Below are 57,671 nucleotides of genomic sequence, written 5' to 3'. Positions count from 1 at the left end.
GGCAGCGAGAAAACCGTGAGCGTGCCGCCAAGGTTGGTGTACTGCTTCAGGCCAGCGTAGCCGCCGACAGCACCCAGACCATCGTTCGGGTTCGTCAAGCCTGCGGCAAGACCGATCCCGGCCCAGCCACCAACGCCCGACATCACGCCGACGTACTGCTTGCCACCGTGGGTGTACGTCATCGCGTTGCTGATGATGCCCGACGGCGTTTTGAACTTGAACAGTTCCTTGCCATCCTTCTGGTCGACGGCTTTGAAGTAGCCTTCGAGCGTGCCGTAGAACACGACGCCGCCAGCGGTCGTCAGAGCACCCGACCAGACCGAGAACTGCTCGGGCTTCGACCAGACGATCTTACCTTGCGACGCGTCCCAGGCGATGAAGTTACCCATGCCGCCGTGGCTGTCGGGAGCCGGGAACATCGAAAGCGTGGCACCGACGTAGGGCTGGCCCGAGGTGTAAGACACCTTGAACGGCTCATAGTCCATGCAGACGTGGTTCGTCGGCACGTAGAACAAGCCGGTCAGCTTCGAGAAGGAAGCCGGCTGCATGTCTTTCGAGCCGAGAGCCGCAGGGCAAATGCCCTTGGTGTTGACGTCGGCGCCCTTGCCGTCGCGGAAGGTCGAATACTTGGCGACGCGGATCGGACGGCCATAGTTCGGGCTCGCCTTGTCCATGTCGATGCCGGTTGCCCAGTTCACGACCGGATCGAACTTCTCGGCGACCAGAAGCTCGCCGTTCTTGCGATTGAGCGTGTAGGCGAAGCCGTTGCGATCGAAGTGCACAAGCGCCGGCGTTTTTTGCCCCTTGATGTCGAGATCAACGAGGATGTTCTCGTTGACACCGTCATAGTCCCACTCGTCGAACGGCGTCATCTGATACGCCCAGCTCGCGACACCAGTATCGGGATTGCGGGCGATGATCGCCATCGTCCATTTCTGGTCTATCGGCTTGCCATCCGCGCCAGCGCGCTGCGAAGGGTTCCACGTCGAAGGGTTGGCCGAGCCATAATAGAAGAGATCGGCTTCGGGATCGTAGGACCAGCCGCCCCAGAGCGTGCCGCCGCCGATCTTCCACTGATCGCCGTTCCAAGTCTTCAGCGACGAATCCTTGCCGACCGGCTTGCCGAGCGACGTTGTTTTTTCAGCGTCGAACAGAATTTCATTGTCCGGTCCGATGTTGTAGGCGCGCCAGACCTTCTTGCCGCTGTTCAGGTCATAAGCCGTCACGTAGCCGCGCACGCCGAACTCGGCGCCCGAGATTGCCGTAATGACTTTGTCGCGAACGATCAGCACGGTGTTCGTTGCCGTCTCGCCGCGCTTCGGATCGCCGTTGGCAACCTTCCAAAGTTCCTTGCCGGTCTTGGCGTCGAGAGCGACGACGTTTGTGTCGGCTTGCTGAAGAATAATCTTGCCGTCGGCATACGCGAGGCCGCGGTTGACCGTATCACAGCACATCACCGGAATGACCGAGGGGTCCTGTTTCGGTTCGTATTTCCAGATGATCTTCTGCTCATCCGCAAGGTTCAGAGCGAACACGATGTTCGGGAATGGCGTGTGAAGATACATGACGTCGCCGATCACGAGGGGAGATCCTTCGTGTCCACGAAGCACGCCGGTCGAGAACGTCCAGGCGACTTTGAGATCGGCGACGTTCGATGTGTTGATCTGATCGAGCGTCGAATAGCGCGTCGCGGCGTAGTCACCCGATTGCGAGGCCCAGAAGTTCGGGTTGGCCTGATTCTTGGCCACGTCGTCGTTCGCCAACGCTGGCGAGGCTAGTGCCGCTGCCGCGACACTCGCCGCAAACATGAGTTTGCGCATTACCACTTCCTCCAATTGCCATTGTTATTCGAACCTCTTTGCTGCGAGGTTCTCACCACGCTTGAGGCCGGATCTCCGGAGCAATTTCGGAAGCTCCGTGAAAATCGGCCGCGTGCGCGGTAACTCGATGCTGACGTAAAGTTGATCGGCTCAGTAGCTCCGCATCGGGACATTTTGCTAAGTCCAGCGGGAGATCGGCTGTCGCCGATTGCACATTTTCAATTTTATATTCGCGCACGACCGGCAGATCTCGACCGGCCCTATGCATCAAGCCGGTCATGGACCTATGCGCTTCAGCCGGGTGGCTATAGACTTCCGAAGATCGGCGCTTTTTTCGTAGGTCCATCGGAGGACGATGTGCAGCTTCCGCTTGAAGTCGATCGAGAGTCGTCGCTCAATCTGCAGACTCAGGTTTTTGAGCAAATCCGGGGAATGATCCTCGCCGGTCAGCTTCGCTCAGGCCAGCGCCTGCCGGGCAGCCGGCATCTTTGCCAGCAACTCCAGGTCTCGCGGATCACGATCACGCTGGCCCTCGCGCGGCTCGCCGATGAGGGCTACATCGAAACCGCGAGGTCGGTGGGCACGTTCGTTTCCCGCGAAATCCCGGAACAGGCTCTGCACGCACTGCAGACGGACCTCGAACACAAGAAGCCGACCGGCACGCCCGCGCATGACCGGTCGCGGCTTCCAAAAATCCGCTCGCACACACTCGTCAACGAGCTTGCGCATCGGATCGCGATCGATTTCTGGATCGGTCGTCCGGATCCGCGCTCGTTTCCGTTGAGAACGTGGACGCGTCTCACGAACAAGCGATTGCTGAGTGCTGGTTCGGCGCTAACCGAATACAGAGATCCGACGGGCGTCCCCGAGCTCCGGCAAGCCATTGCGGATCACCTTCGTCCCGCGCGCGGAATCATCGCCGAGCCGGAGCAGATCATCATCACGGGCGGCTGCCAGGAAGCGCTCAATCTCGTATGCCGCATGCTGATGTCGCCGGGAACGCATGCGATCGTGGAGTCGCCGGGATATGCGGGCGCTTCGTATTTGTTCGAGTCCTTCGGCGCCAACCTGCATCACATCGACGTGGACGAAAAAGGCCTCGACGTTGCGCAGCTTCCCGACGTCACCAACGCTGTCGCCTACGTGACGCCTTCGCACCAATATCCGATGGGCTGCACGCTGCCGCTGGATCGCAGGCTTGAGTTGCTGGCTTGGGCGGTCAAAACGGACTCGTACATCGTCGAGGACGACTACGACAGCGACTTCCGGTATGTCGGCTCGCCTCTGGCCGCGTTGAAAGCGCTCGATAGCGCCAATCGCGTTTTCTATGTAGGCACGTTTTCGAAATGTCTCGGAGCTGGGCTTCGTCTCGGCTATGTCGTCGTGCCGCCGGAGTTGATGCCTGCTGCGCGCCGCTACAAGGCCCTGACGAACAATGGTCAGCCGTGGCTGGAGCAGGCTGTTCTCGCAGACTTCATGAACACCGGCGGCTACGCGCGGCATCTGCGAAAGATTCGTCAGCATTATCTCGGCAAACGGGATGCGCTGCTGCAAGCGTTGGGGCGCGCGTTCGGTGACGGAACGACAATCGGAGCGGAAGCCGGCATGCATATGGTCTGGCGCACGCCCGATCATTTGCCCGCGGCGCCGGAAATCCTCACGCGCGCGCTCAATTGCGGCGTCGGCGTTTACGACCTCTCACCGCGCTCGGCCGTGATCGCTCCGACGCGTCCGGATGTCGAACGCTATCTCATATTCGGATATTCGTCGCTGTCGGAAAAGCAGATCGCGACGGGCATCGAGCGTCTCGCGGACGCCGTGCAGAACAAGACGCAGGCAGAGGATGCGCATGAGGCGTCGGTGTGCCGTGCCTGAATTCGTCCCGCGCTGGCGTCAGCCGCTGCTCGCTTTTTCGAGGCGTGCGAGGTCGAGCACGGCGACCGTGCGCAATCCTTCGAGCGCGATGATCTTTTCGCTCTTGAGGCGAGACACCTGCCGGCTGACGGTCTCGATCGTCAGCCCAAGAAAATCGGCAATCTCGGTGCGCGTGATCGGTAGTTCGAATTTTGCCGGCCGCCCCTCGCCCCCCTGACCGTTGATGCTCTCCAGCTTCTTCGAAACCATGAGGATAAAACTCGCGACCTTTTCCTCGGCGCTTTTCCGGCCGAGTAAAAGCATCCACTCGCGCGCGGCGTCGAGTTCATCCAGCGTATTTTCAAAGAGCCGGCGCTCGAAGCCCGGGAACTCGCGTACCAGCTGCTCGAACTGGCGACGGTCATAGATACAAAGGTGTACGTCGCTCACGGCAGTCGCTTCGTACACGCTACGGTCGCGGAACGGGCGTCCGAGGAAATCGGACGCGAACTGCAGGCCGACGATCTGCTGGCGTCCGTCGGACAGGGTTTTCGTCAGTTTGACGACCCCGGACACGATGCTGGCAAAGGACACGACGCGGTCCTGGTCGCCGACGATCGCCTGCCCCGCCGAAATTGTCCGATGGCGCGCGATCGCGTTCAGCCGCTCAACTTCTCTGGGCCCCAGCGCGCCGCAGACAGCCCTGTGACGGACCGCGCAAGCGTCGCAGCGGATGGGTTGCGGGTGCGTCACGTCGCTCTCGTCCCGGACCTAAATGAAAAATCTGAAAACCAATATCTCTCGTACCGCATTTAATGTTTCGGCGCTGTGCGACCAAGGGGCTTGGCCGTGCGGCGAAGAGCCCGCCCAAAGTGCCCTCGGATAGCGCCCGCTGCGCGGCTGTCGCAATGGACCGGCTGACGGCCACCCGAGCTACTGCAACATCATCACATCTGCTACACAAGGGCATGCGCGAATTCCCTGCCCGCAGACTCGTCTGCCTCACCGAAGAGACCGTCGAAACGCTCTATCTCCTAGGCGAGGAAGATCGCATCGTCGGGGTGTCGGGATACGCTGTCCGCCCGCCCCGCGTGCGGCATGAAAAACCGCGCATCTCGGCCTTCACGTCAGCCGACATCCCGAAGATCGCCGCGCTCGAACCCGACCTCGTGCTGGCGTTTTCCGACATCCAAGCCGATATTGCGGGCGACTTGGCTCGCGCCGGTCTCGCCGTTCATGTGTTCAACCAGCGCGACCTCTCCGGCATCTTCGCCATGATCCGCACCGTCGGCGCGCTCATCGGCTGTCCGGACAAGGCGAACGATCTGGCGCGCTCGCTCGAAGACCGCGTGTGCGCGGTCGCCTCCGAAACGCGCTCGCGCACGCCGCGTCCGCGCGTCTATTTCGAGGAGTGGGACGATCCGATGATTTCCGGAATCTGCTGGGTCTCCGAATTGATCGAAATCGCGGGCGGCGACGACATCTTTGCGGAAAAGCGATCAGCGGCGGCCGCCAAGGATCGCATCGTTTCCGCCGACGACGTGCTCTCGCGCGCGCCGGACGTCATTCTGGCGTCGTGGTGCGGAAAGAAAGTCCGGCCCGAGAAGATTTCGGCGCGTCAGGGCTGGCACGACATGCCGGCCGTCGCCAATAACCGCATTCACGAGATCAAATCTCCGCTTATTCTACAGCCCGGCCCGGCGGCGCTGACCGACGGGCTCACTGCCATCCGCAATGCCCTTGCTTGAATCGCGAGTTCTCATGCTGATCAGATTTCTGGCGCTTATCATCATCACGGTGCTGAACGTCGCGCCGCTCGCCGCGAAGGAAAACATTCTCTCGTTCTCGTTCGGCAAGGGCGTGCTCAGTCTCAGCGCACACGAACTGCTCATCAGGCCCGACGCAAAGACGATCACAATCCCGGCCGATGTCTCCTATCGCCGCGCCATGACGTATCGCGCCGTGCCGCTCATCGCTCTGATCGGCGACGTCGGCAAGCTCGGCTTCACGACGATCGAAGCGCGGGCCAAGGACGGCTTCGTGTCTCAGATACCGGTTTCACTGATCATGCAGGGCGCATCGGGCGGCTCCGTCGCGTGGATCGCGATCGAAGAGCCGAAGGCGCCGTGGCCGAACCTGCCGGACAAGCAAGTGAGCGCCGGGCCGTTTTACCTCGTTTGGGAGAATCCGGAACGCTCGAGCGTCGGCAGCGAACAATGGCCGTACGCGCTTGCCGGACTGACTGGCGTCGACGATCCCGTTCGCCGCTGGCCGCAGCTCGCGGTCGACTCCTCCCTTGCGAGCGACGCCAAGGAACGTCTTGGGCAAGCATCGTTCATCAAGAATTGCATTCCCTGCCATCGCCTCAACGGCGCGGGAGAAAGCGCGACCGGCCCGGACCTCGGCAAGCCGATGAATGTCACGACATATATGACGGCCGTTGGGCTTCACGCCTTGATCCGTGATCCGAAATCCGTGCGCAGGTGGCCGGAACAGCAAATGCTGGGCTTCGGGCCCGAAAAAATTCCGGACGCCGAAATCGACGCGTTGATCGCGTTCCTGGCGTATTCGGCGAAGCGCTGACCGCCCGGGCTTGCCGGCGGTTTATGGGCCGAGCGGGCCGTTGCGTTATTTTGCCTTGCGAATCGCAGCAATAACGATCCGTGAGCTTGCGTGAGGGAAAAAGAATGAGCGATCCGACCATCACCTGTCCGAACTGCAGCACCGAGATCAAGCTCAACGAATCTCTCGCGGGCCCGCTGATCGCCGCGACGCGCCAGCGATACGAGAAAATCATCGCCGACAAGGAACAGGCGATGGGCGTGCGCGAGGCCACGCTTCGCGATCGGCAGGCGGAGATCGAACGTCAGAAGGCGTCGATCGAGGAGCAGATCCGGACGCGCCTGCAAACCGAGCGTGAAGCCATCGCAGCCGAGGAAGCGCAGAAGGCCAAGCTGCGCACCGCAGGAGATCTCGATCGCAAAGCGAAAGAGATCAGCGAGCTTCAGGACATCCTGAAAGAACGTAACGTCAAGCTCGAGGAAGCGCAAAAATCGCAAGCCGAGCTGCTTCGCAAGCAACGGGATCTGGACGACGCGCGGCGCGAACTCGATCTGACGGTCGAGAAAAAAGTGCAGGCCTCGCTGGCCGCCGTTCGCGACAAGGCGAAGCTCGATGCCGAAGAAGGCCTCAAGCTGCGCATGGCCGAAAAAGATCAGCAGATGGACGGCATGCGCAAACAGATCGAGGATCTGAAGCGCCGCGCCGAGCAAGGCTCGCAGCAATTGCAGGGAGAAGTTCTCGAGCTTGAGCTTGAAGCCATGCTTCGTTCGCGTTTTCCGCGCGACGCCATCGAGCCGGTGCCGAAGGGCGAATTCGGCGGCGATGTTCTGCATCGCGTCGTCGGATCGCAAAACCAGGTTTGCGGCACGATTCTCTGGGAGTTGAAGCGGACCAAGAACTTCAGCGATGCCTGGCTCGCAAAACTGCGCGAGGATCAGCGTTCGGCAAAAGCCGAGATCGCCCTGCTGATCACCAGCGCGCTCCCGAAAGGCGTCGTCGCATTCGACCTCATCGATGGAGTCTGGGTGGCCGAGACGCGGTGCGCTCTCGCAGTCGCCGTGGTGCTCCGTCAGTCGCTGATCGAGCTCGCGATGGCGCGGGATTCCGGCGAAGGCCAGAAAACGAAGGTCGAGCTTGTCTATCAATATCTGACCGGGCCGCGCTTTCGCCAACGCGTCGAGGCGATCATCGAAAAGATTTCCGACATGCAGGCCGACCTCGATCGCGAGCGCAAGGCGATGACGCGGCTCTGGGCGAAGCGCGAGGCTCAGATCAGGGGCGTCGTTGAATCGACCGTCGGCATGTACGGCGACCTGCAGGGCATCGCCGGGCGTAGCCTGCAAGAAATCGACGGGCTCGATCTGGAATTGCTGGACGGCCCTGACGCCGCGATCTCATCCAACGACACGAATGAGCTGTGAGCGCGCCGCGCAATGCGGTGCCGCCACTCGCCCGAGGTTTCGAGGGTAATTTCTTGGACAGCGTTGTATCGGGGAAACGCTAACTCTTTGAAAAGACTGGTCGGAGCGAGAGGATTCGAACCTCCGACCCCTTGCTCCCGAAGCAAGTGCGCTACCAGGCTGCGCTACGCTCCGCCCGACCGTCTGCCTGAGTTTAGGCTTTTTCTCCGAGGCGCGCGAGATAGTAAGGCACCTAAGAGAGGGGCGTTATAGCGACCTGGAGGGTGGCCTGCAAGCGCTTGATGTGATTGGTGTGACAAGTCCAAATGCCGCGTCGGGACTGCGGAGCTTTCGTGTCTTCGAACCCTTCCACAGGCGGCTGGTGGCGCTTTGCCACGCACCATTGCCGCCCCTGCGACGACTGACTATGGTGCCGCTCCGCCGGGGCTCTGGCGCCGGTTTTCCAAACGGCATGATGGGATGTAGCCAAGTGGTAAGGCAGCGGATTTTGATTCCGCCATTCCCAGGTTCGAATCCTGGCATCCCAGCCATTGTTTGCAGCCGTATTCGCATATCGTTGTGAGATCATTTCCACTCGATAGCTTGGCGTCGTTTCTGATCTCGCGCTTTGTTTTTTCCTAAAGACGCAAAGAATTCTCGCAGCTCCGACGAGATACGCGTTTGACGCGTGGCCTCTTCATCGCGCGCAAGCAATCGGCTCGCGCCGAACCGCTGAAGACAATTCTCCTCGATTGACCTTGGACATGCCTCGCGATTTTGCAGGCTTGATATTCAAGTCCCGTTGCTCCATCCGATCCGCATGGATGGCTCGACGGGTCATCCATTTGTACGGACTATCACGACACGCACCATTCTTCGGAGAACCCATGACGAACATTATCTTCAAAGCCGGCGAAGCGACCGTCCTCGCCGCCGAAGGCCAATACACCGATGCGATGCCGGAAGTGTTGATCGGCTCGGTGAACGGCCCGGTTGGCCACGCCTTCGCAAGCATGATGGGCCAATCCGTCGGACATACCCGTTTCTTTGCGATCCGCGACCTCAACCAGCTCGCACGCCCCGCCACGATGATGACGTCCAAGGTCACCATCTCGTCCGCGGAATACATCGAGCTGTTCGGCGGCGTGGTGCAGGGCGCCATCGCTGATGCCGTCGTGGACAGCGTTTCCGATGGCGTCATCCCCAAAGACACCGTCGACGATCTCTGCATCGTTGTGACGGTGTGGCTCGACCCGCGTTGCGCCGGTCATGCCGAACTCGACAAGAAAGATCTCTACCGGACCAACTACGAGGCGATGAAACTGGCCATCGCCCGGGCGCTGAAGGGCGAACCCAGCATCGATGAGCTGATCAAGAACCGCAAATCGATCAAGCATTACGCTCTCGAGGGCGTCGTCGAGAACTGACACCTCATTTCTTACGAGCAACGATGGGCGGTGCGCTTCCTGGGAAGCGTGCCGCCCAATTTTTTCCCTGTCAGCGATATTGCTGCCCGCGCGTGTTGCAGTCGCCGTTAACCGTTGGCGTCCGACCGACCCTTCAAATTGCAGCAACACTCAAAAATCTTGATGCCAATCAAACGCGGGTTTGAGGGGCCAACTAGAATCGCCGGATCAATTGCAGATCTGGAGGCCGTCGTGCTCAACTTGCTCGTTCGCCCGATCATGTTCATCTCGGCACTTATCGCGGCCGTCTTCGTTGCGCGCGACGCCCCGAATTTCGGCATCATCCAGATGGTGATCGGGTTGTTCCTGATCGTTGCGCTCGTCGCTATCGGGGCCTTCTGGGAAACGCTGACCGACCGTTGGCGGAGCAAAACCAAATCCCGCGAACCGCTATAGTTCCACCGTTCCAGCGGCGGTCGAGACGAAAGCGCGCGTTCCGCCTGCCCGCCGCAGCAATTCGACGATCTGCTTGTCTTCCATGAGCGCGCACGCCGTCGATAGCGCATCGGCCGACGCCGCAGTGTCGCTGACGACGGACAGGGCTCGCGCAGGATCGGCGCAGCGGCCGGTGACCGGATTGAAGATGTGGTTCGATTGCCCGGACTTATCGAACTGAAATCCGCTGGCGGCCGATGTCGCGACCGCTTTGTTCACGAGGTCGATCGCTGCCGGCGTCTTTGCGGTATCGACAGGTCCCTGCAGCGCCGCGCGCCAGGGCTTGCCGTCTGCATGCGTGCCGAGCGCACGTATTTCGCCCATGTCGACGAGGCAGCTTTCAAGGCCCGCTTCGCGCAGCAGATCGACGACGCGATCGGTGATATATCCCTGCGCGATGCCATTGAGCGTCAAGCTCATGCCTGGCTTGTCAAAAACGATCTGATCACGGCTGAATTTCACTTGTCGCCAGCCGACGAGTTGCAGCGACTGCGCAAGCTTTTCGGCCGGCGGCGGCGTGGTTTCTCCGGCTTCCGCGAAGTGCTTGTAGTAGCAGGTCCAGAGCGGCTGCACGGTCGGATCGAAGACGCCTCCCGTCACATTCCAGGCGCGGTCGCATTGCTGCAGCACGTCGACCAGTTCCGGCGGCGGCGCGACGAGGACGCCACGGCGATTGAGATCGCAAAGAACGGAATCTTTGTCGTAGAGCGTGAAAATCATCTCCAGGCGGCGCGCTTCAGCAACCACGCGATCGATCAGTTTGCGGCCTGCTTCGCGATCGGGATGATAGATCCGGATCGTTGCGACGCTGCCGAGCGAAACGCCCTGCCATTCGAGCAGGGCAGCTTGCTCTTCGGCATGCGATCGCGCGAACGGCAGGAGGCCCATGCCTGCGGCTGCAGCCGTGATGGTGACGAATTTTCGCCGTGTAGGATAGCTCGTCATATCGCGCTCCTAGGGCGAACCGATGGCTTCAGTTGATCGAGTGGCGTCTGCTCCGGTATCCGACGTCAGCACGTAGTCGTGCGGCACTTCGGAAAACGACAAGACGCGGCCGCCGTTGCTTTCGGCAAACTTGTCGGCTGCGGCGCGATCCGAAAACGGCACCGTTTCCGGCGCGCCCATCCCGCTTTGTTTGCGGCTGTCGACGACAAAAAATGCCTGACGTGCGTCGACCCAGTTGTCGTCGCCCGGCTTGTCCCAGGTCGGCGCTTTGCCCATGTCGGAGACATAGATTGCGCGCACGTCCTTGGATTCTTCCGCGAGGATCGTGAACGCGAAGGCGTCGCGAGCCGACGAGAACCACACCGGGTCGGTTCGGCTGGCAAGAATGATCTGGCCTTTGGGCCCAGGGTGTTCGGCGAGAGCCATGCCGCAGTAGTGGCCTGTCGCATCGGCGGTCAGATGCTGCGGCGGTGGCGGCGCTTCGCTCGCCTTTTCCCGGCAGCCCGCCATTGCGAGCGCAAACGAGAGCATCACGCCGATGAGGAGCCCAGCCCGCGTCATAGCTCCCTCCGCGAGAAGGTCAGCCCGGCGAGCGTCAGCGGCACCAAGACCCAGATCACGAGTGTGGCGAGCAGTACGGCCGGACTGAGACTGGCCTGATCGGCAATGCCGGACATGTTCGTTAGCACGCTGACGTTTTCGGCTCCCGCCAGATTGAACAGGCGATACACGTCAGTCGGATTGAACAGCAGCATGCCGCTCAAGGCCGCGGAGGAAATCGTGCGGCCCTGGTCGACCACCAGCGCTCCGAGCAGGGCCATGTCGAAAAGAACCACCAGCAACAGCCAGACGCCGATCGCGATCCCGGCAGCGGTCGCCCGCTCGCGCACGAGCGCGCTGATCAGATAGCCGATGGCGATGAAAACGGCACCGAGCAAGATCGATGTCAGGATCATGCCGGCGAAGGCGGCCCAGCTTCCGCCTCCGATCTCAGCTCCCGAGGCCATCAGCGCGATGGCGGCAGCGCCATAGCCGAACGCGGTCGCGAACGTCAGAACGGCGAGGTGGCCTAAGAACTTTCCGAGCAGAACCTGAAGGCGGCTGACCGGATAGCTCAACAGCAGCAGCATCGTGCCGCGCTCCATCTCGCCGACGATCGCATCGTGCGAAATCAAGAGCGCGACGAGCGGTATGACGAAGATCGTCAGGCTCGACAAGCTGACGATCACGACGTCGAGCGCGGACGTTCCGACGTTGCCAGTCGGCGCGCTGCCAAGGAACGTCAGCGACAGCGCGAGCGCCGCGAGCAGCAAGGTCATCGCAACGACCCAGCGATTGCGCAGGCACTCCTGAATTTCCTTCCAGGCGATGAGCAAGATGTTGGTCATGCTGCGGCCTCGCCGTGACGGCGCAGGAAGTGCGCGTAGAGATCGTCGAGTGTCGGCTGCAGGATCGCAACATCCTGTGCGGGTCCTGCAGCATCGGTCGCGCGACGGATGAGTTCGATCTTGGCGCCCGGCGCCGCGTCGAATTCGACGAGATGGCCGTTGATCTCGCGCCAGTTCGGAACCGGTCCGACGAGCGCCGAAAGTTTTTCCGCCTTTCCGGAGGCGACGGTGACGCGAATCTTGATCGGCAACCCTGCGAGCTTGCGCAGCTCGTCGATCGAGCCGTTGGCAACCATCCGTCCGCGATTGAGAATGATGATGCGGCTGGCGCGTTCCTCGAGCTCCGTCAGTGCATGCGACGAGAGCACGATCGTTGCGCCCTGCTGCTGCAGCTCTTGCACGATCTCGTAGAATTCGAGCCGCAACGCCGGATCGAGGCCGGTCGTCGGCTCGTCGAGGAGAAGCAGCAACGGATCGCCGAACAGCGCCTGGATCAAGCCGAGCCGCTGGCGCATGCCTTTCGAATACGTCCGGATCGGCCGGTCCGCGGCGGCCGTAAGACCGACGCGCTCGAGAAGGCTGTCGATTTTATCAGTCGATGCGTCCTTGAGGCGGGCATAAAACGACAGCACCTCGCGGCCCGTCAGCGCGCCGTTGAACGAAACGCTCTCGGGCAGATAACCGAGCCGCTTGCGCGCTGCGAACTCTCCGGCGGCGGGGTGATCGCCGAGCACGCGGATGTCGCCCGACGTCGGACGTGAAAGCCCGAGCATCATCTTGAAGAGCGTCGTCTTGCCGGCGCCGTTGTGGCCGATCAAAGCAACCGACTCGCCCGGCTGCAGCGCGAAGGAGACATCATTCACCGCCGCGATCGCGCCGTAGCGCTTTTCAATGTGCTCGAGTTCGACGATGGCTGTCATGGCCGCGCTCCCTCGCCATAGTTTTGCGCGGGCAACGGCGTGGGCGCCATCAGCGGATGCGTGTCGACGACGCCACCGGGAAGCATTGCGGGGAAGCGCGCCTGCGCCCAGCGAATGATTTGCACCGCCGGACTGTTGACCAGCACCTTGGCCTCGGGCGCCGTCCACAACACCTTGTCGATGATGTCGTTCGGACGGTAAGCCGCGTCGGCAATGCCATCGCCATTGAGATCGAAGGCGGGATTGTCGCTCCAGAAGTTTCCGCGGCCGTTCTTCGACCAGTCGAGGTAACGCGTGCCGACGTATTTGACTTGATTGCGGTTTCCGATGAAGGCGTTGCCGACCATCTCGTTACCTTCGGACCCGGCGGTGAAATGTATTCCGATTTCACAGCCCTCGAAGCGGTTATCGACAAATCGATTTTTGTTGGCGTTGTAGATGAATACGCATTTTTCCGGTCCGATGCGAGCGCCGTGCGCGAGCGACGGCGCGTGATCGCCGACGGGCAGCATCCCGTCCTCGCTCGCAGCTTTGCCAGCGACTCCCGAACTCAGCCAACGCTCCTGCGGCTGCAGCCGGCCGCGCACGAAGTTTCCGGAAATCTCGGAATTATTGGCGAAGTTGAGCAGCAAGCCGTGATCGCGATCGCCGTCGGAGACATTTCCATGAATGCGCAGGTGATGCGAGAACATGATCGCAAGCCCGACGGTGTTGCCGATCGAGACGTTGTCGCTCACCTCGCTGTTGTTCGTGTACATGTAATGGATGGCGAAGCGCAGATCACGAAAACGATTTTTGCTGAAGACGTTGTCGCGGCTGGTATTGGCGAGGATGCCATCGCGTCCATAGCGGAAGTCGTTATTGACGATCTTCGCGCCGGGCGAATTCCAGAGCGAGACACCGTTGCCAGCGTCGGCGATGCGGATATCGCGTAACCCTTCGATGACGTTGTCGCGAACCTGCGCGTCCGTCGCGCCGTGCACGTAGACGCCGAACAGATTGCCTTCGATGCGATTGCCTTCGACCAGAGCGCGCTCGGCAGTCTTGGCGAGGAACACCGCGGAGTCCATGCCTTGAAGATCGCGGCCTGAGCCCTTGATCGTCAGGCCTTTGATGGTCACGTCGGGCGCGTTAACGGTGATGACGCTTCCCTCGCCATCACCGATTACGGTCGCCCCGGATTTTGCGACGAGCGAGACAGGTCGCTCAATCCGAAGCCGGCCGCGATAATCTCCTGGAGCAAGCTCGATTACGTCACCGTCCTGCGCATGCTCCACCACAGCCTGCAGCGTTTGCCCAGGCGTAGCGGCGATCTGCGCGGCGCTGGCGTGGCGGGAAAATCCCGCCACGACAAGCACTGCCGTCAGCATACGTAGGATCGGTCTCACGTCGTTCCTTGCTCAAGCGCCGTGAGGCTCGACGAGCATACGGCCCTTCATTTCCATATGCATGGCGTGGCAGAACCACTGGCAATAGTACCAGTGAACGCCAGCACGATCGGCGGTGAAGGTCACGGATGCCGTCGCCTGCGGCGCGACTTCCATCGCGACGCCATAATTGACGATCGTAAAGCCGTGCGTCAGGTCTTCGACAGCGTCGATGTTGGTGACATAGACTGTGACCTCGTCGCCCTGCTTGACCTGGAAATCGGTCAATCCGAACGTCGGAGCGGTCGACGTCATGTAGACGCGAACCTTCTTGCCGTCACGGATCACCTTCGAGTCGTTCTCCAGATCGACGCCATCGGCCTTCGCTTGCTTGACCGCGTCTTCGAACATCGGGTCGGCACGATTCCAGATCGACACCGGATTGATCTTGGAGCGATGAACGATGGTCGCGTCGTGCGGTTCGGCAAAGCTCGGGCCGTCGTGTACGACGGCCATCTTGTCGCCCGAGATGTCGATGAGCTGATCGTTTTCAGGTTTCAGCGGACCGACGTTCAGGAAGCGATCCTTCGAAAACTTGTTCAGCGAGATCAGCCATTTGCCATCGGCTTCCTTGGTCTGACCCATGGAGGTGTGATTGTGGCCGGGCTGATACTGCACGTCGAGCTTCTGGATGATCGGATTGACCTTTTCACCCGCGTAGGCGCGCTTTGCGAGATCCAGGTTCCACTTGCAGATCTGGCTGTCGATGAACAGCGTCGTGTAGCAATTGCCTTTGCCGTCATAGGCGGTGTGTAGCGGTCCAAGTCCGAGTTCGGGCTCGGCGACGACAGTATCGCGCGGCTTGATCTTGTCATCGAACAGATCGTCGAACTTGCGTACGTCGAACACGGTGCACGTCGGCGACAGCTTGCCGTTGGCAACGATATGAATGCCATCCGGCGCGGTGTTGATGCCGTGCGGACCGTTGGAGACCGGGATGTAGCGCGTGTAGGGCGAACCTTTGCGGCCGTCGATGACCGGCACGCCGCCCATTTCCTTGAAGTCGCCCTTCTTCACCGCCTCTTCGATGCGCTTGATGTTGAAGACGGTCAGCCAGTCCTGCTCCTTGGCGGTCATTTCGGCGAGCGTCACGCCGCCCTCGGAATTGTAGCAGGTCGCGAACGCGTACTTGCCCTGATAGTCGGCGTCGACGTTGTCGAGGTTGCCGTCGACGATGACCTGCCACGCCACCTTCATCGTGTCGCCGTCGACGGCGGTAAAGATCGAGTAGTAGTCTTTCGGGCTGTTGAGAACCTTGCCGTCGTTGGGAAGCGGCACGCCGTCTTCACCGTTGCAGAAAACATAGCCCGTGCGCGGATATTTCTGCACGCGGAGGCCATGCACCGTGTGCTGGTTCGGCAGCTGAATGATCTTATCGCACTTCATCACGTCCAGGCGGACGCGCGCGACGCGGGTGTTGGCTTTGTCGTTCATGAAGGCGTAACGGCCGTCGTAGGTGCCGTCGGTGAACGAGATATGCGGATGGTGAAGATCGCCGTTCACGTAGGTGCCGCCGCGATTCTTCAAGAATTCACGCGATTCCGGCGTAAGATTCTCGGTCAGAACCTTGAGGCTTTCGTTGGTTTGTCCCCACCCCGTCGCGCTGCAGCGATTGAACACCGGCACGCGCATCAGTTCACGCATCGAAGGAAGGCCGACGATGCGGAGTTCTCCGCACTGTCCGCTGGAGAAGAACACGTAGTATTCGTCGAGATCTCCCGGCGCGACGTCGATCTTACTGTGCGCCGCGCTGCCGGCGGCCTGAGCGTTCGCCCGGCTCACGAGTTCGGAAGCGCCAATTCCGCCTGCGATTCCGGATACACCTGCGGCGGCAATCACACTTGTCTGGCCAAGCATGTCGCGCCGTGTCAGGCCCTTCGTCTCTTTCTTGCTGGTCATAAGAATCTCCTCACGTCAAAGATGGCGTGTTTATCGCCAGGCTACGATTTCACGATTTTTCCGACATAGCTGATGAGTGGCCGCACCGGCTTCGTCGGAGGATTTTGAGTCGAAGGCGATGCGAGAGCCGCGCTCCGCTCGCGCTTCAGCCGCACCTGGATCATGTGCGGGCATCGGTGGTCGTCGTAGTAGAGCTCCTGACAGTGCATGCAGTAGATGCACTCGTTGACATTGATGTGTCCCTCCGGATGGATCGACTGAACGGGGCATTCGTTGGCGCAGCGCTGACACGGCGAACCGCATTCAGGCCAGCGGCGCAGCCACTCGAACATGCGCAAACGTCCGGGGATCGCGAGCGCGGCACCGAGCGGACACAGGTAGCGGCAGAAGAAACGCTCGACGAACAGGCCCGCAGTCAGCAGCGCGACCGCAAACAGCACGAACGGCCACTCGCGCATGAACTTCAGGATGATCGCGGTCTTGAAGGGCTCGACCTCGGCGAGATGCTCGGCCGCGGCGATCGAGTAGAGCGACACACCGAAGAGGACGAGGAAGATCACGTATTTGATCGGCCATAAACGCTCGTGCAAATTCCACGCGACGCGCAACTGCGGAATGCCGACGGCCTTGGCGGCGGAGTTCATCAGCTCCTGAAGCGCGCCGAACGGGCACAGCCAGCCGCAGAACGGGCCGCGTCCCCAGAACAGCAGCGAAATCGCCACCGCCGACCAGAGAATGAAGATCAGCGGCGCCATCAGAAAGTATTCCCAGCTGAAGCCGGTCACGAGCGCGTTCGTGAATGTCAGAACATTGACGACGGAGAGCTGCGCGTTGGCGTACCAGCCGAGCCAGACAAGCGTGAAGGCGAGAAAGCCGCGCCGAAGCCAGGTGTAGAAGACTGGCCGTCTGACGAGAGCATTCTGGAAAAAGAAGATGCCGGTGAGTATCGCGAGCGCGACCAGCGTGATCGCGATGGAGCCGGTCTCCCGCTGCCACATCTGCTTCCACAGCGGCTCGTCTCCGCTCGCCACTTCGGACGACGCCGCCGGCGAAGCGGGCGCTGCGACCCCGGCTTGACTGAGGGCCGCCGGTTTTGCTGCAGGCGGAGCAATTTTTTCGCGACGGATATAACGGTCGGGAAGCGTGTACGGGAGATCGAACGTCAGGAAGGCTTTCTCGCGCGTGCCGGTCGCACGCTGCACAAGAAGCCGGAGGTCCCAGGGCTCCGTCGGATCGAAGGCGAAGTCGGTTGGCACAGTGAACAACCCGATTTCGCGCAGCATGGGTGCGCCTTGCGCCGCGAGATCGCCAAGCCTCTCATGATTGCGATCGCGGAAGCGAACCCCGGAACCGGCCTGCTCGAGTTCAATGCGATCGAAGATGCCGCCGCGAACGTAGCCCGATCCCTTGAAGGAATAGATGCCGTTACCTGCGATCAACATCGCCTGCTGGCCGGGCTTCAGGCGCTTCTGCAGCCGGTCGTACACGGAATCGCCGAGGAGACTTTTTCCAATCACCGGAGGTGTGACGAGCGCTGCATACAAATCGATGAAAGTGTCTTCGGGTTTTCCGTCCTCGGGATGCGCCGCCGCGTCTTTGTTGTCGGATTTTTCGAAAGCGCTGTTGATCTCGGACACGGAAAGCGTCAGCCGCCGCACGGAGCCGTCGCCGAGCAGGCTTTGCCAATCGCGGGTTTCGTTCTGGGCGAGATCGAGCGACTTCGTTTCCGTTGCAGCCGCTGCTGCGGCCGAACCGGCGGATGAGGCATCTCCTGGCGAAAGACGCCCGCTTTTCACGAGTCGAACGGCGGAGCGCACGACGCTGTCGGCCATCACAAGGACGGTCACGGTCGCGCCGCTGACGATATCCGGCTGCGGCGGCTGCTGGGCGCCCGTAGCGATCGGCCCGACATGAGCCCCGATGAGCTTATTTAAGGCGCCAACGACGCGTGCTTCCGGCACGCCGACGAGCACGATCGGTTCTTTGTGCTCGACAAGCCTGAAGCCGGTCAGCACGCCATGGGGATCGATGCCGACGAGAATGCGGATCGGCTTGCCGGAGTAGCCGACTGCGCCGGTGAAGTCGGTCGTGAGGTAAACGTAACCGGCGAGCGTTTCGTCCGCGTACACCGGAAGAATCGGCGGCTCGCCTTGAGGCGTCCCAAAACGGGTCGCCTTCGGAAAGAAATCTTGCGGCGCAGCGTGACCCGCAAACTCCATCAGCTTCGACTGTGCGATCGCCGGTGATATCCACGAAAGGAGACCGCAGGCAATTATTGTCACGCAAAGCCAACGTGTCAGTTTTACGATCACAAAGACCCTCCTAATGTTCTCCGGATAGTAGGAAATATCGGGGACCGATTTGATCTGACGCAAACATCGTGGATTGTTGAGCGCTCAGAGTAACATGCTTGCATGAGGACATAATGTCGACCCTGAAATCAGAGCCGGCTGGCCAACTCCGTTCGATGGGAGAATTCTTCGCGCTGGCACGCGCGATGGAAGCCGATGCCGTTCGGCATTACACGGAAACGGCCAACGCACTGCGAAAGCAGAATTCGTTGCCGTTGGCGTATATCTTCGAGCTACTCGCGAAGTTTGAGCGAGATCATGTCGACCGTGTTGCCGAATGGGCGGCGGAGCATAAAGGCGCGGCCGTTGCGACGGTTGCACCGTGGCCCATACCGGATGCATTCGACGTGTCGCCGGAAGAAATCGCGCAGTCCAGCCTGATGACACCCTATCGCGCGCTAGCCATCGCAGTGCGATATGAAGAGCGTTCATTTACGTTTTGGACTTATGTGGCAGCGCAGGCAGACGGAGAGGTCAAGGAAGCTGCGGAGCGTATGGCGCGCGAGCAACTGGATCATGTCTCGGTCCTGCGCCAGGAGCGGCGTCTCGCCTTTCATTCGAATCGGCGCGCTGCGAAAGCGGAGTCCGTAACCCTCGGCGCGCTGGCCGCCACCGAACGCCGCCTCGCTCTTCTTATTGAGCAACATGACGGCCGAACAACAGACGACGCGGTTCTTCGACGATATGCTGCGACATCACGCGAAGCCGCCGAAAAGCTCGACGCACTTGAAACCATCACGCATCAACGGCTCTCGATCATCGCGCTGCCGGCAGAGCGCAGGGAAGACCCGGTCGCGCTCTGCGAATATCTCGCCGAGGCTTATCTGCATCTGGCGGAAATCTCGCGAAATGAGCGGGTGCTCATTGCCGCTCAAGATCTCGCGACAGACGCCATCGATCGGTTGGCGGCGATGCGATCGAAAATGTCGGCCTGAGGTCGCCAATCTTCGCGCTCGAGCCCGCACGAGCTCCCGGGGATTAGTCCTTGGGATGCGGGTGCGCTCCTCGTCCAAAAAATCAACCATAGATTGATGGACGGTACTACCGCTCACGTGCGATCCCCGGCTGACTTTCTGATTGCAGATGCTGATGCGCAGGTCGTAGCAAATAGCGCTTGTGGCACGGCTTGGCTAAGCCACCGGGTGCACCGGCTGGCGATAAAGGTATAGTGCGTCGACACTAGTCGCGGCCGATTTTCAACGCAGGGCTAAGCCCGCCAAGTCCGAGGCAAAGATGACTTCTCCCAAGTCCGACCTGCGAGAGCCGCCGGTTCACGTCGTGCTCATCGACAGTCGCGGCATCATCACCGGCATTCAGACGCACGGCAGTCAGCCTGGCACCCAGTCTGCACATGCGGGGCAAGCGGACCGCGATGCGAACCCGCTTCTCGGGCGTTTCACAGTCGGCGACTCCTATTTCGACCACTGCGCAGATGAAGCCAGCCGCGCGGATGTGCAGGCGCTTCTGAGACGCAAGCGAACCATAACCTCGTTCGTGATTTCGTCACGCACACCGCGCGCCAAGACCGTGATCGTGGTGCTCGGCGTGCCGGTCAGCCCGGAAGCTGGCAGCGGCGCGCTTCTCATGCACGTCGACGTCTCGTCTTGGGCGCGGCACGACACGGCGGACGATGGATGGCAGATGCCCGTGACGCTGAACCCGGCGTTGCTGCAGGATACGATCTCGAAGGCGCTGGTCGGCCAGTTTGCGGAACCGCAGCGTTCATACCAAGCCCATCCCGACATCGACAGTTTGAGTCCGAGGCAACGCGAAGTGCTTCTGCTAGTCGCGGCAGGCAAGAGTAACCTCGAAATTTCCGAGGAACTCTCCTGCTCGCTGAATACCGTGAAACGCCACGTCACCGCCGTGCTGCAAAAGTTGCATCTCCCGAATCGCACGCGCGCTGCAAATCTCGCAAATCAGCTGAATTTGCTGCCGCCGGCGAGAAATCGCCGTTGACGTTCAACGAACACGGCGCAGTCGCTTGCCTCACATCGGCAACGTGATTTTGGACCGCGCCGAGGCGCGCTTTGACCGCGTCTCCTGCTGCTCAGGCTGCTGCCACAAAACTGTTTCGGTCACGTCGACGTTTCGCCTCTCCCGCAATACATGCAGAACGGTCCGCGCCCATGTTCCGTTTTCGGAGCTCGCGCGGTCGGCAAGTGAGATGACCGACATGCGCACAGTCAAGGCCGGAGATGTCGCCGTCTTCCGCGTCGCAAGCTGGCCGCCGAGAAAGGCGTTTGCAACGGGAATGGCGTAGCGGTCCGCTCCCGGCGAAATCGTCACGATGTGGAGATCGCCCGAGCAATAGCGCAGGGCGGCATCGAGACAGTACAGCAACCGTCGCACACCCGAACCGATCGATTTTTCGATCAACGTCGATCGCTTCGGAAATTTTGTTTCCAGAACGATGGCATCTATCCGTCCGAACTGTGCGATCGCGATCTTGAAGAACTCATCGACGGATTTTGCCTGCTCGATATCGACCTGAACCGGATACGAAATCTCGCCCGGCCGAATTGATCGCTCGACCGACTTGAGCTGCGTTGTCGTCTGCGCTCCCAAGAGCAATTCGCCTTGCTCCGCAGCGATCAATCCGGCGATAGCCGATCCCGTCGCCGTTGCCGCCGCCGGGATCGCAATTACGAGGCCTTCGAGCGTTCGAACCATGTCAGCTCCGCGCAGTCAGATACTTACGCCGCCCATCCCGGGCACTGTCACGCCGTCCCACGTCTTCGCCATGCCGTGGTCAAACACATCACACTGACGCATCACGATCTCGCCCGTTGAAGACTAATCGAGCACAAAACTACTACTTTAAGTTGCAGCCGTCAACGCAAGGCATAGGTATTAAGTGGAGTTCGTTGCCGGAGAGAGAGGGAGAGCCGCGTCTCTCCGGCAACGGCACGTCCTCCACTCACCAGGCGACGCGCATGCCTACACTTCCTCCGAACGAGAGGTAGTCATCCTTGCCGAACTCGAAATTGCCTTTGACGAAGCCGCTCAGCCCGTTGTCGGAGAGGCTGTAGACGTTCACGCCGCCGGTCACTTCGCCGATCGCGCCGGTCATGTCGTCCGCCGATTGGAGGACGTAGCCGCCGCTGGCGACATTCGCGGAGTTGTCGCCGAGGAATTCGTACCAGGCGCTGACGCCGACGAACGGCTCGTATTTTGCGCGCTCGTCCTGGACCGTCGTTCCAACACGCACGCCCAAACGACCTCTCAAGCTATCGCCGTTCGCAAAGTTCACCGACGTTCCGTACACAGACAAACTGTCGATGTTCGAGTTGACGTAGGCCAGCGTCGCTCCCGGCTCGATGAAGTACTGGCCGCGATCGATGCGATAACCGGTATCGAGCACGCCGCCGATCGATGTTGTTCCGGCGTTGTCTTTCTCGCCGAACGAGCCGCGATAATCGACGTTGCCGATATTCGCCATCAGCTTAGCATCGAGGAACCAAGGCCCCTTGAGATAGGTGATGTACGCGCCAACCGCACCGCCTTCGAAATCAGCGCGCGTCGCCGAGCTTTCGAAATCGACGACCGATCTCAGATAACCACCCATGACACCGGCAAGCCAAATCCCCTGTCCGTCATTGGCCCGCACTACGATATCGTAGCCGGCGACAACGCCGCCGCCGCTCTGATCGTAGTCCGTCTTAAAGCTATTGCGCGTTCCCATGATCGAAACTGAATGCGAGGCTGCGCGAGATTCCGTCGAACCTAGTCCCTTGACCCAAGCACCCGAGGTTGCTGGCTTGCCGCATGTTTCAACCGGCCCCTTCAAACCATCCGATACGCACGGTCGTTGAACCGCAATGCGGAGATCGGCGGTTCTGTCGAGCCAAACACCGGACGTATTGTGCCACATCGATTGCGCTGCTGACACAAGGCTCGGAAGCTCGACGAATGTCCGGTTCGGCGAACTCGCAAGCACCCACTCGTTTGAATCATTGAGATACAGATCGTAGTCGAAAAGACCGGTGTCGATCGGGCCATGTATCAGCGCAAAATTCTGCGCCGATATTTGTCCGGAGGCGCGGACAACTTCGATCCCGAGAGGATTGTAAGAGCCGAAGCCGGGGTTGACGTTATTCACTTCGATCAGTGTCTTCCCCGAAACGTCGCCATTGATGATCAACTGATCGGAACTCGAATTCGACGAGGAAGCGAGAAAGCTGTCGACTTTCAGATAGCTGTGTCCCGTCGCGCCGTTGAACGCCAAGGTGCCGCCGTCCGTCGGCGTGAGAGTCGTCACATCGCCGGTAAAGCCATCCTGCAGATTGATCGTGCCATTCTTATTCGAACTACCGTTGTTGAAAATTTCGACGCCGGCAAGCTCGGTATAATCATTGTTTTCCGGCGCATCGGGATCGGTCGTGAACACGGTGCCCGTGTTGTTGAAGACGTCCGCCAGGCCATTACCGAGGTTGCTCGTTCCGATGAAGGTCCAGCTGTGGTCACTGGTGTTGTTGAAGACGTTCCCAAACTCGGTATCGCCTGCGTTCGAGAGATCAATTTGGCCGAGCATCGTGCCGTCGTTGTTGATCGTAACGGCTCCGCCCTCCGCCTGGACGATCAAGTCCGTCGGATTGTAGTGGCGTCCGACGATGCGGCCACGGCGCTCGTTGTTGATCGTCGCCCCGTCCTTCGTCTTCAGCTTGATCGTGGCATCGCCGTCGCCCGATCCACGGATCAAACCCGACGAGTTGATTTCGGCGGATTGCGCCTCGATCTGGATGGCGCTGTCGGCACCTGTGATGCGGCCGTGCCGGCCATTGTTGACGGTGACGTTGCCATTCGCCGACACGTCGATGCCATCGCCTCTGCGGCCGCGGATCGAGCCGCTGCCGTTATCGATGGTGACGTTGCCATCGACATCATCGGCATGCACGCCGTCGTTGCGGCCGGAAATCGAGCCGCCGGCCCGATTGTCGATCCGAACGTTACCGTCGACGTCATCGATATCGACGCCATTGTCACGGTCGCCGCGAATTGTCCCGCCGAAGCTGTTGGAGATCCTGACGTTGCCATCGACATCGTGAACTTTCAGGCCATTATCTTCACCAGAAATTCGCCCGCCGAACCGGTTGTCGACCCGCACGCTGCCTTCGACGTCGCGGATATCGACCCCGTCGTCATCGCGACCGGTGATCGTTCCGCCGAAGCGGTTATCGATCCTGACGTTGTCGTCGACATTGGAGACGTGAATGCCGTCGTCATCGCCAGCGATTTTGCCGCCGAAGCTGTTTCGGACGGAAACCGATCCGTCAGCATCTTCGATACGCACGCCATCGCCGCGCAGACCAGTGACAGCGCCCCCGAAACGGTTATCGATTCTGACATCATCGCCGACGTCTTCGATCTGAATGCCGTTGTCGCGTCCTGCGATTTGTCCGCCGAAACGATTGAGGACGTCGACGTCGCGGCTGACGTCACTGATATCCACGCCGTCGTCTCGGAAGCCTGCGATCAAGCCCCCGAAGCTGTTGTCCACCGTGACGTTATCGCGAACATCTTCGATATGAACGCCATCGTCGCGACCTTTGATTTCGCCATTGCCGCGATTGTCGACGCGGACATCGTCGCGAACATCTTCGACTTTAATGCCATCGCCATTTCGGCCCGAGATCCGGCCGCCGAGTGCGTTGCTGATAGTGACGTCGTCGCGCACATCCTTGATATCGACGCCATCTTTTCCGCCCGAGATGCGACCGCCAAATCCATTCAAGACCGTCACATCGTCGCGAACATCGCGCACATGAACGCCGTCGTCGCGCCGTCCGGATATGCTGCCGCCGAAGCGATTGTCGATGCTGACGTTGTCGCGGACATCATCGACGATAATGCCGTTATCGCGACCGGAAACTCGTCCGCCGAAAGTGTTCGTAATCGAGACGTCGTCGCGCACGTCGCTGACCACGATGCCGTCGCCTTTGCGACCCGAGATCGAGCCACCAAAACTGTTGCGAATAACGACGTCATCGCCAGCGTCTCTGATGTTGACGCCGTCATCGCCTCCGCGAATGCGGCCGAGGAATGAGTTATCGACCGTGATCCGCTCGTCAATGTCGCGGATATGAACGCCGTCACCGCTGCGACCTGTAATTTTTCCTCCGAAGCGGTTGTCGACCGACGCGCCTCCGTCAACATCGCTGATGGATACGCCGTGCTCCGAACCCGTAATCCGGGCCGCTCCCCAACTCGAAAGGCCGTACCGGTTCCGCACCGTCACGTCGTCGTCGATATCATCGATGCGCACGCCGTCGCCGTTGTGGCCGATGATGCGACCATGATCGTTATCGACGATGGCGTCATCGACGTCGTGGACATAGACGCCATCGGTTGCCCCCTCGATCGCGCGCGAGCTGCTGTTTTTGATTTTGACAGTGTCGCCATCGGCCACTTCAACGCCGGCTTTCGATTTGCCTTCGATATGGCCGCGGTTCGTGATCGTCACGTCGCCGTCTGCCTCGACGCGAACGCCTTGCGTGGCGCCGCTGATTTCTCCGCGCCGGCTGTTTTCGATGTCGACATCGCCGTCGCCAAAAACGGTGATGCCCTGACCGCCCGCGATGCCCGCATTTCCGGTGCCCGTAATCGTGCCGTGATTTTCGATGGTAACGCCGCGCGATGCTATCCGCGTGCCGTTGCCGACGTTGATACCCTCGCCTCCGGTTGTCGGCTGGCCGGTTCCGCCTTCGAGAATGCCGTAGTTTTTAAGCAGCAAGCTCCGGGCGCCCGTTACGATGACCGCGTCGTCGCCATCTCCGCCGCCGATGTGCGCGTTTTTCCCGAAGTTGACATCGAAGACGGAACGACTCGTTCCTTCGAGACGCACTCCGTCGCCGCTCGAGTCCGCCGATGCGATCGAGCCGTCGATATCGATCGTGAACGTCTTGCTGGTATCGGAAGCGGAGCTGGAGACAACGAGACCATGCCGATCAGAGCCCGATCCGGATTGCACCTGGATCGACGATCCGTTGGTCATCGTGATCGAGCCACCATAGTTTCCGGCATTGATCTTGATGCCTGGAGCATTTGTGCTCTGCGTGATGCTCGTCGGAGATACTGTTGGATAGGTCGTGCCGAGGTGAACCGCAAACGCCGACGTCGCCGTAAATGCGGTTTGGTTGCTGACCGAACCCGTGCAGGTCAAGTCGACTCCCGCGACGGATGATGTGCAGCCTGCGGCCTGAGCGTCCATGACGCCACCGCCGATGACCAAGCCCAGCGCCAATGCCGAGATGAAGCAAGCCGGCGGCGTAAACGATGGCAATAGCGCGTGCGGCGCGTCTCGGTGTTCAGCAGTGTTCGCCTTGACGAAGTGACGGCGGGTCGAAAGATCCCTGCGGCCCATATATGTATTCCCCCGTTGGACGCAGCACGCGCAAGGTCGCGATCGGAAAAGCGGGTGCTTTCCGTTGAAAACGTCACGTCACGGCATGACACTAGAATCGCGCCTTATGATCCTTGAGTAGCATAGTACTAGTTATTGAGAAAAGGTGCATGAGCGTCCAGAAAGGCTGCTACTTCACAGAAATCGGGGCTTCGGAGTCGGAAAATCTTCAATGTGATGCTAAATGTCTACACCTAGCATTCGGGCGCTTCGGCGCGCATCGACGAAGAGAGATGCAATCGGAAGGCGCGCGCAGCAATGCCATGCGCTCCAAACACCAACCCGAGTCAGCACGTCAAAGATTGAGGGGTTGCTATCGTCCGCGCCGCGCACTGGCGCTGTGATAGGGCAACAATAATACGGCGCTGGTAATTGCATCGCAAACCGATGTCAGCGCCTGCCCAGCATCCGATGCCGGCGTCAATTGAGCGTCGCCCGCGCTCTCCGCCGCGCCAGCAATTTCGCGCGACATACTCCAGACGCGATCGCAAAAGGAAACACCCAGCATCCGCTGACGGAGAAAATCGAGATCTTTCACGAAGACCGCGAACCGCAGCGCATCATCGCATTCTTCCGTGATCGCCCATTCACGCTCATCATGAAATGAGGTGCCGACAGGAATGTCACGGCCTTCGTCATCCCGCAAATCGCGCGGCCGCCGTGATGAGCCGAAATTATCATAAAATCTTGAGTTATTCGTGCGCCGCGCCACCGCCCCAGTTTGTACGCTTGCAGCGTCGCCGCGAGATATTTCAGCCGTCAACTTCGTTGCGATATCCGCGCAAATATCGGTGATGCGCCCCAGATAGTTCGATCGCATCGCACCGCTCCCAAAGTTTTTAGAGACGAGTCTCAACGAGGCGAAACACGCGAAGTCATTCCTCCGCCGCGACTACATTTGCCGAATGGGCTGCTGGAAATCGTACCGCGCGATCTCATCGGAGCCCTGCCGGTAGTCTCGCTCCTCGGCAAGCTTCACGGTATGGCGATTGACGACCTGCGAAATCTCCTGAACCGTCCTCTTGCGCGCCGCGCCGGTCACCGCAAGCACCGTCAGAATGTCCTGAATCAGTTGCTCTTCGAGCGCCGCATCCTGCCGATAAGCTTCCAGCACAGCCTCAAGTTCAGATCGCATGTCGTCCTCCTACGAATCGAAAGAATTAATACATAATTACTAGTTACTACACGAAACTCAAGGTGCTTTGCGCACTGATGGAGTTAGCTCTTAACTCAAAAATAGCGCTTTATGGTCATATGTGCCATTCAGTATTCAATCGTGCGCGACCAAACCAAGGGAGTGCTGATGCGCGATACAGTCATGCAAGGCCAATTTCTGCGCCGGAAGGATCAACGGCGAAGGGTCCAATTCAACGCCATCGCGGAATGTCACGGTATCGCGCGGGCGATCGAGGTCGTGGATTTCTCGAATGCCGGACTAAGGATCGATAAGGTGTCGGGACTGGCAGCAGGCGACCGGCTGAAGATTTCGTTCACGCCCGACATCAGCGTCGAAGGAACGATTGCCTGGCTGGTCTGGCACAAGGCCGGCTTGCAATTCACCAAGCCCTTGAAGCAGGATGCCCCCGCCTACCAGTATCTGGTGGAACGCGCGGCGTTCATCGAGCAGGCGCACGTCCGCGCCATCAGCAGCCTCGCGCAGCGCGAGGCGCAGAAGCTTCACGAGACCGATCAAAGCTAAGGCTCTCGTGCCGAGCGCGTTGGGCGATTGCAACCGTTTTGCGTTGACTGGCTCGAGCATGTCTGGCCCGGCAATCTCGCAGCTTGCAACCCGTGACCGTTTTGATAGGCCTTTCGGCGGGAACCGAGGGGTGTCGAGCATTCCGTTTCGACTGCGCTTTGCGACCCTAGACCAGCCGAATATCGTTCGGCGAAGGCTCAGGAGGCTGGCGCGGCTTGGACGCTCTCAAGTTCAACACCGACATGGCGTTCACGTACGGCGTCGCTTCGCCGATGGGGCCGGGCGTCGTGCGGCTCGTCGCAAATAATCCCGGGCCGTTCACGTTCAGGGGCACCAACACGTATCTCGTCGGCTCGACGACGCTCGCGGTCATCGATCCTGGCCCCGAGGACGCTGCGCATCGCGACGCGATCCTCGCGGCCGCCGGCACGCGTCCGATCACGCACATCCTGTCGACGCACGCACACCGCGATCATGTCGACGGAATCGCCAAGCTGAAGGCTGCGACCGGGGCGCTCGTCGCCGCCTATCCACGCGATCCGGAAGCCGGACATATCGCGTTGCAGGACAGCCCGTCAGGCAAGCTGTTCGTCGACTATGATTTCCAGCCCGATCTGGCGCTTCAAGGCGGCGACACGATCGAGGGCAAAGATTGGGCGCTGACCGCCATTCACACGCCGGGTCACGCGCCGGACCATTTGTGCTTCGCGCTCGACGGCCGCCCGCTCGTCTTCTCCGGCGATCATGTCATGGCGTGGAACACGACGGTCATCGCGCCGCCGGAAGGCCGCATGGCCGATTACGTCGCGTCCCTCGAAATCCTGCTCGACCGGCGCGACGACGTTTTCCTGCCCGGTCACGGCGGACGCATTCGCGAGCCCCAGCGCACCGTCAAAGCTTATCTGCTGCATAGAAACTGGCGCGAAAGATCCATTCTCGACGCGCTTGCGAAGGGCATGACGACTATTCGTCAAATCGTTCCGGAGGTCTACCGGGGACTCGACCCGCGTATGATCCCTGCGGCGACTCTTTCCGTCCAAGCCCACGTCGAATATCTGATCGAGAAGGGTCAGGTCGCCGGCGATTGGCCTTTGACGCCGGACCGCGCACTTTCGCCGGCTTGAGCGTGACCTTGTCGTCCTTTTTCGCGACCTGCGGGCTGGCGACATTCGGGGCCGAGGCTTCGTATCGCGCCGCGACTTCCTTCAGGATCGCGCGCACACGCTCCGCATTGCGGCCAAAGTCCGCTTTCCCATAGCGCGACGCCGAGCGCACATCGATGCGCGCCGACTGATCCTCGGCAAGCACGCGGATCACGACATCATCGACCAATCCAAGAATGAGCGAATGATCGGAAAGCTCGATGAATCCGGGAGAGCTCTCATCATTTTCTGGCGGCAGCTCGAGCGTCGTCTTGTACTTCAATTTCGCCAGCGCCTGCAGCACAAGCTCGTAGGCGTCATCCGCGCTTCGCGGCACGACGAGGCTTTTGAGATCGGGATAGCCCGCACGCTGGATCGTCGCGAAACGCTCGCCCGGATACTCGACGGAATTTGCGTCCGGCGCGCGCTCGTCTTTCGCTTCAGTGAAGTCCGGCGGCTCGACGAGATCCGTCGACACGTCGTCGATCTGCGGCCAGCGCAGGCTCAGCGCCCAGGTTCCGGCGGGGATCGCGAGCAGCCCCAGCGCCACCACCGAGCCGCACAGTACGCGGGCCGCGCCCTGCCGTCCGGTGAACCAGATGTCGAGCCCGGCGATGGTCGCCATCACGAGCGCCAGAATCGCGCCCGCGAGGACGGTCATCGCGATAGTCATAGCAACCGACGTCGGCAACAGATGCAGGCGGTGCAGAACGGCCGTCACAACCGCCGCGATGGCGGCAAAGACGGCGAGCCGGCTCGTCCACTTCGCCAGGAACGACGGCGGCTGGCCGCCAGCATAATAGATGCGTGACGACCGCCGGCGATCTCGCAGCCGTCGCGGTGCGCGCTGAACCCCTATGCCGTCGTTCGTCGCCATGCCCGGCGTCATCTCGCTTTGCCGCTTTCCGAAACGCTCGCCCGGTCCATGCGCCACGACTGGCGCGATTTTAAGATATCCAAGCGCCAGCGACGCCGAGGCCGCCTCGCCTCACGGATAGAGGCGTGTCTTGTGCCAGGAATCGTGCGGCGCGTCGCGGCGAAAAACAATTCTGTCGTGCAGCCGGAACGGCCGCGCCGCCCAGAACTCGATCTCGCTCGGAACAATGCGGAAGCCGGACCAGTAAGCCGGACGCGGAATTACGCCGTCGGCGAACTTTTGCTCGTAGTGCTGGATCTTCGCCTCGAACACGTCGCGCGACGACAGTGGCCGCGATTGCTGCGACGCCCAGGCTCCAATGCGGCTCAACTCCGGACGCGTCGCATAATAGGCGTCGGCCTCTTCATGCGACGCAAGCGAAACCGCACCGCGGATGCGGACCTGGCGCTCGAGCGACTTCCAGTGAAACAGCAGCGCCGCCTTTGGAGTGGCGAGCAATTCCTGCCCCTTCGCGCTCTCGAAGTTCGTATAGAAGACGAAGCCGCGCTCAGCGCTCGACGCGTCGTCCACGCCCTTCAGCAGAAGCGTTCGCACGTTCGGCAACCCCGACTGATCGACGGTCGCGACCGACATCGCATTCGGATCGTTGATCTCGGATTTCTCGGCCTCGGCCATCCAGGCATGAAACAGCGCGAACGGGTCTTCCGCCGCGCTGAAATCCGGTGTGCTGCTGCCTGCGGGGACGTTCGTCGCTTCACTCATGTTGCATGCTCAATGTTTGCTTTTCGGCGCTGGACGTCTTGCCTTGAGTCTTCGCGACCCAGCTCTTCAGCACCCTTTAACCATACGAGGGCAAAATTGCCTTATCGCCTTGTATGGCCGTTCGAATGTTTTCGTCGCGTAGAAAGTAGCGTCATGTCGGATAACGCGTCTCTTTTCCCCTTTGCCGCAGTCGGCCTGACGGCCTTCGCGCTCGTCACCACGCTGTTTTTCGTTCCCGAGATCGCGCACGCCCGTGAAGCGACCGCTGCCGCCGACTGTCTCTGCCTCAAAGGCACCGACAGCGATCTGAAGCCCGCCGCCATCGAACGCCCCAGCCTAAACGAAAGCGATGAGATCGCGGCGCTCGAAAGCGTTCAACTGGCATTGACCGAAATCGCAGACGGCTCGAGCTACATCTGGCACCGCAATCACGGCCGCCTGTCCGGCATCGTCCAGCCGGTCTCCTCGTTCAAGGCCGTCAACGGATCCGTGTGCCGCTACGCTGTCGTGGTGCTCAGCAGCCTCGACGTCACGAAGCGCACCGAGATCGTCGCCTGCCGCCTTCCGACCGGCATCTGGCAAGTCGAAAGCTAATTTCCCCGACTATTCATTTTTTCCGATCCCACAAAACGAAAAAAGGCGGCCGCGATGGCTGCCTTTTTTCCGAATGGTGCGGACGGACGCTGGAATTCGAGCATCGCGGCTCGACCGCCTCTCACCGGCGGCTGCCGGAAAAATGGCTTCCGGGCATGAAGTGATGGCGCCCGTTGCCGACGACGGCATTGGCGATCACCGTGCCGATGACGGTCACGATGACCCCGATCACGATTTGTGAAAAAACGCCTCGCATGAGCCGATGACTATCCCGCTTGAACGGCGAAAATGTGTGGTGCCACGGCGCTGAGAACTGCCGGAAAGGCTCAATCCGTCGATTTTCCACACCGCTGAACGCTCCGGGCGACATGGAAAGCTCTCGCGCCTTGACCGGCGCGCAAAATCCAACCGATGAATTGAGGGCCTTTGCTCTGCGTCGAAACGTTGGTTTCGATCCGGCCGCGGTGCGAAGGCCGTATTTTATCGATGTTGGAGATCTGATGGCTCACTACGCGATCAGCTTTGAAGTCCGCGATTCACGTCACAGCCCCCACATTCGGGCGAAACTGGAGGGCATGGGCGCGGCGCGGCTGCTGGAGTCGTTGTGGGTGCTGACGTCGCCGAAGTCAGCGCCGCAAATCCGCGACGAGCTACAGAAGATGATCGACCTCGATGATGCCGTCGCCGTGATCGAGCTGAAAGCCGGTTCCTATTGGTCGTGCCTTAGGGCGAAACATGCCGGCGTCATGTGGTTGAAGCGATGCATCGCGTACTGACGGTGACCGCAAGAACCATCGCCAGTTTCGGGCGTTAAGCGCAAAACGAGCTTTGGGACCCGCGCGATCATGGACGATATCGAGAAGCATGCGCGGCAGTATCTCAAAGCCCTGTACGGCATCGGCGAGACGTCCGACACGGTGCTTCCGGCTCAGAATCTGCCCGCGATACTCGCATTCGCCCGGCAGGAAGGCTGGATCGTCGAAAGCCCCGAAGGCGGCCACGGCCTCACTCCGCTCGGCGTGAAAGAAATCAGCAAATAACGCACGATGATCCGACGGCGCGTTCGCGCGAGCAGCTTAACACTTGCGGAACGAGACGAGAACGTGTAGCGTACATACACGATTTGTACTTGGCATCCGGCATTGAAGTCACTCCGATCGGCAGCGTTCGCGCCGCATGTGCCTTCAGCCGAACGACAGCCAAAGGGGGCTCGAGACCTACGCTATGCTGACGGAAAAACAGAAAGACCTGCTGATGTTCATTCACGAACGCATGCAGGAGCGCGGCGTGCCGCCGTCCTTCGACGAAATGAAGGACGCTCTCGATCTCCGTTCCAAATCCGGCATTCACCGGCTGATCACGGCGCTTGTTGAGCGCGGCTTCATTCGCCGCCTGCCGCATCGCGCCCGCGCCATCGAGGTGATCAAGCTTCCGGAAAACCAGATCGCCGCCGTGGCCTCTACGACGCCAGCCGCGCCACGAGGGTTCCAGCCGAGCGTCATTGCAGGAAGCGGCCCAAAGCCGAATGTGGCGCCGCCGCCGTCGCACGTCATCGACGCACGCACCGTTTCGGTTCCGGTCATGGGCCGCATCGCAGCCGGCACGCCGATCAGCGCCATTCAGAACCATACGCACGACATCGCCGTTTCGCCCGACATCCTGACCAACGGCGAGCACTTTGCGCTTGAAGTCAAAGGCGATTCGATGATCGAGGCCGGCATTCACGACGGCGATACGGTCATCGTGCGTCGCTGCAATACGGCCGAGAACGGCGACATCATCGTGGCTCTCGTCGAAGGCGAAGAAGCGACGCTGAAGCGGCTTCGCAAGAAGGGCTCGACGATCGCGCTCGAGGCCGCCAATCCGGAATTCAAGACGCGCATCTTCGGTCCCGATCAGGTCGACATTCAGGGACGGCTCGTGGGATTGCTGCGCCGCTACTGAGGCTCCTGGCCGTCGTCCATGCCGGCGAATTCGCCGGGGTCGTCGTCATGCAACGCTCTGGTTTCCGGCGGCGCGTTGTCAGCGCTGAACATCGAAGGGTCGCCTCGCTTGGCCGCGACGATTTCTGCCGCGTCTAGGATACGTGGCTTCGGTAACGTCGCTGGCGGATCGCCGGCACCCGCAGCATTCGATGACCTCCGCTGCGGGAGAACGCTCCACGGCCGCTCGCCGCGATGCGCTGCGACCGTCTCCAATCGAACGCGCGGCTCGGGGCTCGCCTCGTCGCGCGCGAGGTAAAGCGCGTAGGCGCCGTTGCGCCAGCGATCGAACACGTCGATCACGGTTCCCGGAACTGCGCAGTCGGCCGGCTTCGGGTCATCCAGAATCAGGATATCGGCGTTGAGGCAATCGTCGGCGACAGCTGCCGGGTGCCGCGCAACGGCGACGGTCGCGCCTTTGACGTGCGCGATACATCCGACCGCGTCGCAACTGAACGCGCCGCCTGCCTGAGCGTCGCGCGCCGATCGTCCGTCTCCGTCGTATTCGAGCCAGCGTTCGAGATCGTACTTCGCCCCGTGCGCGGGCAGCGACGAAAGCTTGCCCGACGCGTCGCGGACAGCAACCAGCGTTCCTTTTTGCGCAACGAGCACGTCCGGCCGCGGCATCCAGGGCGTCGCAACAAGCCCAAGCAGCGCAAGACTCGCGCCGACGAGACGGATGCGCGTCCGCCAGAGCGTCAGCCACAGCCCGCCGATGAGCATCAAGGCAAATGCGATGGTTGGAATCTCCGGCAGGTGGCCCACTGCGCCCGGAAGCGCTCCCACCGTGTTCGCGCACCACGCCATGCCGTCGATGCCCCAGGCCATCGGCTTCAGCGCAATCCATTCCAGCCCGAACGGCATCAGAATCATGGCGCCGAGCGCGGCCGGCATCACGATGATGTTGCAGATCGGAATGGCGATCATGTTCGCCAGCACCGCATACTGCTGACTTTGATGAAAGTTGTAGGCGGCGAACGGCGCGACGGCGACGCTGGCGATCAGCGTGGATGCGATGATCTCGCCAAAGAATTTGACGACGCGCGCGACCGGATGCGGCCGTGAGTTCGTTCCGAGAAAACGCGTCAGAAGTTCATGCGCCGCGACGAGCGCCGTCACGGCCGCGAACGACATCTGGAAGCCCGCGTCGAGGAGACTTTCCGGAAAGACGGCGAGAATCAAGAATGCGGCGAGTGCGACGTTTCTGAGCGCCAGCGCCGGACGATCGATCAGCACCGCGCCGAAGATGATGACGATCATCAACGCCGAGCGGACCGTCGCGAACGCGCCGCCCGAAATCGCGAGATAACCCAGCGCGCCGAGAATGCCGATCGCCGCAGCAATCTTTTTGATCGGCAACCGCAAAGCAAAAAACGGAACCGCGGCGAGAAGCAGTCGAACGGAATAGAAGAGCGCGCCTGCCATGATCACCATGTGCAGGCCCGAGATCGACAGGATGTGAAACAGTCCTGAGTTCTTGAAGGCGTTGTTGGTCTCGGCGCTGATGCCACCGCGCTCGCCGGTGATCAGCGCCAGAGCGATCTCACCTGTTTCGCCAGGAAGCACCGCGCGAATGCGCGTGGCGATCAGTTGGCGGAGGGTTTCGATGCCACGCCGGTACTGGGCCGTGAGTGTGCCGCCATCGGCATGCGCCTCGATCGCGGGCGGCGCGAAGGCATAGCCGACAGCTCCGACCTGATCGAACCAAGCCGTGCGCGCGTAGTCGAAACCTCCCGGCAGCGCAGGCTTCGCGGGCGGCGACAGGTTCGCTTTCAAGCGTACGCGGTCACCCGGCTTGGCCTTCGACTGCGAGGACATCGTCCGAACACGGACGACCGCGGGCGTCGCTTCCGGCGCGAGGCCCGCAATCGATGGCGACGCGATGGTCAACCGCTGGCCGCGCGGATATTTGACCTCGACGAGCGTCACTGTGCCGGTGATCTCGGCATTGCGCAGCGCCTTCGTCAGCACCGGCGCGCGAACCGTTTCGACGCGCAGCTTGGCGACGGCGAACCCAAGTCCTGCGAGAAGTAGTCCCGTTAGGATGGCCGATGGCAACGAACCACGTGTCGACGCCAGCCGCAAAATAATCGCCAGAGCCAACGGCACAAAGGCGACGATGAGTTGCGGTTCGACGGGCAGCGCGAAGTAGGCCGCGATGCCGACTCCGAAGCAAACCGGTGACCAGAGAAAGAATTGCTCGCGTTCGCTCTCGAGCGCGAGCGCAAGGCTTCGCGTCCCATGCGAGGGCGCGGCAATCAGCGCAGCATCGAGGTCGCCCGCGTTGACGGACATTTCCGGACCGAATGCGAATGGTGGGAGGTTCCCCGCCCCCTTAACTTGTCGTGGTCGCCATGCTACGAGCGGAGCTTCATTCCCTCAAGGCCGATAAGCGAAAAGGTCCGATGACTGAGACCGCGACTTCCAGTGCGCCCGTCGTTCGATTTGCGCCCTCCCCTACCGGATATCTTCACATCGGCGGCGCGCGCACGGCGCTGTTCAACTGGCTTTACGCGCGGGGCCGTAACGGCAAATTCCTGCTGCGCATCGAGGACACCGACCGCGAGCGCAACAACGAGCAGGCAATTGCCGCCATTCTCGACGGCCTGGCCTGGCTCGGTCTCTCCTGGGACGGCGAGGCCGTCTCGCAGTTTGCCCGTGCCGACCGGCATCGCGAAGTCGCAGCCGAATTGCTGAAGCGCGGCGCGGCCTATCACTGCTACGCCTCGCCCGCCGAGATCGATGCCGCGCGCGAAAAGGCGAAGGCGGAAGGACGCCCGCTGATCTTTCTGTCGCCGTGGCGCGACCGCGATCCAAAAGATGCACCGAAGGACGTCAAGCCGGTGGTGCGTCTCAAGGCGCCGCGCGAGGGCGAGACTGTCGTCGAAGATCACGTGCAGGGCCACGTCGTGTTTCCGAACAAGGATCTCGACGATCTCATCATCCTGCGGTCGGACGGCAATCCGACGTACAATCTCGCGGTCGTCGTCGACGATCATGACATGGGCATCACGCACGTCGTGCGCGGTGCCGATCATCTGACCAACGCCGCACGTCAGACGCAGATCTACCAGGGAATGGGCTGGGCGGTTCCCGAGTTCGCGCACGTGCCGCTGATCCACGGAGCGGACGGCGCCAAGCTCTCGAAGCGACACGGCGCGCAAGGCGTCGAAGAATTCCGCGCGATGGGATATTTGCCCGAAGCGTTGCGCAACTATCTCGTGCGTCTCGGCTGGAGCCACGGGGATGATGAGATCATCTCGGCGGAAAATCTCCTCCGCTGGTTCGACATCGACGGCATCAACAAGGCTCCGGCTCGGCTCGACTTCAAGAAGCTCGACGATCTCAACGGACACTATATCCGCGCTGCATCCGATGAGGAACTCGCTCGCCAGGTTCGCGAGATGCTGCCGCATCTCGATTTCAAAGCGCTGAGCGAAATCGCAATCGATCCGAAGGCGCCCGCGCGCTCCGACATTGCGCTCGCGCGAGAAGTCCTGCGTCAGCTCCCGCATGTTGCAACCGGAGCCGAGCTTGCGAATTTATTCGCAGCGAAAGGGTGGGATGTTTTCCTTCGCGCGATCCCCGCACTGAAGGAGCGTTCGAAAACTCTGACAGAGCTTATTGCCGGCGCGCTATTCATCGTCGCCGAGCGCCCGATCCGCTTTGAGGATAAGGCGGCGAAGCTGCTGAACGGCGAAGGCCGGGCATCGAATGCAGCGGCGCTCAAAATTCTTTCGGCCATTCCCGAAAACGATTGGAAAGCGCCGACGTTGGAGGCCGCCGTTAAAGCTCACGCCGAAGCAACAGGCGCGAAACTCGGCAGCATCGCGCAACCGTTACGCGCGGCGCTCACCGGACGCGCCGTTTCTCCGCCGGTGTTCGATGTGCTGGAACTTCTTGGCCGGGACGAGGTTCTTGCCCGGATTTCGGATGCGTCCGTTGTATGACTAAGGCACAATGCTGCTGCCCCACGAGGCTGGTTGCCGCACCGCAAAAAGATCGCTAAACCCGTTGCAGTGCAATCGCTTTTACGGCGACGGGAATGGCAGCTCCCAGTCGTTCACTGCGTGCCGTTACGGACGAAGAGAACACCATAAGTTTTCTCGGCAGTGGCGGCCATTGATCCTCGGGCGAGGTGGCAAACCATGAACATTCACGACAGCAACGCGGCCAAGGGCGGAGAAGGCCCTAACAAACCGAACGCGACGATGACGGTCGACAACAAGCAGGTCGAACTCGCCGTTCGCACCGGCTCGATCGGGCCGGACGTTATCGACGTCGGCAATCTCTTCAAGCAGACCGGTTGCTTCACGTACGATCCGGGCTTCACCTCGACGGCGAATTGCAAGAGCTCCATCACGTATATCGATGGCGACAAGGGCGAGCTGCTGTATCGCGGCTACCCAATCGATCAGCTTGCTGAGAATACGAACTTCCTCGCGGTGTGCTATCTGCTGCTCTACGGGGAGCTGCCGAACAACACCGAGTTCATCAACTTCCGCCGCACCATCACCAGTCACACGATGGTGCACGAGCAGATGACCCGCTTCTTCACCGGGTACCGGCGCGACTCGCATCCGATGTCGGTGATGGTCGGCACCGTCGGCGCGCTGTCGTCGTTCTATCACGACTCGACCGACATCTCGGACCCGGTGCAGCGCGAGATCGCCAGCCATCGCATGATTGCGAAGATGCCGACGATCGCCGCGATGACCTACAAGTACGCGATGGGTCAGCCGTTCATCTATCCGCGCAACGATCTCGACTACACGTCGAACTTTCTGCAGATGTGCTTCGCGGTGCCGTGCGAGCCGTATGTCGTCAATCCGATCATCTCTCGCGCGCTCGATCGCATCTTCATCCTGCACGCCGATCATGAGCAGAACGCTTCGACGTCGACCGTGCGCCTCGCGGGTTCGTCGGGCGCAAACCCGTTCGCCTGTATCGCTTCGGGCATCGCGTGCCTCTGGGGACCGGCGCACGGCGGCGCCAACGAAGCCGCACTGAACATGCTGAAGGAGATCGGCTCGGTCGATCGCATTCCGGAGTTCGTCAAGAAGGCGAAGGACAAGAACTCCGGCTTCCGGCTGATGGGCTTCGGCCATCGCGTCTACAAGAACTACGATCCGCGCGCCAAGGTGATGCAGAAGACCTGCCACGAGGTGCTCGACGCGCTCGGCCACGGCGACGATCCGCTGCTGAAGATCGCGCTCGAACTCGAACGCATCGCGCTGCAGGACGAGTATTTCATCGAGAAGAAGCTTTATCCGAACATCGATTTCTATTCGGGCATCACGCTTCGGGCGATGGGCTTCCCGGTCGAACTGTTCACGGTGCTGTTCGCGGTTGCGCGCACCGTCGGCTGGATCGCGCAGTGGAAAGAAATGATCGAAGATCCGGAGCAGCGCATCGGGCGTCCGCGCCAGCTCTACATCGGTCCGCCGCGCCGCGATTTCCCCGCTCCCGGCTGAGCGGAGACGACGGCCAGAACCGTATCGGCGGCGGCAATGCTGGGGCTCGAGGAGGCAAGACGAAGCTTCCCGGGCGTCGCGGCGAGCACTTCGAGCTGTGCGCGCCGTTCGGGCGTGTCGCCGAGCAACGGCAGGATGGCGGCGCTGAGCGCTTCGGCCGTGCACGCCTCCTGCAGATATTCCGGATAGACGTTTTTTCCGAGAACGAGGTTCGCCAGCACGACGCTCGGCACCTTGAGCAGGAAGCGCAGATTGGCGATCAGCTTGTCGACGCGATAGGCGACGACGCTCGGCGTCTGAGCCAGCGCAAGTTCGAGCGTGACCGTGCCGGAGGCCGCGAGCGCGGCGCGCGCGAGCCGCATGGCAGCGTATTTGTCGGCGGATGCTGCATCGACGATGTGCGGTCGCACCGCCCAGTTTGCGGTCTTCGCGACGATGAGATCGCGAACATGACGGACCGCCGGAATGACCACCTCGATCGGCTGTTTTGCCGAAACTCGCGCCACGGCGTCGCCGAAGACATCGACGAGGCGCGTGACCTCGGATGTGCGGCTGCCGGGCAAGACGAGCAGCACGGGCTTTTCCGGTGCGAGGCCGAGCCGCCGTGATAGCGCCGCGCCGTCCGCGCCTTCGATCGCATCGAGCTTCTCGATCAGCGGATGACCGACATACGTGCAGGCCGGCCCGCCGAGCCGCGCGTGTGCATCGGGCTCGAACGGCAGCAACGCCAGGACATGATCGACGTAGCGGCGCATGCGCTTGGCGCGCCCCGGACGCCATGCCCACACACTCGGGCTGACGTAATCGATGATCGGAATATCGGGCGCGCGCTTGCGGATGCGCTTGGCAATCGGATGGGTGAACTCCGGACTGTCGATGATGACGACGGCATCGGGCTTGAACGCGAGCGCCGCGTCGACGGTCTGATACACGCGCCGCATAATGCGCGGCAGGCGCGGCAGGATCGACATCGGCCCCATGACGGCGACGTCTTCGATCGGGAACAGCGAGGCGAAGCCTTCGTGCGCCATATCCTCGCCGCCGACGCCCCCGAGAGTCAACGCCCCGTCATACCGTTGTTTCAGCGCTGCGATCAGTTTGCCGCCGAGCGCATCGCCCGAGTGCTCGCCTGCGACGAGGAACAGCCGCAGTTCTTTCTCGCCAGTTTGCTTGTGAGACGCGTCAGACACGCGCGGGCGCTCCCGTTTCGCAGATGAAAAGGCCGAGACTGTCCGCCAGCCGCACGGTTGCGCCGTCGATTGCGGTGTTCATCGTCTCCCCCAACTTCGCGACGCCTGCGAACTTATACTTCGCAGCCGTGCGTAGCAGCGCTTCGTCGAGTTTCTGTGACGACGCGACGATGATGACGCCTCGACGCCGGTCTCTTTTTCGAAACGCCGCCACACGCTCGACGACTTCGACCGGCGATTCCGATGTGCCCACCGCGATGACGCGTCCGCGATCAATGATGGCTGCGGTGCCGGTCTCGAAACCGGCGCACGCTGCAAGGATGCCTGCGACACGGCGAATGTCAGGCATCGCACGCGCATCTATCGCGACGGAACCGAGCCAGCCCAATGGTTTCGTGTCTGGCGAGACTGACGACGCTTCATGTTCCGGCGCTTGCGAAATTCCGGCGACGAACACTCCGCGCGTTCCAGCGAGCGCGATCATCCGCTCGCGCTCGGCTGCGAGCACATGCCCGGCCATGACCGCGACGCCTGCGAGCCCTGCCGCTGCAGTGTTCTCGATCGTATTCGGACCAATCGCGGGCAGATCGACGCGAAGATCCTGTCCCGGCTTCGGCCTCTTGATGAGAACGCCGCCCTGTTCCGAAGCGCCAGCCGCGCGGCGCGCTTCGGCCACGCGCTTCAGCATGCGATCCGTGCCTTCCGCGCCTTCGATGGCTTCGACCCGTCCGTTGGCGATCACCGCCGCCTGCCCGATGTCGTAGCGTCCGAGCGCGGCGATCAGCGCGAAGCCCTTTTCTGCGTCGGTTGAATTTTGAGACGACAGCGGCGACCCTGTCAGCACACCCTCGGCAACGGTCAGATCGCGCGCAACATCGCGAACGCCGACGATGTTCAAGCCGCGCCGCTCGAACAGAGTGACGAGCCCGCGCAGAACGGCATCGTCGCCACCCGCCTTCAGGAAACGCAGCACCGAGGGCAGAACCTGGAAGAATGCAATGTCAGGGCGCGCAGAGCGAAAATCGGGCCGCTGAAATCCGCCGAGCATCACGACGTCGCGAACGCCCGCCTCTTTCAGCGCCGCCGTCGCGCGGCCGGGCTGTGCCCAGTTGACGACCGTATGGGGAAACATCGCGAGCGACGCATCCGCTGCCCCGCTGACCATCACGACGTGAACGTGGCCGCCGCGCGCAACGACGCTTTCCGCGACCTCACGCGGCAGCGATCCAGAGCCTGCGATAATCCCGATGCGATCCGCCGGCCCCGTCATGGCCGGACCTCAGCTTTCCGTGCCGATTTTCGGCGTGCACAGCGAGCGCTTGCCGCCCTCGCGAATGAAAGCGAGGATTTCCTCGACCGACGCGTGGCCGGAGAATTCCTCGGCGACGTCCTCCATGCGCTCGATCAGCGTGCCTTCCGCCGCGAACAGCGAACGATAGGCGCGGCGCAGATCGTGGATGTCGGCGCGCGAAAATCCGCGACGCTGCAGGCCGACGATATTCAATCCGGAAAGATAGGCGCGATTGCCGAGCGCCATGCCGTATGGAATGAGATCGTTCTCGAGGCCCGACATGCCGCCGACGAAGGCATGATGTCCGACGCGCGCGAACTGGATCACGGCCGCGCCGCCGCCGATGATCGCGTAGTCGCCGACCGTGCAATGGCCCGCGAGCATGACGTTGTTGGAAAAGATGACGCCGTTGCCGACGCGGCAATCGTGGCCGACGTGGCTGTTGGCGAGGAAGGCGCATTTATCGCCGACCGTCGTCACCGAGCCGCCGCCTTCGGTGCCGGGGTTCATCGTCACGCCTTCGCGGATCAGGCAATCGGCGCCGACGGTGAGCGAGCACGGCTCACCCTTGTATTTGAGATCCTGCGGCTGGTGGCCGATCGAGGCGAACGGAAAGATGCGCGTGCGCGCGCCGATCTCCGTCGCGCCGGCGACGACGACGTGGCTCACAAGCTCGACGCCCTCGCCGAGGCTCGCGTTCGGACCGACGATGCAGAAGGGACCGACCTTCACGCCGGGGCCGAGCCGCGCGCCGTCTTCGACGATAGCGGTCGGGTGAACGTGCGTTTCAGCCATTTTTGCTCGCAAAGGCGCGAGCGTCGGCGCTGTCGGCGAGCATGGCGCTGATCTCGGCTTCCGCCACGACCTGCCCGTTCACTTTCGCTTCGCCGCGGAAGCGCCAGACGCGTCCGCGATTGCGAACCTTCTTGACGTGATAGTGGAGCTGATCGCCCGGCAGCACGGGCTTGCGGAATTTGGCGTTGTCGATGCCCATGAAGTAGACGAGCTCGGCGCGATAATCCTCGCCGACGTTCGAAACGCACAACGCGCCCGCCGTCTGCGCCAAACCTTCGATGATCAGCACGCCCGGCATCACCGGGAATTGCGGGAAATGGCCCTGGAAGAACGGTTCGTTGATCGTCACGTTCTTGACGCCGACGCAGCTGTCGTCCCGGTCCATGTCGTAGATGCGATCGACAAGCAGGAACGGATAACGATGCGGCAGCAGCTTCATCACGGTTGCAATATCCGCGGTTCCGAGCGCTTTGCCTGCCTTGGCCGTGTCGTCCATAACCATCAACTCCAATATCACCGCGGGAATTATGTACCCGGCGGCATTTTTATCGCTCAGCTTCCGCCCGAGCCTTTTGAACCATCGTCGGCGCCGCTTCTGTCGCGTGCGGCCAGACGCTTCAAGAGCGCCTGCTCGCGCGCCGACTCGCGCAGCGGTTTTGCCGGGGTGCCGAAATATCTCGCTCCGGCCGGAACGTCGTGTGCCGGATGCGACGCGCCGCCGACCTGCGCACCGGTTCCGATCTTGATGTGGCCGACGGTGCCGGACTGGCCGCCCATGACAACGTAGTCGCCAAGCTCGGTCGAACCCGAGATGCCGCACATCGCGACGATCACGCAGTGCCGGCCGAGCACGACGTTGTGCCCGATCTGGCAAAGATTATCAATTTTCGTGCCTTCGCCGATCATGGTGTCCTTCAGCGCACCGCGATCTATTGTTGTATTGGCTCCGATTTCCACGTCGTCCTGAACGATGACGCGGCCGATCTGCGGGACCTTGAGGTGGCCACCCGGACCCATAGCAAATCCGAAGCCGTCCTGGCCGATCCGGACGCCGGAATGGATAATCACGCGGTCACCAACGAGGGCATGGGTGACGGTTGCGAGCGCGCCGATGTAGCAGTTCCGGCCGATGGTTACGCGGCCCCCGACGACGGCTCCGGCGGCAATCCGCGTTCCGGCGCCGATCTGCGCCTCGCGGCCGATGACGGCCCCCGGCTCGATCACGACGCCGTCTTCAATGCGGGCCGTGGGGTCGACAGGCTGGGCTCCGGGCGTCGCCACCATCGGCTGCATCGCAGACGGATAGAACAGCGCCAGGGCGCGGGCAAAGCCGTGGTAGGGCTGGCGGGTGACAAGACCGACCGTCCCGGCCGGGATGCGGCCTGCGAGCGGCGGCGCGACGAGGCAGGCGCCTGCCTGCGTGCCATCGAGCTGAGCCAGGTACTTCTTATTGTCGATGAAGGAGATATGGGCGCGGCTCGCTTCCGCCAGCGGCCGCACGTCCTCGATCGGCATCGCCGGATCGGCACCTGCGGGCACTTCGGCCCCCGCGGCTTGAGCGACCTCGAATAGAGTATAAGGCCCGGCCCGCTCAAAAAATCCGGGATGCTCCATCTTGCCGCCTCCGGCCCGCCGATGCTTCGGCGCTGTGTTGGGTGATTAAGGCGGTTGAATGAACGACGCCGGGAGCGTTGGCAAGCCCCCGGCGCGGTCAAATCAATCGCGTGACGCCTACGTATAGGCTGAGCGCTGTAATTCCGGGCGATTTGCCGCCGCCCGGACGCTCGCTAGAAGCGGCTCGACGCGCCGAAGCGGAAGAACTGCGTCTGGTCGTACTTCTCTTTCGTCAGGACTTTCGCGAAGTCCATGCGGATCGGACCGACCGGCGAGTTCCACATCAAGCTGGCGCCGACCGACGAACGGATCGAGTCGCTGTCAGCGAGTTGGCAAGGCTTTCCATTTTCCATGCAACCAGGAGCATTGAGTGCACTTTCAACACCGCCAGTTGCACCGAACAGAGAACCAGCATCCGCGAAGACTGCGCCGCTCAGGCCGAGATCGTCCGGAACGAACGGGAGCGGGAAGCGGATCTCGGCCGTCGTCGCCCAGTACGTCTGGCCGCCGAGCGCGTCGTGGTTGGCCGAACTCAAGTCTCGCGGACCGTAACCGGCGCGATCGAAGCCGCGGACCGTCTCGCCGCCCTTGAAGAATGCGTCGAGCAATCGAACGTCTTCACCGCCCCAACCCTGGATCGTGCCACCGATGGCGCGGCCAACGAAGGTAATCTTCTCTGTGATCGGGTAGTAGGCCCGCGCTTCGGCGTTGACGCGCCAGTACTGAGCATCGCCACCAAGACCGGCGAAGTCGGTTCCTGCCTGCAGGAAGTAACCGCTGGTCGGGTTCTGCGCATTGTTGCGCTTATCGTAGGTGATCGTCGTGCCGACGAGCGATGTCCAGTAACCGGAGTCGCGGCAACCCGGAGTGGTATTGTCTAATAGATTGGTAGCTCCGCAAGCTTCCTTAATCGCGATAGAAGCATTGTTCGAAACGTCGAAGATCTCGTCACGCGACAGGCCGTAGCTCGTCTGCATCCACAGGTTCTCGGCGATCGGGAAGCCGAGACGAACCTGACCACCTGCCTTGCGCTGATCGAAGCCCGACGTGTCCTGATAGTTGAGCTGTTTATAGAAGAGGTCGAAACCGGCCGACAGGTTGCGGTCGAGGAAGCGCGGTTCGGTGAACGATAGGTCGACCTGCATACGCTCGAAGGAGCCTGCGAGACCGAGGCGCAGATACTGGCCGTTGCCGAACAGGTTGCGTTCCGTGATCGACACGTCGCCGATGACGCCTTCACTGGTAGAGTAACCGGCACCGAACGAGAGTTCACCCGTCGACTGTTCCTGGACCATGACGTCGAGAACGACGCGGTCAGGCGCGGAGCCCGGACGGCGCTTGATGTCGACGTCCTTGAAGATGCCGAGAGCCTTCAGGCGCTTTTTAGCGCGATCGACCATCAGCGAGTTGAACGCATCGCCTTCAGCCAAACGGAATTCGCGACGGATCACGAAGTCCTTGGTGCGCGTGTTGCCGATGACGTTGATGCGCTCGATGTAAATGCGCGGACCTTCGTCGATGATGTACGAGATCGAGATCGTGTGATTGGCGACATCCGGCGTGGCGCGCGGGCGGACGCGAGCGAACGCGTACCCAGCGTCGGCGACGGCGAGCGTCAGCTTTTCACTCGTCTTGTCGATTTCGGAGGCGTCATAGACTTCGCCCGAATTCGTCAGCAACTGGCTGCGATAATCGTCCGGGCGCACATCGGGAAGCGAGCTCTCGATGTTGATGGCGCCGAAATTGTAGAGCGGGCCTTCATCCACGGCGAAGGTGATGAGGAAGCCGGTGCCGTCCGGATCGATTTCAGCGTTCGCGGCCGTCACGGAGGCGTCGGCGTAGCCGTTCTTGAGGTAGTACTGGCGGATCAGTTCCCGGTCGAGGTTCATACGATCGGGATCATAGATCGACGTGCCCTTGAGGAAGTCGAACCAGCCAACCTGAGTCGTCGAGATGACGTCGCGCAGCTGGCTGTCGCTGAATGCGTGGTTACCGACGAAGTTGATGCCTTTGACCTTCGTCGCGCCGCCTTCCGTGATCTCGAACACGAGATTCACGCGGCTTTCTTCGAGTTGAATGAGCTTCGGCTCGACGCTCGCTGCAAAGAGACCCTGGCGGCGGTAGACGTCGAGGATGCGCTGCACGTCGGCCTGAGCCTTGGCGCGCGTGAAAACGGAACGGGCCTTGAGCTGCACTTCGCCGGCCAGCGTCGCGGTATCGACCTCGCTGTTCCCTTCGAAGGCAACCTGATTGATGATCGGGTTTTCCTTGACCGACACGACGATCGTCGAACCCTTGGGCTGAATCGAAACGTCGGCGAACAAGCCGGTCGCGAACAGCGCCTTGATCGAAGCGTCGACCTTGGCGGCGCTATAGCCGTCACCGACGTTGAATTGCAGGTACGAGCGCACGGTTTCGGGCTCGACACGCCGACTACCGACGACCTCGATATTGCGAATGACGCCCTGAGCAAACGCTGCACCCGACCCCCAGGTGGCGTCTCCCATCGCGATCACTGGCGAGATAAATGCAAGCGCCAAAAAGAGGCGCAAGCCCGCCATAATGACCTGAATTCTCTGCATACGCGGATTAGCCCCCGTGTGCCGCCGACCCCCGGTTCACATGCGCGCTGTCGGCGGCAGCGTCACACTCATGCGTCGTCTAGTGCGTTTTCTTCTTGTTTTTCGACGTGTTGTTATCGACTCGATACTCGATCGTTTTCCCGCAGCAACGCTCGACCTTCTTTTCGGACCCCCCGATTCGAAGTCGTAACCTGCTGCGGACCATAACGCTTTTAACGATTCAGAAGGGACCCGCAAAGTTGTAAGTTTACGTCACTCCCGGATGATTCCGCTTGGCTTCAGCCCGTCCCGGTGATGCGCCGCCAAACGTTCATAATGTCGTTGAAATTGACGAAAACGACCAACATCATCAGCACGGCTAGGCCGACCTGGAATCCCATTTGCTGCATGCGTTCGCTCGCCGGTTTTCGGCGCACGGCTTCGTAGCCGTAGAACAAAAGATGGCCGCCATCGAGGACGGGAATCGGCAGCAGGTTCAGGAAGCCGATGTTCGCCGAAATGAACGCGATCCAGCGGAGCATGGGCTCCCATCCGAGTTCCGCGACCTTCGCCGTCACTTCCGCCATCATGATGGGGCCGCCCATTTGCTCGGCCGACTGTCGGCGCGTGACGATGTCCCAAAGGCCGGCGATCGTCTGGCTGATGTTGCTGTAGGTTTCACCCACTCCGAGCAAAATCGCCTGCGGAATGCCGACGTCGACGGTCCGCACCTTGTCGGCCGACATCGTGCGCTGGATGCCGATCAGTCCGCGGCGGAAGGTGCGGCCAAATGCGTCACGCTGCTCGTCCACATTCGGCGTCGCGTTGAGCGTCAGCTTTTCGCCGTTGCGCTCGATCGTGAACGCCAGCGGCTCGCCCGCGCTCGAACCGACAATGCGCTGCAGATCCTCGAATTTCTCAATCGCTGTGTTGTTGATCGCGACGACCTGGTCGCCGGGCTGGAATCCGGCCTGGGCTGCGGGCGAATTGGGCACAACACCGTCGACGAGAGCGGGCAGGACGCGGACACCGACTGTCATGTTCAACGCCGCATACAGCACTGTCGCCAAGAGGAAATTCGCGATCGGGCCGGCGGCGACGACCGCCGCGCGCGAGGAAACGGGCTTGGAATGGAAGGCGCCGGCGCGCTCGGACGCGGTCAGACCCTTGGTCGCGACGGACGAACCCTGCGAGGACGCGTTGTCGTCGTCGATGAACTTGACGTAGCCGCCGAGCGGAATCCAGGCGAACCGCCAGCGCGTGCCGTGCTTGTCGTAAAAGCCATAGATTTCAGGGCCAAAGCCGATCGAAAAGGCTTTGACCGTCACGCCGCACCAGCGCGCCACAAGGAAATGGCCAAGCTCGTGAATGAACACGACCAGCGTCAGCACGAGCAGGAACATGATGCCGTACTGCCAAATCGACGTGGCCAGAGTCGCCAGGAAGTCCATTGAGTCCCAATCCTTCAGGGGTGCCGCAGGAATCGAATCGCGGCGCGCAGTCAGCCAACTTTACGTGTTTAATAGCGATTGAGGGCGTCTTCTGCCAGTCGGCGCGCCCGTTCATCGATTGAAAGAATATCATCGAGACACTGCGCCGCCGAAATGGCGCCCTGCCGTTCGGCCGCATCCAGCGTCTCTTCGACGAGCTTCGCGATCTCCAGGAATTTGATTCTCCGATTGAGAAATGCCTGGACGCCGATTTCGTTCGCGGCGTTGAGAACTGCGGGCGCGGTGTCGCCGCGCCGGAGCGCAGCGCGCGCCACCCGAAGCGCCGGAAAGCGCGTCTCGTCGGGGGCTTCGAACGTCAGCGAACCAAGCCGCGCGAGGTCCAGGCGCTCGGTCGGCGCGGACATTCGTCCGGGCCATGCCAGCGCCACGGCGATGGGCGTGCGCATGTCCGGCGCCGCCAGCTGCGCCAGCACCGATCCGTCGACATAGCTGACGAGGCAATGGATGACCGACTGCGGATGCACGACGCAATCGAGCGCATCGACGGGCACCGGAAAGAGATGAAACGCCTCGATCAGCTCGAGGCCCTTGTTCATGAGGGTGGCGCTGTCGATCGTGATCTTGGCGCCCATCGACCAGTTCGGATGCTTGAGTGCCTGCTCCGGCGTCGCGTTTTCCAGAGCTTCACGCGTCCACGTGCGGAAGGGGCCGCCTGACGCGGTCAGCACGATCTTTTCGATCGATCCGGGCTCTGCGCCGGTCAACGCCTGGAAGGCGGCGGAATGTTCGCTGTCGACGGGGAGAAGCTCGGCGCCGCTGCGTTTGATCTCGGCGGTGAAGACGTGCCCTGCCGAGACGAGACATTCCTTGTTGGCAAGCGCGACGCGTTTTCCGCAGGAGGCCGCTGCGAACGTCGGGCGCAAGCCTGCCGCGCCGACAATCGCTGCCATGACGCAATCGGCCGGCATCAGTGCGGCTTCGACAAGCGCGTCGGCGCCGCCAGCCGTGCGGATGCCAGTTCCCGCCAGTGCGTCACGAAGCTGAGGCAGGCATTTCTCGTCACCGATGACCGCGAGCTTGGCGCGATGCTGGCGCGCGAGAGCCGCCAACGCCGCCGCGTTCGACTGCGCCGTCAGCGCGACGACTTCAAAGCGCTCGGGCGCACGGGCGACGAGATCGAGCGTGCTGGTGCCGACCGAACCGGTCGCGCCGAGGACCGTCAGGCGGCAGGGCCGCGATGCGTGCGGCCACTCGAATTCCACCGGCGCCGCCGCTTTCATATCTCTGTTCGGAACGCTTGCCGTTACTGCCATGTGCATCACGATCCATAAAGAAGGGCCCGCGCGGGCGCATAGGCATCGATCGCGAATGCGACGATGGCAGCAATGACGCTGGCAGTGACGATACCATCCATGCGGTCCATGACACCGCCGTGGCCAGGAATCAGATTGCTGCTGTCTTTCACGCCAAAATGGCGTTTCAAAGCCGATTCCGCCAAATCACCGCCCTGTGCGACGAGCCCGAGAACGAGCCCAAGGCTCGCGAGCCATGACGCCGATCCCGTGCCGGACACCCACGCAAATAGCCCGCCCGCGAGCGAGGCCGCAAGCACGCCGCCAATGAGGCCCGACCACGTTTTGTTGGGCGATACCGAAGGCCAAAGCTTCGGCCCGCCGATGGTCCGGCCGCTCGCATAGGCGCCGATATCCGTCACGATCACGCTCAGGAGCACGAACAGCGTCGCGGAAAATCCGAGCGGCTCGTCGCCTCTGATCCAGCCCAGCGCGACGACGGGCAAGCCGGTATAGAGAACGCCCGCGCCGGAGAGCTGCGCATTGCCGACGCCGAACGTCAATGCGCCCACCGCGATTGCTCCGATAACGGTCGATGCGATGGCGAGACCCGCCATGTCGGATGCGCTCAGCAGAACCGCGAGAAGCACCGCAAAAACGTGCACGATCATCGCCGGGTCGGTCAGCGTCGCTCCGCGCACCATCCGGCCCCATTCCCAGCTCATCGCGGCTGCGATGACGAGCATCAGGATCGTGAAGAGCGACGGGCTCCAATACGTCATCACGAGCGCTATGGCGCCGATGACAATCCCGGAGACGATGCGTTTCGAAAGCTCCGGCGGCAGAGAGGCGACTCTGTCCAGAAGCGAGCGCGAGTTGTCGTCAGGCTTGCCGGCGGCCATTGGAAAGCCTCACGCGGTCGAGCGTTGCGTCAAGCCGCCAAAGCGGCGCTCGCGGGACCAGAATTCGTGGATCGCGCCCTCGAACGCGGCCTTGTCGAAATCGGGCCAATAGCAGTCGAGAAAAACGAACTCGGAATAGGCCGTCTGCCACAGCAGAAAATTCGACAGCCGCATTTCGCCGGACGTCCGGATCAGAAGATCGGGATCGGGAATGCCGGACGTGTCGAGCGCATTGGCCATGCGTTCAACCGTAATGGCCGACGGATCGAGCGTACCTGCGGCGACCTCGGCGGCGAGCTTGCGCGCGGCGCCCGCGATCTCGCTCCGCGAACCGTAGTTAAACGCGATCACGAGGGTCAGGCGATCATTGCCCTTCGTCAGCGCGACGGCATCGTCGATCAGCTTCGTCAATTCGCTGTCGACATGCTGCCTCTGGCCGATGACGCGGATGCAGACGCCGGCCTCGTGCAGTTCCACGAGGTCGCGCCGGATGAAGCGTTTCATCAGCCCCATCAGGTCGTCGACCTCATCGGCCGGGCGCTTCCAGTTTTCCGACGAAAAGCTGAAGATCGTCAGATACGTGATGTTGAGTTCGATCGCCGTGCGCACGGCACGCCGGACGGCCTCGACACCCTGGCGATGGCCGAGCGTGCGCGGAAGCCCCCGCTCCTTCGCCCAGCGCCCGTTGCCGTCCATGATGATCGCGACATGCCGCGGCGGCGCGAGAGCACGCGTCTGATCATCGGAGAGCTTAGCTGCTGGCGCCACTCTGGCCTGGCCTCTGTAATGAAGCGCCGGACGGCGCACAAAAAGATCGATGAGCTCTGAGGCTCCCTCGCCCCGACCGCCTATACTTTCTGGATTTCAGCCTCTTTCGTGACGAGCGTCGAGTCGACCTCCTTGATGATCCGGTCTGTCAGCTCCTGGACCTTCTCGGAATGGCCGCGATGATCGTCCTGACTCATCTTGCCGTCTTTTTCGAGCTTTTTCAAAAGATCCATGGCTTCGCGACGGACGTTACGAACCGCAACTTTCGATTGCTCGGCATATTTGTGAGCGAGCTTGACGAGTTCCTGGCGGCGATCGGCGGTCAGGGACGGAATCGGCAGGCGCAGGATCTGCCCGTCCATGATCGGGTTGAGCCCGAGGTTGGCCTCGCGGATGCCCTTGTCGACCGCTGTCACGTTGCTGCGATCCCAGACCTGGACCGAGATCATGCGCGGCTCCGGCACGGAAACGGTCGCGACCTGATTGAGCGGCATTCTGGCCCCGTAGACCATGACGTGGACGGGATCGAGCAGGTTGGCGCTGGCGCGTCCGGTCCGCAGTCCGGAAAATTCCCGCTTCAGAGCGTCGAGCGATGCGCGCATGCGCTTTTCGACTTCGTTGATATCGTGTGCAATCAAAGACATGCGTTATCCTCCCAACGGACACGGTGCGCCGCCATCGCAGCCGCGATGGCACGCGGCGCAGGGCGAAAACGCTGCCGCGGATTTCAACCGGTAGTCTCGATGATCGTCTGACGCGCTTCGCCGCGCAGCACTTTCAAGAGGTTTCCTGGTTCGTCGATGGAAACCACAATTAGCGGAAGTCGGTTGTCTCGGGCAAGAGCAATGGCCGCTCCATCCATCACTTTGAGATCGTTAGCTAAAACTTCAGCATAGCTCAGGCGGTCGTAGCGCTTGGCGTCCGGATGTTTCTTCGGATCGGCCGAGTAGACGCCATCAACCTGCGTCGCCTTCAGAACAGCGTCACAATTCATTTCAATGGCGCGCAGGACGGCAGCCGTGTCGGTCGTGAAGAACGGATTGCCGGTGCCCGCAGCGAACAGCACGACCTGAGATTTCGCGAGATAGCTCAGCGATTTCGGGCGAACGTAGCTTTCGCAGACCGTCGGCATCGGAATAGCCGAGAGAACGCGCGCGGGGACGCCCTTGTGATCGAGCGCGTTCTGGAACGCCAGCGCGTTCATAACGGTCGCGAGCATGCCCATGTAATCGGCCGTCGCGCGGTCCATGCCTTTCGCGGCGCCTGAAAGGCCGCGAAAGATATTGCCGCCACCGATGACAACCGCGATCTGGGCTCCGGCTGCCGTCGCCTCGGCGATGTCGCCAGCCAGCCGGTCGGCGACCGACATATCGATGCCGTAGGGCTGCTTGCCCATCAGGGCTTCGCCGGAAAGCTTCAGCAGCAGCCGCTTGTATTTGAGATCAGATCCGCGCGCCGCCATCGCCACCTACTCCCGTCGATCTGCATAAAAAACCGGCCGAACGCGTGGCTCGGCCGGTTGATACCTAACGCGCGAACGCGATTCCGCCTAGCCGCCGCTCGCGAGCTTGCGGACTTCCTCGCCGAAGTCCTCTTCCTTCTTGTCGATGCCTTCGCCCAGCGCGTAGCGGATGTAGCCCGCAACCTTGATCGGTGCGCCGGCGCGGCTTTCGGCTTCCTTCACGGCCTGAGCGACCGTCTTTGTCGTGTCGTGGATGTACTGCTGCTCGAGCAGGCAGTTCTCCTTGGCGAAGGCTTTGATGCCGCCGGCGACGATCTTCTCGAGCATCTCAGGCTTCTTGCCCTGGTTCTTCTCGGCCAGGATCGCCTTTTCGCGCTCGATCACGTCGGCGGGAACGGAGGCGATGTCGAGAGCCAGCGGGCTCGCTGCCGCGACGTGCATCGCGAGCTGGCGTCCGATCTCAAACAGCGTCGGCTCGTCGCCAGCGCTTTCGAGCGCGACCAGCACGCCGATCTTGCCGAGGCCGTCGGCGACGCGGCTGTGAACGTAGTCGGCGACGACGCCTTCCTTGACGGCGATCGCGGACGTGCGGCGCAGCGTCATGTTCTCGCCGATCGTCGCAACGGCTTCCTGCAGCTGGACTTCGACGGTGTTCTTCGAGCCCGGATAGGTCGCAGCCAGCAGCGTCTTGAGATCGCCCTTCGCGGCGGGCGCGAGCGAAGCGATGTCACGGACGATGGTCTGGAACTGCTCGTTGCGCGCAACGAAGTCGGTTTCCGAGTTGACCTCGACGACGGCGCCTTCGCGGCCCTTCGCAACGATGCCGATGAGACCGTCGGCGGCGATGCGTCCCGACTTCTTCGCGGCTTTCGAAAGACCCTTCTTGCGCAGCCAGTCGACGGCGGCTTCGATATCGCCGCCGGTTTCGGTCAGCGCCGTCTTGCAATCCATCATGCCTGCGCCGGTCATGTCGCGCAGCTTCTTCACATCTGCTGCGGTGATCGTCGTCATCCTGTCACCCATTAGGTTCGAGGCGCCAAAAGGCGCCTCTGTTGTCCTGATTCACAAGTTCAACCCGTGTGAGGGCGCGAAATCCGCGCCCTTATACGGAGGCTGCTTCCACGAGCTTCTTAGCCTGCGCAACCCAATCTTCTTTGACGACCTGACCCTTGAGCTTCAGCTGCCGGTCGAGCGCCGCCGAATAATCGGCGTCGAGGTCGGCGAGCTGCCAGAAGTGGTAGACGCCAGCGTCGTTGAGGCGCTGCTCGAGCTTCGGCGTGATGCCGGTGATGCGCTTGAGATCGTCGGCTTCGCCGCGCGGCGCTTCGATGCCCTTGAACGTGACCTTCGGCAGATCCTCGGCAGGCGGGGCTTCGGACGCACCGATATCGATCCCGGAGGAGCCCTGAGCGCGCTCGATGCCGTCGAGGGCGGCGCGCGCCATCAGATCGCAATAGAGCGTGATCGCGCGGCCAGCGTCGTCGTTGCCCGGAACCGGATAGTCGATGCCGTCGGGATCGCAGTTCGTATCGACGATCGCAACGATCGGGATGTTGAGCTTGCGTGCTTCCTGGATCGCGATCGATTCCTTGTTGGTATCGATGACGACGAGGAGATCGGGCGTGCCACCCATGTCCTTGATGCCGCCGAGCGACTGGTTGAGCTTGTCGCGCTCACGCGTCAGGTTCAGCACTTCCTTCTTGGTGCGGCCCTGCGGGTCGGCAAGAATGTCGTCCAGCTGACGCAGGCGACGGATCGACTGCGAAACCGTCTTCCAGTTGGTCAGCGTGCCGCCGAGCCAGCGGTGGTTGATGAAGTACTGCGCGCTGCGCTTCGCAGCTTCGGCAATGCCGTCGGATGCCTGACGCTTCGTCGCGACGAACAGAACGCGACCGCCACCGGCGACGGTATCGGAAACCTTGAGCAGCGCCTGGTGTAACATCGGCACCGTCTGCGTCAGGTCGAGAATGTGGATTTTGTTGCGCGACCCATAGATGAACGGCGCCATCTTGGGGTTCCAGCGGTGAGCCTGGTGGCCGAAGTGAACGCCAGCTTCCAAAAGCTGACGCATATTGAAGGCAGGAAGTGCCATCGAATAGGATCCTTTTCCGGTTAGACCTCCGCAAGACTGAGAAGAGATCAGCAAGCCTTTTCAGGGGCTTACGTTTCTCCACCGGAGCGCGACGCGGGGCTTTTCATCCGCATGGCGCATGGTCTCGCGTGTGAGATGGCGGCTGTATACGGGGGTTTGTCCGGAAGCGCAACCCACGCGTGCCGCTTGAAAGCGCGGCATTCGGCACGCTCCGAGTTGCCTATAACGCACTGCTCGGACGCTAGGCAAAAGAAAAACGGCACGCTATCCGCAGAGTTCAAGCGCTCAGGCGGCCGCGTACCGTTGTATTGGGATTGCGATCGCCGATCAGACGGCACGGCGATCGACTGGACTTAAATTTTTCGTCCAGGAAAATGACGCTCGCGATTACTTACACTTCGCGTCGAGAGCCGTCATGCCTTCGTCCATGGCTTTGGCTTCCGGCGTTTCGTCGGCTGCGTCCTGACCGGCATCCCATGCATTCTCGAAATCGTCGCCGAGCACTTTGAAATACCCGTCGATCTCATCGCCGGCGGCTTCGGCCTTCTTCTGGTCGTCACCGACTTCGTCCATTTTTTTCGACATGGCGCAGTAGGCTTTGACTTTCGCCGGGTCGGCCGCCGCCGCATCCAGTGTCGACTTGATGTCCGCAGCACTCATTTTGGCGGGCGCGGGCGCGTTTTTCGCTTCCTGCGCATGAGCGGCAGGAACGATCAGCAGAGCGGCGATAACGGCAGCATAGAGTTTTGACATGATGTTCCCTCGTTTCGGCTGGGCTGGCGCGGGCGACCCTTGCGCCCAAACTATGTCAGAAGAAGGCTGCGTCTTGCAGACAGCCTTCTCCTGAGAAACAGACTGGCTTAGCGCCAGAAGCAATTGCGGTGGCCGTGACGATAGCGGCAGACCCACTTCTTCTTGTGCCACCAGTTGCGCTTGTAGGTGCGCTTTTTGTAGTGACCGTGGCGACGGTAGTCGACGTGCTCAGCAGCCGAGCTGCTGTTGTGCGTGCTGATGCCATTTAGGCCGGAACTGGCAACACCGGCGCTCGCCATGCTTGCGCCGCCGAGCGTCAGAGCGGCGAAGGCCGCAGCTGCGATCAGACTCTTTTTCATCGTAGGCTCCTATCTAGCATATGACGCGTCTCGGCACGTCCGGACCCTTAACGCGTGAGCGGGGAAAAAGCCGTCGTCGCTGATAAGATAATTCGGTGGAGCAAGGTGCGCCGCGCGCGTGCGCGCAACCAGAAGTTCGGACGCCGACTTTACGCCTCGACGACTTCCACCACGATCGGCAGCGCCGCGATGCGACCGGCCTCCAACGGCGAAACGTCGTAGCGTCCAGGTAGAATCAAATCCACTTCGCAACCGCGATCCAACAGCGGAAGCACGATGCGCACTTCGCCGCCGCGATGCGTCGGCTTCAGGCGGCTGCTGATTTCGGCGAGACGTGCGCCGTTGGCTCCCGCGCATTCGCGCTGATCGAGAACGACGCGCAGATTGCGTGCAACGCCCGCGGCCGCCTTATCGAGCGCTTCGATCGATTGCACGCGCATTTTCAGCGTGTCGCCATCGCGCTCGGCTTCGACCGAAACGATGACCGGCGTTCCGGGCTCGAGGAGTTCGCGGCAAACTGCGAGCGTGTCGGAAAAGATCACGGCTTCGAACTGACCCGTCGCATCGGAGAACGATGCGAAGGCGAACTTGTTGCCCTTCTGCGAGCGCCGTTCGCGCGCTGCGATGACGACGCCTGCCAAACGCCCAGCCGTCGCGCCGCGCTCGGTCAGCGTTTCGAATTCGGTGAATTTTCTGACGCCGAGCTTTGACAGCACATGATCGTATTGATCGAGCGGATGGCCCGAGAGATAGAATCCGATGGCCTCGAATTCGGCGGCCAAGCGTTCCATCGGCGTCCAGCCTTCCGCCGAACGCAACACGAGTTCCGCTGCCTTGCCGCCAGAGCCGAAGAGATCGGTCATGCCCTGCGCTTCGTTCGCCGTGCGCCGCTGTGCCGACGCGAGGATCGTATCGGCGTTCGCTGCGACGCGCGCGCGATCGTTATTGAACGCATCGAACGCGCCGCCTTTTGCCAGTGTTTCGATGGCGCGCTTGTTGAGCGCTTTTGCATCGACGCGTTCGGCAAAATCGGCGAGCGATTTGAATGCGCCCTTCTCGTTGCGTTCGTTGACGATCGTTTCGACGGCGCCGGCGCCGATGTTCTTCAGCGCGGCCAGTGAATAGCGGATAGCGCCGTGCTTCGCGCCTTCCGCCGCCGGTTCGACGCCGAAATCGACGGCCGATTGATTGACGCACGGCGGCAGCATGCGAATTCCCGATTTGCGCGCCTCTGACGCAAACATCGCGAGTTTGTCCGTGTTGCCCATATCGAGCGTCATGGACGCTGCAAAGAATTCCTCGCGGAAGTTCGCCTTCAAATAGGCCGTGTGATAGCTGACGAGCGCATAGGCCGCCGCGTGCGATTTGTTGAAGCCGTATCCGGCGAACTTATCGACGAGTTCGAAGATGTACTTCGCTTCTTCTTTCTTCACGCCTTTAGCGACGGCGCCCTCGACGAAGCGCGCCTGCTGCTTCGCCATTTCGGCTTTGTCTTTTTTACCCATCGCGCGGCGAAGCATGTCGGCCTGTCCGAGCGTGTAGCCGCCCATCACCTGCGCGATCTGAATGACCTGCTCCTGGTAGATGATGACGCCGTAGGTTTCCTTCAGAATGCCTTCGAGCATCGGATGCAGGTAATCGACGGGCTCCTCGCCGTGCTTGCGGTTGATGTAGGTCGGAATGTTGTCCATCGGACCCGGCCGGTAGAGCGCGACCATGGCGATGATGTCTTCGAAGCGGTCGGGCTTCAGCCGCTTCAAGCTTTCGCGCATGCCGGTACTTTCAAGCTGGAAGACGCCAGCCGTATCGGCCTTCGCCAGCATGTCGTAGGTCGGCTTGTCGTCGAGCGGCAGGCTTGGCAGATCGACGGTGACGCCCCGCACCTGGCTGATCAGCTTGACGGCCTTTTCGAGCACGGTCAGCGTTTTGAGACCGAGGAAGTCGAACTTCACGAGGCCCGCCGCCTCGACCATCTTCCAGTTGTATTGCGTGATGGGAAAATGCGATTTCGGATCGCGATAAAGCGGCACCAGTTCTTCGAGCGGCCTGTCGCCGATCACCATGCCGGCGGCGTGCGTCGATGCGTGACGATAAAGGCCTTCGAGCTTCTGCGCGATTTCGAGAAGGCGCGCGACGATCGGTTCACGGTCGCGCTCTTCCTGCAGCTTCGGCTCACCCTCGATCGCTTGCGCCAGCGTGACTGGATTAGCCGGATTGTTCGGCACGAGTTTGCACAGCCGGTCGACCTGACCGTATGGCATCTGCAGCACGCGGCCGACGTCGCGCAGCACGGCGCGCGCCTGCAGCTTTCCGTGCGTGATGATCTGCGCGACGCGATCGTCGCCGTATTTTTTCTGCACATAGTCGATGACGCGATCGCGTTTTTCCTGGCAGAAATCGACGTCGAAGTCCGGCATCGAAATACGTTCGGGATTGAGGAAGCGCTCGAACAGCAGCCCGAATTGCAAAGGATCGAGATCGGTGATCGTCAGCGCGTACGCGACGAGCGAACCCGCACCCGATCCGCGGCCCGGCCCGACCGGAACGCCGTTGGCTTTCGACCACTTGATGAAGTCGGCCACGATCAGGAAGTAGCCCGGAAACTTCATCTGTGTGATGACGTCGATTTCGTAGACGAGCCGCTTCTCGTAGTCCTCGACCGTAAATCCCGCCGCGGGCCCGTGCGCCGCCAAGCGCCGCGCGAGACCGTCCTTGGCCTGCGCTTTGAGTTCGGCTGCTTCG

The 57,671-nt window shown here is 61.5% G+C and carries 49 protein-coding genes, 2 tRNA genes and 1 pseudogene (2 of these 52 running past the window's edge); 17 read left to right on the top strand and 35 right to left on the bottom strand.

Annotation, left to right across the window (positions count from 1 at the left end; all coding sequences use genetic code 11):
* A protein-coding gene (locus tag HYPGJ_RS05140) for a methanol/ethanol family PQQ-dependent dehydrogenase (RefSeq protein WP_046846178.1) crosses the window boundary here: on the bottom strand, positions 1-1,820 show its 5' portion. The gene continues 4 nt to the left of window position 1, outside the view; 1,820 of the gene's 1,824 nt are visible here — the first part of the coding sequence; the start codon lies at positions 1,818-1,820; the stop codon falls past the left edge of the window.
* Positions 1,821-2,177: 357 nt separating this feature from the next.
* On the opposite strand from HYPGJ_RS05140, the gene HYPGJ_RS05135 reads away from it, so the two are divergent.
* On the top strand, positions 2,178-3,695 hold the full coding sequence (locus tag HYPGJ_RS05135) for a PLP-dependent aminotransferase family protein (protein WP_046846723.1): 1,518 nt from the start codon (positions 2,178-2,180) through the stop codon (positions 3,693-3,695).
* Between the two features lie 18 nt (positions 3,696-3,713).
* Here HYPGJ_RS05135 and HYPGJ_RS05130 read toward each other — a convergent pair whose 3' ends face one another.
* On the bottom strand, positions 3,714-4,427 hold the full coding sequence (locus tag HYPGJ_RS05130; protein ID WP_046846177.1) for a helix-turn-helix domain-containing protein: 714 nt from the start codon (positions 4,425-4,427) through the stop codon (positions 3,714-3,716).
* Between the two features lie 215 nt (positions 4,428-4,642).
* Between HYPGJ_RS05130 and HYPGJ_RS05125 the strand changes: the two genes are divergently transcribed.
* From HYPGJ_RS05125 to HYPGJ_RS05115, 3 genes are all read left to right on the top strand, one after another.
* Positions 4,643-5,422: a cobalamin-binding protein gene (locus HYPGJ_RS05125; protein ID WP_046846176.1), complete on the top strand. Its 780-nt coding sequence runs from the start codon at positions 4,643-4,645 to the stop codon at positions 5,420-5,422.
* Positions 5,423-5,435: 13 nt separating this feature from the next.
* Positions 5,436-6,257, top strand: a complete 822-nt coding sequence (locus HYPGJ_RS05120) for a cytochrome c (RefSeq protein ID WP_046846175.1) — start codon at positions 5,436-5,438, stop codon at positions 6,255-6,257.
* Positions 6,258-6,361: 104 nt separating this feature from the next.
* Positions 6,362-7,657: a DUF2130 domain-containing protein gene (locus tag HYPGJ_RS05115; protein ID WP_046846174.1), complete on the top strand. Its 1,296-nt coding sequence runs from the start codon at positions 6,362-6,364 to the stop codon at positions 7,655-7,657.
* A gap of 97 nt (positions 7,658-7,754) precedes the next feature.
* On the opposite strand, the gene HYPGJ_RS05110 is transcribed toward HYPGJ_RS05115, so the two are convergent.
* Positions 7,755-7,831, bottom strand: a tRNA-Pro gene (locus HYPGJ_RS05110).
* 281 nt (positions 7,832-8,112) lie between these two features.
* On the opposite strand from HYPGJ_RS05110, the gene HYPGJ_RS05105 reads away from it, so the two are divergent.
* The 3 genes from HYPGJ_RS05105 to HYPGJ_RS05095 all read left to right on the top strand — a co-directional run bounded on the left by HYPGJ_RS05105 (position 8,113) and on the right by HYPGJ_RS05095 (position 9,498).
* Positions 8,113-8,187 (top strand) — tRNA-Gln (locus tag HYPGJ_RS05105).
* 336 nt (positions 8,188-8,523) lie between these two features.
* Positions 8,524-9,063: a formaldehyde-activating enzyme gene (gene fae / locus HYPGJ_RS05100; protein ID WP_046846173.1), complete on the top strand. Its 540-nt coding sequence runs from the start codon at positions 8,524-8,526 to the stop codon at positions 9,061-9,063.
* A 231-nt stretch (positions 9,064-9,294) separates the two neighbouring features.
* Complete coding sequence (locus HYPGJ_RS05095) at positions 9,295-9,498, top strand: hypothetical protein (RefSeq protein ID WP_046846722.1); 204 nt, start codon at positions 9,295-9,297, stop codon at positions 9,496-9,498.
* Here the strand turns inward: HYPGJ_RS05095 and HYPGJ_RS05090 are convergent.
* From HYPGJ_RS05090 to HYPGJ_RS05060, 7 genes are read right to left on the bottom strand one after another with little or no spacing between them, the layout of a single operon-like run.
* On the bottom strand, positions 9,493-10,482 hold the full coding sequence (locus HYPGJ_RS05090; RefSeq protein WP_046846172.1) for an FAD:protein FMN transferase: 990 nt from the start codon (positions 10,480-10,482) through the stop codon (positions 9,493-9,495). The two genes, HYPGJ_RS05095 and HYPGJ_RS05090, sit on opposite strands and share 6 nt — an antisense overlap.
* A gap of 9 nt (positions 10,483-10,491) precedes the next feature.
* Positions 10,492-11,043, bottom strand: coding sequence for a nitrous oxide reductase accessory protein NosL (locus HYPGJ_RS05085; protein WP_046846171.1), 552 nt, complete (start codon positions 11,041-11,043; stop codon positions 10,492-10,494).
* Positions 11,040-11,870, bottom strand: a complete 831-nt coding sequence (locus HYPGJ_RS05080) for an ABC transporter permease subunit (RefSeq protein WP_046846170.1) — start codon at positions 11,868-11,870, stop codon at positions 11,040-11,042. The genes HYPGJ_RS05085 and HYPGJ_RS05080 overlap by 4 nt, the downstream gene beginning before the upstream one ends.
* Positions 11,867-12,790 (bottom strand): ABC transporter ATP-binding protein, encoded by a 924-nt coding sequence (locus tag HYPGJ_RS05075; protein ID WP_013215842.1) that lies wholly within the window; start codon positions 12,788-12,790, stop codon positions 11,867-11,869. Before HYPGJ_RS05075 ends, HYPGJ_RS05080 begins: the two co-directional genes overlap by 4 nt.
* Positions 12,787-14,160 carry a nitrous oxide reductase family maturation protein NosD gene (locus HYPGJ_RS05070; protein ID WP_046846169.1) on the bottom strand — a complete coding sequence of 458 codons (1,374 nt, stop codon included), beginning with the start codon at positions 14,158-14,160 and terminating at the stop codon, positions 12,787-12,789. The genes HYPGJ_RS05075 and HYPGJ_RS05070 overlap by 4 nt, the downstream gene beginning before the upstream one ends.
* Positions 14,161-14,190: 30 nt before the next feature.
* Complete coding sequence (nosZ, locus tag HYPGJ_RS05065) at positions 14,191-16,116, bottom strand: TAT-dependent nitrous-oxide reductase (protein ID WP_046846168.1); 1,926 nt, start codon at positions 16,114-16,116, stop codon at positions 14,191-14,193.
* Positions 16,117-16,157: 41 nt separating this feature from the next.
* Complete coding sequence (locus HYPGJ_RS05060; RefSeq protein ID WP_244466045.1) at positions 16,158-18,335, bottom strand: NosR/NirI family protein; 2,178 nt, start codon at positions 18,333-18,335, stop codon at positions 16,158-16,160.
* Positions 18,336-18,541: 206 nt separating this feature from the next.
* On the opposite strand from HYPGJ_RS05060, the gene HYPGJ_RS05055 reads away from it, so the two are divergent.
* Positions 18,542-19,402, top strand: coding sequence for a ferritin family protein (locus HYPGJ_RS05055; protein ID WP_046846167.1), 861 nt, complete (start codon positions 18,542-18,544; stop codon positions 19,400-19,402).
* A 298-nt stretch (positions 19,403-19,700) separates the two neighbouring features.
* A complete protein-coding gene (locus HYPGJ_RS05050; RefSeq protein WP_046846166.1) occupies positions 19,701-20,426 on the top strand; it encodes a LuxR C-terminal-related transcriptional regulator in 726 nt (241 codons plus the stop codon).
* 30 nt (positions 20,427-20,456) lie between these two features.
* Here HYPGJ_RS05050 and HYPGJ_RS05045 read toward each other — a convergent pair whose 3' ends face one another.
* From HYPGJ_RS05045 to HYPGJ_RS05030, 4 genes are all read right to left on the bottom strand, one after another.
* On the bottom strand, positions 20,457-21,140 hold the full coding sequence (locus HYPGJ_RS05045; RefSeq protein ID WP_046846165.1) for a hypothetical protein: 684 nt from the start codon (positions 21,138-21,140) through the stop codon (positions 20,457-20,459).
* 247 nt (positions 21,141-21,387) lie between these two features.
* Complete coding sequence (locus HYPGJ_RS05040; protein ID WP_046846164.1) at positions 21,388-25,830, bottom strand: autotransporter domain-containing protein; 4,443 nt, start codon at positions 25,828-25,830, stop codon at positions 21,388-21,390.
* Between the two features lie 352 nt (positions 25,831-26,182).
* A complete protein-coding gene (locus HYPGJ_RS05035) occupies positions 26,183-26,689 on the bottom strand; it encodes a hypothetical protein (protein WP_046846163.1) in 507 nt (168 codons plus the stop codon).
* A gap of 72 nt (positions 26,690-26,761) precedes the next feature.
* Positions 26,762-27,004, bottom strand: a complete 243-nt coding sequence (locus tag HYPGJ_RS05030) for a hypothetical protein (RefSeq protein WP_046846162.1) — start codon at positions 27,002-27,004, stop codon at positions 26,762-26,764.
* Positions 27,005-27,172: 168 nt separating this feature from the next.
* On the opposite strand from HYPGJ_RS05030, the gene HYPGJ_RS05025 reads away from it, so the two are divergent.
* Entirely contained in the window at positions 27,173-27,568 is a 396-nt protein-coding gene (locus HYPGJ_RS05025; RefSeq protein WP_046846720.1) for a PilZ domain-containing protein, read from the top strand.
* A 215-nt stretch (positions 27,569-27,783) separates the two neighbouring features.
* A complete protein-coding gene (locus HYPGJ_RS18715) occupies positions 27,784-28,692 on the top strand; it encodes an MBL fold metallo-hydrolase (protein WP_083984038.1) in 909 nt (302 codons plus the stop codon).
* A gap of 88 nt (positions 28,693-28,780) precedes the next feature.
* On the opposite strand, the pseudogene HYPGJ_RS19445 reads toward HYPGJ_RS18715, so the two are convergent.
* Together HYPGJ_RS19445 and pdxH are read right to left on the bottom strand one after the other, a co-directional pair.
* Positions 28,781-29,335, bottom strand: a pseudogene (locus HYPGJ_RS19445) (DUF1499 domain-containing protein); the annotation flags it as partial.
* Positions 29,336-29,698: 363 nt separating this feature from the next.
* Entirely contained in the window at positions 29,699-30,349 is a 651-nt protein-coding gene (gene pdxH / locus HYPGJ_RS05005; RefSeq protein ID WP_046846159.1) for a pyridoxamine 5'-phosphate oxidase, read from the bottom strand.
* A gap of 153 nt (positions 30,350-30,502) precedes the next feature.
* On the opposite strand from pdxH, the gene HYPGJ_RS05000 reads away from it, so the two are divergent.
* Positions 30,503-30,943: a hypothetical protein gene (locus HYPGJ_RS05000; RefSeq protein WP_046846158.1), complete on the top strand. Its 441-nt coding sequence runs from the start codon at positions 30,503-30,505 to the stop codon at positions 30,941-30,943.
* 121 nt (positions 30,944-31,064) lie between these two features.
* Here the strand turns inward: HYPGJ_RS05000 and HYPGJ_RS19525 are convergent, their stop codons facing one another.
* Positions 31,065-31,199 carry a hypothetical protein gene (locus HYPGJ_RS19525; RefSeq protein ID WP_280136159.1) on the bottom strand — a complete coding sequence of 45 codons (135 nt, stop codon included), beginning with the start codon at positions 31,197-31,199 and terminating at the stop codon, positions 31,065-31,067.
* A 244-nt stretch (positions 31,200-31,443) separates the two neighbouring features.
* Between HYPGJ_RS19525 and HYPGJ_RS04990 the strand changes: the two genes are divergently transcribed.
* The 3 genes from HYPGJ_RS04990 (at position 31,444) to lexA (ending at position 32,887) form a co-directional block, all read left to right on the top strand.
* Positions 31,444-31,719: a hypothetical protein gene (locus tag HYPGJ_RS04990; protein ID WP_046846718.1), complete on the top strand. Its 276-nt coding sequence runs from the start codon at positions 31,444-31,446 to the stop codon at positions 31,717-31,719.
* Between the two features lie 69 nt (positions 31,720-31,788).
* A complete protein-coding gene (locus HYPGJ_RS04985) occupies positions 31,789-31,983 on the top strand; it encodes a hypothetical protein (RefSeq protein ID WP_013215857.1) in 195 nt (64 codons plus the stop codon).
* A gap of 184 nt (positions 31,984-32,167) precedes the next feature.
* Positions 32,168-32,887, top strand: a complete 720-nt coding sequence (lexA, locus tag HYPGJ_RS04980; RefSeq protein ID WP_046846717.1) for a transcriptional repressor LexA — start codon at positions 32,168-32,170, stop codon at positions 32,885-32,887.
* Here lexA and HYPGJ_RS04975 read toward each other — a convergent pair.
* Positions 32,881-35,220 carry a ComEC/Rec2 family competence protein gene (locus tag HYPGJ_RS04975; protein WP_046846156.1) on the bottom strand — a complete coding sequence of 780 codons (2,340 nt, stop codon included), beginning with the start codon at positions 35,218-35,220 and terminating at the stop codon, positions 32,881-32,883. The two genes, lexA and HYPGJ_RS04975, sit on opposite strands and share 7 nt — an antisense overlap.
* Positions 35,221-35,330: 110 nt before the next feature.
* Here HYPGJ_RS04975 and gltX point away from each other — a divergent pair, with 110 nt between their 5' ends.
* Together gltX and gltA are read left to right on the top strand one after the other, a co-directional pair.
* Positions 35,331-36,875: a glutamate--tRNA ligase gene (gene gltX / locus HYPGJ_RS04970; RefSeq protein WP_046846716.1), complete on the top strand. Its 1,545-nt coding sequence runs from the start codon at positions 35,331-35,333 to the stop codon at positions 36,873-36,875.
* A gap of 198 nt (positions 36,876-37,073) precedes the next feature.
* Positions 37,074-38,399, top strand: a complete 1,326-nt coding sequence (gltA, locus tag HYPGJ_RS04965; protein ID WP_046846155.1) for a citrate synthase — start codon at positions 37,074-37,076, stop codon at positions 38,397-38,399.
* Here gltA and lpxB read toward each other — a convergent pair.
* The 17 genes from lpxB to dnaE all read right to left on the bottom strand — a co-directional run.
* A complete protein-coding gene (lpxB, locus tag HYPGJ_RS04960; RefSeq protein ID WP_046846154.1) occupies positions 38,357-39,589 on the bottom strand; it encodes a lipid-A-disaccharide synthase in 1,233 nt (410 codons plus the stop codon). The two genes, gltA and lpxB, sit on opposite strands and share 43 nt — an antisense overlap.
* Entirely contained in the window at positions 39,582-40,859 is a 1,278-nt protein-coding gene (gene lpxI / locus HYPGJ_RS04955) for a UDP-2,3-diacylglucosamine diphosphatase LpxI (protein WP_046846153.1), read from the bottom strand. Before lpxI ends, lpxB begins: the two co-directional genes overlap by 8 nt.
* Positions 40,860-40,868: 9 nt before the next feature.
* Complete coding sequence (gene lpxA, locus HYPGJ_RS04950; protein ID WP_046846152.1) at positions 40,869-41,675, bottom strand: acyl-ACP--UDP-N-acetylglucosamine O-acyltransferase; 807 nt, start codon at positions 41,673-41,675, stop codon at positions 40,869-40,871.
* Complete coding sequence (gene fabZ, locus HYPGJ_RS04945; protein ID WP_013215868.1) at positions 41,668-42,171, bottom strand: 3-hydroxyacyl-ACP dehydratase FabZ; 504 nt, start codon at positions 42,169-42,171, stop codon at positions 41,668-41,670. Before fabZ ends, lpxA begins: the two co-directional genes overlap by 8 nt.
* Before the next feature lie 56 nt (positions 42,172-42,227).
* Positions 42,228-43,289, bottom strand: coding sequence for a UDP-3-O-(3-hydroxymyristoyl)glucosamine N-acyltransferase (gene lpxD / locus HYPGJ_RS04940; RefSeq protein ID WP_046846151.1), 1,062 nt, complete (start codon positions 43,287-43,289; stop codon positions 42,228-42,230).
* Between the two features lie 173 nt (positions 43,290-43,462).
* Positions 43,463-45,871 (bottom strand): outer membrane protein assembly factor BamA, encoded by a 2,409-nt coding sequence (gene bamA, locus HYPGJ_RS04935; protein WP_046846150.1) that lies wholly within the window; start codon positions 45,869-45,871, stop codon positions 43,463-43,465.
* 278 nt (positions 45,872-46,149) lie between these two features.
* Positions 46,150-47,301, bottom strand: coding sequence for an RIP metalloprotease RseP (gene rseP, locus HYPGJ_RS04930; RefSeq protein ID WP_046846149.1), 1,152 nt, complete (start codon positions 47,299-47,301; stop codon positions 46,150-46,152).
* 68 nt (positions 47,302-47,369) lie between these two features.
* Positions 47,370-48,581 carry a 1-deoxy-D-xylulose-5-phosphate reductoisomerase gene (locus tag HYPGJ_RS04925; RefSeq protein ID WP_200185691.1) on the bottom strand — a complete coding sequence of 404 codons (1,212 nt, stop codon included), beginning with the start codon at positions 48,579-48,581 and terminating at the stop codon, positions 47,370-47,372.
* Between the two features lie 38 nt (positions 48,582-48,619).
* The gene (locus tag HYPGJ_RS04920) at positions 48,620-49,495 is read right to left on the bottom strand and encodes a phosphatidate cytidylyltransferase (RefSeq protein WP_046846147.1); all 876 of its coding nucleotides are present in this window, start codon (positions 49,493-49,495) and stop codon (positions 48,620-48,622) included.
* Positions 49,496-49,504: 9 nt separating this feature from the next.
* Positions 49,505-50,263 carry an isoprenyl transferase gene (locus tag HYPGJ_RS04915; protein ID WP_046846715.1) on the bottom strand — a complete coding sequence of 253 codons (759 nt, stop codon included), beginning with the start codon at positions 50,261-50,263 and terminating at the stop codon, positions 49,505-49,507.
* An 80-nt stretch (positions 50,264-50,343) separates the two neighbouring features.
* Entirely contained in the window at positions 50,344-50,907 is a 564-nt protein-coding gene (gene frr, locus HYPGJ_RS04910) for a ribosome recycling factor (protein WP_046846146.1), read from the bottom strand.
* An 83-nt stretch (positions 50,908-50,990) separates the two neighbouring features.
* On the bottom strand, positions 50,991-51,725 hold the full coding sequence (gene pyrH / locus HYPGJ_RS04905) for a UMP kinase (RefSeq protein WP_013215876.1): 735 nt from the start codon (positions 51,723-51,725) through the stop codon (positions 50,991-50,993).
* 87 nt (positions 51,726-51,812) lie between these two features.
* Entirely contained in the window at positions 51,813-52,736 is a 924-nt protein-coding gene (gene tsf / locus HYPGJ_RS04900; protein ID WP_046846145.1) for a translation elongation factor Ts, read from the bottom strand.
* A gap of 91 nt (positions 52,737-52,827) precedes the next feature.
* Positions 52,828-53,817, bottom strand: a complete 990-nt coding sequence (locus HYPGJ_RS04895) for a 30S ribosomal protein S2 (RefSeq protein ID WP_046846144.1) — start codon at positions 53,815-53,817, stop codon at positions 52,828-52,830.
* A 387-nt stretch (positions 53,818-54,204) separates the two neighbouring features.
* Entirely contained in the window at positions 54,205-54,570 is a 366-nt protein-coding gene (locus HYPGJ_RS04890) for a hypothetical protein (protein WP_046846143.1), read from the bottom strand.
* 107 nt (positions 54,571-54,677) lie between these two features.
* Positions 54,678-54,929, bottom strand: a complete 252-nt coding sequence (locus tag HYPGJ_RS04885; protein WP_046846142.1) for a hypothetical protein — start codon at positions 54,927-54,929, stop codon at positions 54,678-54,680.
* A gap of 149 nt (positions 54,930-55,078) precedes the next feature.
* Positions 55,079-57,671, bottom strand: partial view of a DNA polymerase III subunit alpha gene (gene dnaE / locus HYPGJ_RS04880; RefSeq protein ID WP_046846141.1) — the 3' portion only. The gene runs 950 nt beyond the window's last position; only the last 2,593 of its 3,543 coding nucleotides appear in the window; its start codon lies off the right edge, out of view; its stop codon occupies positions 55,079-55,081.

It is taken from the genome of Hyphomicrobium sp. GJ21 (assembly GCF_001006785.1).
GTDB lineage: Bacteria > Pseudomonadota > Alphaproteobacteria > Rhizobiales > Hyphomicrobiaceae > Hyphomicrobium_B.
Note: the sequence above shows the minus strand (reverse complement) of the source record. Positions and strands in the feature narration are given on the sequence as shown.

Coding starts and splice junctions, on each gene's coding strand:
- HYPGJ_RS05125 (WP_046846176.1), top strand. CDS start 4,643: ATGCGCGAATTCCCTGCCCGCAGACTCGTCTGCCTCACCGAAGAGACC.
- HYPGJ_RS05120 (WP_046846175.1), top strand. CDS start 5,436: ATGCTGATCAGATTTCTGGCGCTTATCATCATCACGGTGCTGAACGTC.
- HYPGJ_RS05115 (WP_046846174.1), top strand. CDS start 6,362: ATGAGCGATCCGACCATCACCTGTCCGAACTGCAGCACCGAGATCAAG.
- fae (WP_046846173.1), top strand. CDS start 8,524: ATGACGAACATTATCTTCAAAGCCGGCGAAGCGACCGTCCTCGCCGCC.
- HYPGJ_RS05090 (WP_046846172.1), bottom strand. CDS start 10,482: ATGACGAGCTATCCTACACGGCGAAAATTCGTCACCATCACGGCTGCA.
- HYPGJ_RS05085 (WP_046846171.1), bottom strand. CDS start 11,043: ATGACGCGGGCTGGGCTCCTCATCGGCGTGATGCTCTCGTTTGCGCTC.
- HYPGJ_RS05080 (WP_046846170.1), bottom strand. CDS start 11,870: ATGACCAACATCTTGCTCATCGCCTGGAAGGAAATTCAGGAGTGCCTG.
- HYPGJ_RS05075 (WP_013215842.1), bottom strand. CDS start 12,790: ATGACAGCCATCGTCGAACTCGAGCACATTGAAAAGCGCTACGGCGCG.
- HYPGJ_RS05070 (WP_046846169.1), bottom strand. CDS start 14,160: ATGCTGACGGCAGTGCTTGTCGTGGCGGGATTTTCCCGCCACGCCAGC.
- nosZ (WP_046846168.1), bottom strand. CDS start 16,116: ATGACCAGCAAGAAAGAGACGAAGGGCCTGACACGGCGCGACATGCTT.
- HYPGJ_RS05060 (WP_244466045.1), bottom strand. CDS start 18,335: ATGGAGTTTGCGGGTCACGCTGCGCCGCAAGATTTCTTTCCGAAGGCG.
- HYPGJ_RS05055 (WP_046846167.1), top strand. CDS start 18,542: ATGTCGACCCTGAAATCAGAGCCGGCTGGCCAACTCCGTTCGATGGGA.
- HYPGJ_RS05050 (WP_046846166.1), top strand. CDS start 19,701: ATGACTTCTCCCAAGTCCGACCTGCGAGAGCCGCCGGTTCACGTCGTG.
- HYPGJ_RS05045 (WP_046846165.1), bottom strand. CDS start 21,140: ATGGTTCGAACGCTCGAAGGCCTCGTAATTGCGATCCCGGCGGCGGCA.
- HYPGJ_RS05040 (WP_046846164.1), bottom strand. CDS start 25,830: ATGGGCCGCAGGGATCTTTCGACCCGCCGTCACTTCGTCAAGGCGAAC.
- HYPGJ_RS05035 (WP_046846163.1), bottom strand. CDS start 26,689: ATGCGATCGAACTATCTGGGGCGCATCACCGATATTTGCGCGGATATC.
- HYPGJ_RS05030 (WP_046846162.1), bottom strand. CDS start 27,004: ATGCGATCTGAACTTGAGGCTGTGCTGGAAGCTTATCGGCAGGATGCG.
- HYPGJ_RS05025 (WP_046846720.1), top strand. CDS start 27,173: ATGCGCGATACAGTCATGCAAGGCCAATTTCTGCGCCGGAAGGATCAA.
- pdxH (WP_046846159.1), bottom strand. CDS start 30,349: ATGAGTGAAGCGACGAACGTCCCCGCAGGCAGCAGCACACCGGATTTC.
- HYPGJ_RS05000 (WP_046846158.1), top strand. CDS start 30,503: ATGTCGGATAACGCGTCTCTTTTCCCCTTTGCCGCAGTCGGCCTGACG.
- HYPGJ_RS19525 (WP_280136159.1), bottom strand. CDS start 31,199: ATGCGAGGCGTTTTTTCACAAATCGTGATCGGGGTCATCGTGACCGTC.
- HYPGJ_RS04990 (WP_046846718.1), top strand. CDS start 31,444: ATGGCTCACTACGCGATCAGCTTTGAAGTCCGCGATTCACGTCACAGC.
- HYPGJ_RS04985 (WP_013215857.1), top strand. CDS start 31,789: ATGGACGATATCGAGAAGCATGCGCGGCAGTATCTCAAAGCCCTGTAC.
- lexA (WP_046846717.1), top strand. CDS start 32,168: ATGCTGACGGAAAAACAGAAAGACCTGCTGATGTTCATTCACGAACGC.
- HYPGJ_RS04975 (WP_046846156.1), bottom strand. CDS start 35,220: ATGTCCGTCAACGCGGGCGACCTCGATGCTGCGCTGATTGCCGCGCCC.
- gltX (WP_046846716.1), top strand. CDS start 35,331: ATGACTGAGACCGCGACTTCCAGTGCGCCCGTCGTTCGATTTGCGCCC.
- gltA (WP_046846155.1), top strand. CDS start 37,074: ATGAACATTCACGACAGCAACGCGGCCAAGGGCGGAGAAGGCCCTAAC.
- lpxI (WP_046846153.1), bottom strand. CDS start 40,859: ATGACGGGGCCGGCGGATCGCATCGGGATTATCGCAGGCTCTGGATCG.
- lpxA (WP_046846152.1), bottom strand. CDS start 41,675: ATGGCTGAAACGCACGTTCACCCGACCGCTATCGTCGAAGACGGCGCG.
- fabZ (WP_013215868.1), bottom strand. CDS start 42,171: ATGGACGACACGGCCAAGGCAGGCAAAGCGCTCGGAACCGCGGATATT.
- lpxD (WP_046846151.1), bottom strand. CDS start 43,289: ATGGAGCATCCCGGATTTTTTGAGCGGGCCGGGCCTTATACTCTATTC.
- bamA (WP_046846150.1), bottom strand. CDS start 45,871: ATGCAGAGAATTCAGGTCATTATGGCGGGCTTGCGCCTCTTTTTGGCG.
- rseP (WP_046846149.1), bottom strand. CDS start 47,301: ATGGACTTCCTGGCGACTCTGGCCACGTCGATTTGGCAGTACGGCATC.
- HYPGJ_RS04925 (WP_200185691.1), bottom strand. CDS start 48,581: ATGAAAGCGGCGGCGCCGGTGGAATTCGAGTGGCCGCACGCATCGCGG.
- HYPGJ_RS04920 (WP_046846147.1), bottom strand. CDS start 49,495: ATGGCCGCCGGCAAGCCTGACGACAACTCGCGCTCGCTTCTGGACAGA.
- frr (WP_046846146.1), bottom strand. CDS start 50,907: ATGTCTTTGATTGCACACGATATCAACGAAGTCGAAAAGCGCATGCGC.
- pyrH (WP_013215876.1), bottom strand. CDS start 51,725: ATGGCGGCGCGCGGATCTGATCTCAAATACAAGCGGCTGCTGCTGAAG.
- tsf (WP_046846145.1), bottom strand. CDS start 52,736: ATGACGACGATCACCGCAGCAGATGTGAAGAAGCTGCGCGACATGACC.
- HYPGJ_RS04895 (WP_046846144.1), bottom strand. CDS start 53,817: ATGGCACTTCCTGCCTTCAATATGCGTCAGCTTTTGGAAGCTGGCGTT.
- HYPGJ_RS04890 (WP_046846143.1), bottom strand. CDS start 54,570: ATGTCAAAACTCTATGCTGCCGTTATCGCCGCTCTGCTGATCGTTCCT.
- HYPGJ_RS04885 (WP_046846142.1), bottom strand. CDS start 54,929: ATGAAAAAGAGTCTGATCGCAGCTGCGGCCTTCGCCGCTCTGACGCTC.